We start from the raw sequence: 56,159 nt of genomic DNA on the forward strand, positions 1-56,159 counted from the left end.
CCACCCCCCACCCAACCCCCCCCCCCCCACCCCCCCCCGGGGGCCCCCCCCCCCCCCCCCCCCCCCCCCCCCCCCCCCCCCCCGGGGGGGGGGGGGGGGCCCCCCCCCCCCGGTACTCGGCGCCGGTGGCAGAGGGAAGGTGCGAAGCACCGAACAGGAGGAGAGAACACCGGCGCACTCGTTTCGCCTCTCGGCGGCTTGGCGCAGTGCGGCTCCGGCCGGACCGGTATTCCGCAAAGGCGGTTCTTCAGTGAGCCCGGGGGACACGAGTGCGCCGGCTCACTGTTCTCAACGGGGCGCGTGGTGCTGGTGTTCCCGTGCCGGGAGGATTTCCCGTGGCGGGTGATGGGATCATGGGTGGCGTGCCAGCGGACGCCGAGGTTGAACCGGGAACGCTCCTGGTCGCCGCACCCACGATGTTCGACCCGAACTTCAAGCGGACCGTGGTGTTCGTGATCGATCATCGGGCGGAGGGCACGCTCGGGGTGGTCTTGAACCGGCCGTCCGATGTTCCGGTGAACGACGTCCTGCCGGGGTGGGGCGCGCACGTCGCCGAACCTCAGTCGGTCTTTGTCGGCGGGCCGGTGGACAAGAAGACCGCGCTTTGTCTCGCCGCGTTGCGGACTGGGGAGACCGCTTCCAGCGTCCCGGGCGTGGTCGCGGTGCGGGGGCCGGTCGCGCTGGTCGATCTGGACAGCGATCCTGAAGTGCTCGTGCCCAAGGTGCGTGGGGTGCGCGTGTTCGCGGGCTACGCCGGATGGGACTCAGGGCAGCTCGCGGGCGAGATCGAGCGCGAGGACTGGGTGATCGTTCCCGCTCTGCCCAGCGACATTCTCGCGCCGCCCAGCCGTGACCTGTGGGGTCAGGTGCTGCGTCGCCAGGGGGTGCCGCTCGCGTTGCTGGCCACTCACCCTGGCGATTTGCAGCGGAATTAGGCCTCGCTGGACTTCTGCAGGACTCCGCAGCCGCCAGCGCCGCACGCGCAGCCGCTGCAGCCAGCGGGAACCGGCGACGGGGCGGGCACGGTCAGTGCGGCTCGGGCGCCCATGCGGGCTCCGGCGACCACCATCACCAGCAGGCCGAGCAGTCCGACGATCGCGGCGGCCACCAGGCCGGCCGTGGCGGGGATCGCGAGGCCGGCGAGTCCGCAGACGACCGCGGCGGCACCGCCGGCGAGGGTCGGGATTCCGGCCACCCGGTTGGCGAGCTTGAAGGCCTCTTCGCTGCGCATCGAGGCTTCGGTCCGGACTCCGGCCCCGCCTTCCCTGCTCAGCCGTCCGCGCACGCCGAGGAAACCACCCCAGCCGACGACGACACCAAGGACGATCGGGACGAGCGCGATAGCGAACACCTCTTGAGGATAAGCGTGACCTCGCGGCCATGTCCCGGATACCCTCGTCGGCTGTGCTACGGGCCATGTCTTCGTCCACGCGACACCGGCTGCTCGCCGCCGCCGGGATCGTCACGCTGTCCTTGCTCATCCCCGGAACCAGCGACGCCGCGGACGCCGCGCCGCGGCCGGTCCGACTGCTCGGCGAGCAGCGGGTGCCGCACAACCTGCAGTTCCAGGGCACGACGGTCGGCGGGTTGTCGTCGATCGACTTCGATCCGCGCACCGGCGGATACGTCTTCATCAGCGACGACCGGTCCGCGATCAACCCGGCCCGCTTCTACACCGCGAAGTTCGACGTCAGCGCCAAGGGTGTGGGACCGGTCACCTTCACCGGCACGCATCCGCTGCTGCGCCCGGACGGCACGCCGTACCCGCCGCTCGCGAAGAACGATCCGGCCGCTCCCCAGAACGAGCAGACGATCGATCCCGAGGAACTGCGCGTCGACCCGTGGACCGGCCATTACGTCTGGTCGCAGGAAGGCGACCGGCTCGCCGACCAGCACCTGATCCAGCCGTCGATCCGCGAAGCAACCCGCGACGGGCACTACCTCCGCGACCTGCCGCTGCCCGCCAACGAGCGGATGACGCCGGACGCCGGTCCGCGCCGCAATTACGTCCTCGAAGGCCTCGCCTACACCGGGTTCGGCACGCTGCTGGCCAGCGAGGTCGAGGCCCCGCTGCTGCAGGACGGTCCGCCGCCCACGCCGACGTCGGGCGCGTTGTCGCGGATCACCCTGCAGAGCCGGTTCGGGCCCGTGCTGGCGCAGTACGCGTACCCGCAGGAGAAGCTTTTCGCCGAGCCGAAGCCCGCGACCGGCTTCGCCGACACCGGCGTCTCCTCGATGCTCGCGGTGAACCAGGCGGATCCGACGAAGTTTCTGATGATGGAGCGGTCCTTCGTCACCGGCGTCGGCAACAAGGTGCGCATCTTCGAGATCGACACCACCGGCGCGACGAACGTCCTCAACACCCCGTCCCTGACCGCCGCCAAGCACGTCAAGCCGGTGAAGAAGCGGCTGCTAGCCGACCTTTCCGATCTCCCGCTGTCCACTGTGGACAACATCGAGGGGATGACCTGGGGTCCGGCGCTGCCGTCCGGCGAGCGCAGCCTGCTGCTCGTGAGTGACAACAACTTCTCCGCGTCGCAGGTGACCCAGGTCGTCGCTTTGGCGGTCCCGTCGGAACGGCTTTGACCAGCGCGTTACGATGAGTGCGTGAACACGGCTCGGCTGCTCCTTGGCCTGCCGCGCTGACCTGGTCCGATGACCGGCTCGGCGCGGCGACCCCTCATGCCTTCTGGCTTGGGGGGTCGAGTTGTTTCTGGGAGTGGCTCGACACGGAGGAAGACGGCGATGACAGGGTCTGACGAGGCCACCGGGGCCGCGGCGAAGAGTGCCGCGGACGCTGAGCACGCCCCGCCGTTCCGCTACACCGCGGAGCTGGCCGGGCAGATCGAGCAGCGCTGGCAGGACCACTGGTCCGACCACGGCACCTACCACGCGCCGAACCCGGTCGGCCCGCTCGCCGACCCGCGCGAGCCGGTGCCCTCGGACAAGCTGTTCGTGCAGGACATGTTCCCGTACCCGTCCGGCTCCGGCCTGCACGTCGGGCACCCGCTGGGCTACATCGGCACCGACGTCTACGCGCGGTATCACCGGATGATCGGCCGGAACGTGCTGCACACGCTGGGTTACGACGCGTTCGGCTTGCCCGCCGAGCAGTACGCGGTGCAGACCGGCACGCACCCGCGCACCACGACCGAGCAGAACATCGCCACCATGCGCCGCCAGCTGAAGCGGCTGGGGCTGGGCCACGACGAGCGCCGGTCGATCGAGACGATCGACCCGGACTACTACAAGTGGACCCAGTGGATCTTCCTGCAGATCTTCAACTCCTACTACGACGAGGACGCCCGCAAGGCGCGGCCGATCGAGGAGCTGGAGAAGGCGTACGCCGCGGGCGAGCGCGCGACGCCGGACGGCCGTCCGTGGGTCGAGCTGAGCACCGTCGAGCAGCGCAAGATCATCGACGACCACCGGCTGGTCTACATCTCCGAGGCTCCGGTGAACTGGGCTCCCGGCCTGGGCACCGTCGTCGCGAACGAGGAGGTGACCGCGGACGGCCGCAGCGATCGCGGCAACTTCCCGGTGTTCCGCAAGAGCCTGCGCCAGTGGATGATGCGGATCACCGCGTACGCCGACCGCCTGGTCGACGACCTGGACCTGCTGGACTGGCCGGACAAGGTCAAGTCCATGCAGCGCAACTGGGTCGGCCGCTCGCAGGGCGCGCGGGTCTCGTTCGCCGCGGGAGACGAGAAGATCGAGGTCTTCACCACCCGTCCGGACACCCTGTTCGGCGCCACCTACATGGTGATCGCGCCGGAGCACCCGCTGGTCGAGAAGCTGACCGCGGCGCAGTGGCCGGGCGAGCACCCGGAGAGCTGGACCGGCGGCGCGAAGACGCCCGCCGAGGCCATCGCCGCCTACCGGGCCGCCGCCTCCCGCAAGTCCGATCTGGACCGGCAGGAGAACAAGGAGAAGACCGGCGTCTTCACCGGCAGCTACGCGGTGAACCCGGTCAACGGCAAGGAAATCCCGGTCTTCGTCGGCGACTACGTGCTGATGGGCTACGGCACCGGCGCGATCATGGCGGTGCCCGCACAGGACCAGCGCGACTACGACTTCGCGAAGAAGTTCGAGCTGGAGATCGTCCGCACGGTCGACCCGGGCGAGGGCTTCGAGGGCGAGGCGTTCACCGGCGACGGCCCGGCGATCAACTCCGCCAACGATACCGTCGACCTGAACGGCATGGGCGTCGCCGACGCCAAGAAGACGATCATCGCCTGGCTGGAGGACCGCGGCGCGGGCGAGGGCACCGTGCAGTACAAGCTGCGCGACTGGCTGTTCGCCCGCCAGCGCTACTGGGGCGAGCCGTTCCCGATCGTCTACGACGAGAACAACCTGCCGATCGCGCTGCCCGAGGACCAGCTGCCGGTCGTGCTGCCGGAGGTCGACGACTACTCGCCGAAGACCTTCGACCCGGACGACGCCGATTCCGAGCCGTCGCCGCCGCTGTCGCGCGCGAAGGACTGGGTCGAGGTCACCCTGGACCTGGGCGACGGGCCGAAGAAGTACCGCCGCGACACCAACGTCATGCCGCAGTGGGCCGGTTCCTGCTGGTACCAGCTGCGCTACGTCGACCCGTCGAGCGAGGACGTGTTCTGCGCGCCGGAGAACGAGGCGTACTGGCTGGGCCCGCGCCCGGCCGAGCACGGCGGGGACGACCCGGGCGGCGTCGACCTGTACGTCGGCGGCGTCGAGCACGCGGTGCTGCACCTGCTGTACTCCCGCTTCTGGCACAAGGTGCTGTACGACTTGGGCCACGTCTCCTCGAAGGAGCCGTACCGCCGCCTGTTCAACCAGGGCTACATCGAGGCGTTCGCCTACACCGACAAGCGCGGTGTGTACGTGCCTGCTGAGGACGTCGTCGAGCGCGACGGCAAGTTCTTCTTCGGCGACGAAGAGGTCAAGCAGGAATACGGCAAGATGGGCAAGAGCCTGAAGAACGCCGTGACGCCGGACGAAATGTCGGACACCTACGGCGCGGACACCTTCCGCGTGTACGAGATGTCGATGGGTCCGCTGGACATGTCGCGGCCGTGGGCGACCAAGGACGTCGTCGGCGCGCACCGGTTCCTGCAGCGGCTGTGGCGGCTGCTGGTCGACGAGCAGACCGGCGAACTGCGGGTCTCGGCGGACGAGGCGACCGAGGCGGACCGGAAGCTGGTGCATCGCACCATCGCCGGGGTCCGCGAGGACTACGCGGAGATGCGGTTCAACACCGCCGGCGCGAAGCTGATCGAGCTGAACAACCACCTGACCAAGGTTTACGGCTCGGCTGCCGGAACCCCGCGCGAGGTCGCCGAACCGCTGGTGCTGCTGCTGGCTCCGCTGGCCCCGCACGTCGCCGAGGAGCTGTGGCACCGGATGGGCCACGCGGACTCGCTGGTGCACGGGCCGTTCCCGGTCGTGGACGAGAAGTACCTGGTCGAGGACTCGGTCGAGTACCCGATCCAGGTCAACGGCAAGGTCCGCTCGCGGATCACCGTGCCCGCGGACGCGAAGAACGACGCGGTGCAGTCGGCCGCGCTGGCGGACGAGAAGATCGCCGCGCTGGTCGGCGACAAGACGCCGCGCAAGGTGATCGTGGTGCCGGGCCGGCTGGTCAACATCGTGCTCTGAAAAAGCTCGTTCCGGCCCGGGAGCCGATCCCGGGCCGGTACTGTGCTTTCCGTGCGTAACCGAGCGATCACCGCGGTAACGGCGAGCATTGTCGCAGCGGCGGCGGTGCTTTCCGGGTGCGCCGTCGCGCCTGCTCCGCCACCGGGGAAGCCTGCGCCGCGGCTGCCGGCGGATTCGATCGCTTACGACACGCTGCCGGTCATCACGAGCCGGCCGAAGCTGTTCCCTGGCGACTGTTCACAGCTCGAAAAGAACCCGCAGTTGCTGGCCTCCCTCGGCGGCAGTTCGCCGATGTACAACCCGTATGCCAAGGCTTGCGTCCTGAAGCGGTCGGCGGGCACGCAGGTCGAGATCGGCTCGATGGACCCGGACCAGCGCATCCCGGAACCGTGGCCCGGCTGGTGGAAGGTCTACGACTACAGCGTCTACCACTTCCGCCGGATGCTGGTGCTGGATCGCTATTACGCGGTTTCCCAGCTCCAGGGATACGGCTGCGTGGTGGCGGTGAACACCGGTTCGCTGCAGGTCGTCACCGTCCGGGTCGGCACCGAAGCGGGCCGCGGACCGGTCCCCGGCGACAATCTCGACGTCGACCGCCAGACTGCTCAGCAGTTCTGCCCGGACGCGCAGAAGGCCGCCGAGGACTACCTGAACACGGTCGATCCCGGCGGCGGCTCGCTGGCCAGCTGATCCGCGGTCACGCCGCTTCCCGCGTGCCCGCCCGCCAGATCGCGACCCCGGCCAGGCCGATCCACACCACCAGCGACGTGGCCAGCGCGACCGGTCCGTGCTTGGCGATCCCCGCGAGCTGCCGCGCGGGTTCGGCCGGATCGACCCATCCGGCGTAGTCGATGCCGCTCTGCAGGAACACGAACAGCAGCGACAGCAGGACGTAAGCGGTGATCGATCCGGCGGTGTTGGGGATCAGCCAGCCGATGGTGACCGCGAGCAGGGTCATGCAGAACCCGCCGAGCAGAATCGTCGCGACCATCGCGCCCGGCCGGGCGTCGAGCAGGAACTGGGTGTCGTATCCGTCGAGCTGGCTGCGGTAGTAGGTGAAGGTCATCAGCAGGTTCAGCCCGGAGGTGACCAGCCAGACCCCGATCGCGATGGTGGCCTGCGCGAGCACGTAGCGCAGCCGCGACGGCTGGGCGAGCAGGGTCGGCTGTGCGCTGCGGTAATGCCATTCCGCGGCGATCAGCTTCACGAGCACGACGTTCATCAGCACCGCGCCGAGCCGGATCGTGAGGAACACCGGCAGCAGCTGCTTGTCGAGCGTGTAGTCGCGCAGTCCGCCCTGCAAGAACAGCAGCGACAACGCCACCAACAGGATCGGCGCCGAGATCACCAGGATCTTGTCCGCCACCGTCGCGGTCATCTTCCGCAGCTCGACGCCCACCACGGTGCCGAACGACGCGCGCCGCTGCGCCGGGGCCTGCCACGCGGGCGCCTGTGCCGGGATCATCGGGCTCCTCCGGTGAGCCGGAAGAAAAGCTCTTCCAGATTCTGCTGTTCCTCGCGCAGCTCCAGCACCTGCACGCGGGCGCCGAACGCGAGGTCGGACACCTGTTTCATCGGGGCGGCGACGGACACCCCGTCCACGCTGGTCTGGCGCAGTTCGAGCCTGGCCTGGCTCAGCGCGGAGGTCAGCCGGGGCAGGTCGGTGGTGCGGATGAGCGTGCGGGCCGGTCCGGCGAAGCTCTCCAGCGGACCGTCGGCGACGACGCGGCCCTGGCCGATCATCACCACGCGGTCCGCGGTCTGGTCCACTTCGGACAGCACGTGGCTGGACAGCAGCACGGTGCCGCCGCGCTGGGCGTACCCGCGCAGCAACTGCCTGGTGGAGCGGATGCCGTCCGGATCGAGGCCGTTGATCGGTTCGTCGAGGATCAGCACCGGCGGATCGCACAGCAGCGCTTGCGCGATGCCGAGCCGCTGCCGCATGCCGAGGCTGTACTTGCCGATCCGCCGGTTCGCCGCGTCGGAGAGGCCGACCTGCCCGAGCACCTGGTCCACCCGGGCGGCGGGCAGCCGCATCAGTTTCGCGGCGTTGCGCAGGTGATGCCTGCCGGTGCGCCCGGGGTGCACGGCGGACGCGTCGAGCAGCACGCCCGCGACGTGCGCCGGATTGGGCCATTCGCCGAAGCGGCGGCCGGCGATGGTCGCGGTGCCGGACGTCGGCGTGGTCAGGCCGCAGATCATCCGCAGCGTGGTCGATTTCCCGGCGCCGTTCGGTCCGAGGAACGCGGTCACCGTGCCCGGCCGCAGGCTGAACGACACGGTGTCGACCACGCGACGTTGGCTGTAGACCTTCACCAGCTCTTGGACGTGCAGCAACCCGTCCCCCTCCCCGTTTTCCCGCTGGCAGGAGTTTGTCACACGCTGTGGCCGCCCGGGTGCGGAATCGAACCGCCACGGCCGAAAGACGCCAGCTTCGCCCGTCGTCCGGCGCTTCGATGGTTGAAAGCGAAACAAACGGAAAGGACGGACATGAACCTCGACGGCAAAGTGGCGCTGGTGACTGGTGGGAGCCGCGGAATCGGTGCGGCGACGGCACTGCGGCTCGCCGAGGCTGGGGCGGATGTGGTGCTCACCTACGCGGTGAACGCCGAGCAGGCGGCCGACGTGGTCGACCGGATCAAGGCGCTCGGGCGGCGTGCGCTCGCCGTGGGCGCGGACAACGCCGATACGGCCGCGGTCGAAGCGGCGGTGGAAGCGGCGGTCGCCGAGTTCGGGCGGCTGGACGTGCTGGTCAACAACGCGGGCGTCGGTTTCGTCGGGCCGCTGGAGCAGACCGGGATGGACGACGTCGACCGCGTGCTCGCGGTGAACGTGCGCGGGGTTTTGGCCGCGACGAAGGCGGCGGCCAAGCACCTCGGCGAGGGCGGCCGGGTGATCACGATCGGCAGCTGCGTGACCGATCGCGTGCCGGGACCGGGGATGGTGCTGTACGCGGTCAGCAAGTCCGCGATGGTCGGGCTGACCAAGGCGCTGGCCCGCGAACTGGCCGCGAACGGCGTGACGGTGAACCTGGTGCACCCGGGACCGACCGACACCGAAATGAACCCGGCCGACGGCCCGTACGCCGCGGACCAGGCGTCGATGACCGCGGCCGGCCGGTACGGCAAGCCCGCGGAAGTGGCCGACACGGTGGCCTTCCTCGCCTCGCCGGCCAGCGCGTACGTGACCGGCTCGACCATCTCGGTCGACGGCGGCCACGCGGCCTAATCGGAGTAGAGGCCGACGTCGCGGGCGAGGTCGGTGAGCATGGCCTCGAACAGCACGTCCGGCTTGGACACCGGGATCGGGTAGTTGCCGAACACCTCGAGGGTCACGTGGCCGTAGAGCCGCGCCCAGAAGGTGATCATCAGGTAGGTGAGCCCGAGGTCCAGCTTCTCCGGCGGGATTTCCCGCCCGGACTCCTTGAGCACCGTCAGCAGGTCTTCCTGGAACGCGGTGAGGTCGTCGCGGAGTTCGGGCGGGACCACGTCGTTCGGCGGCATGACCAGGTCGTGCTGGGCGAGCACGTGGCCCGCCGCGGCGAGGAAGATCTTGCCGAACGGCTCGTCCAGCCTGCGCAGCGCGCTGCCGGTCGCGGTGCCGGTGGCCCCGGTCGGCGACGCGAACACCAGCGTGAATTCCTTGGTGTGGGTCAGCGCCCAGCGGCGGAAGCCTTTGCAGATCTGGAACAGCTGCAGCAGGCCCTCGTCCTTCAGTTCCGCGATGTCCTCGGCGAGTTCTGCGGCGAGGTCGGTGCAGACGTCGAGGCGGAGGTTCTCCAGCAGGTCGTCGCGGGATTCGTAGTAGCGGTACAGGGCCGGTGCGGTGATCCCCAGCTCCCGGGCGATGGCCCGCAGCGTCACGGCTTCCGGGCCTTGGCCTACCAGCAGTTTCCGCGCGGTCCGGCGGATGTCCGATTCGGTAGCCGCTCGCGCGCGACCCCTGCGTGTGGGGCTGCTCATTCGGGCAGTCTAGGTGGTCTGGACACCGATTCAGGCGCTGGCGCGCGAATCGGGTCGGTGCCGACGCCGATCACTCGGGGGGCTACGTGATCGGCGCCGGCGACCCGATGCCCTCTCCGGTGCGCTTCCGGTCGGGGCAACGTCATCGGCTCGAGGCCAGTGACGCTCGAAGAAGAGCGAAGGCCGCCGCAGAAGTGACGCCTGGGGGATACGGATCCCCCGATCGAGTGACGGCCAGACGCTGTTCCGCCTGATTGTCGCACTGAGCGCCGAGAAAGTTACAAACGCTTTCACTTTCGGGCACAGATGGCGGAAAGGGGGTCATGGCAGAGTGGCGGCATGAGTGCTGCGGTGCTGGTAGTCGGGTCCGCGAATGCCGATTTGGTGGTGCCGGTCGACCGTCGTCCCGGCGGCGGCGAGACGGTGCTGGGCGGCGACACCGCGTTGTCGCCAGGCGGCAAGGGCGCGAATACCGCGGTCGCGGCGGGAAAACTCGGCGCGGACGTCGCGTTGCTCGGGGCGGTCGGGGACGATCCCTATGGTCGATTGCTGCGGGATTCGTTGTCGAATGCGGGTGTCGATACGCAATTCGTTCGGACTGTTGATCGGCCTACCGGAATCGCCTACATCACCGTGACTCCGGACGGGGAAAACTCAATCCTCGTCTCCCCTGGCGCGAACTCCGCGCTGGAACCCGGCGACATCACCGACGAGGCGCTGGACGGCGTTCGGGTGCTCGTCGCCTCGCTGGAAGTGCCGCTGCCGACGATCGAACGCGCGGTGGTGCGGGCTCGCGAGAACGGCGTGCGGGTGCTGCTGAACCTCTCCCCGGCGGCCGAGGTGTCGCCGGAAACTCTGGCCGCGCTGGACGTCCTGCTGGTCAACGAGCACGAGGCGGCCTATCTGCTCGGCTCAGAAGACGCAGACCCGCGCAAACTGCTGGAGCTCGGCCCGCGCGCGGCCGTGGTCACGCTCGGGGCCAAGGGTGCGGCGGTGATTGAGAGCGATAAGTCGACAACCGTCGAGTCGCCGAAGGTGGAAGCGGTCGACACGACGGGCGCGGGCGACGCGTTCGCCGGTGCACTGGCCGCGGCCCTTGCCGATGGCGCTGACCTGGTCGAAGCCGCCGAGCGAGCGGTGAAAGTCGCCGCGGTGACGGTGACCCGGCATGGTGCTCAACCGTCGTATCCGACGGCCGCCGAGCTGGAATGAGCCGTGCCCGGGCCGTGTTGTGGCTCACGTGGGCGATTCGTTCGGTTCGGCGTGGTGGCAGGGGTACGCGACCCGGTTGCGGCGGATCGCGGCAGCGCGTGATCCGCTCGCGTTGATGCCGCTCGACGAGACGCTCGCCGCGCTGGGGCGGACGGCGGAAACCTACGAGGGGCTCCGCAAGGTCCCGGTCGACGGCGTGGTGGGGTCGCTCGCGCGCGCCGAGGATTTCGACCGGCTGTTCCGGCCCCGCAACCGCGCGCTGCGGGAGCGCTGGCGGGCGATCGCCGACGCCGTCGGGGAGCTTCCGCCGGTGCGGCTCGTGCGGCTGGGCGACATGTACTTCGTGGAAGACGGGCACCATCGGATCGCGCTGGCCAGGGCGCGCGGTGCGGACGCGGTCCTCGCCGAAGTGCGGTCGGTCTGCACGGTCGCGTTCGCGATGCGTTGCCTGACGCTGGCGGATCTGCCGTCGAAGCGGGCCGAACGGATGTTCCTGGAACGGGTCCCGCTCGCTGACGCCGACCGGACCGACCTGTGGCTGGACGATCCCGCCGACTGGTTCCGGCTCGCGGACTCGGCGGAGGCGTGGGGTTTCCGGCAGACTTTGCGGGGCCGGGTGCTGCGCGACCGCGCGGAACTGGCCGGCGCGTGGTGGCACGAGGAGGTGCGTCCGGTGGTCGAACGGGTGCGAAATCGGGAAACGGGTGCGGCGCCCCGGGAGATCGCCGTCTACGTGAGCTATGGTCTAGACCATGTCTGAGAGTGCCGCCGCTCCGGCCGAGTCCGCTGTCGCTTCCTCGCTGACCGGGGTCGCGGTGAGCCCCGGACGCGCGAGCGGACCCGTCGTGCGGGTCGCCGAGCCGCTCGGGGAACCCGCCAGCACGCCCGCGCCGGAGGACCCGGCGGCGGAGGCGGCCCGGATCGAGCCCGCCGCGCAGGCGGTCGCCGCGCGGCTGGAAGCGCAGGCCGAGGCCGCGACCGGCGAGGCCGCGACGATCCTCATCACCACCGCCGCGATGGCCGCCGACCCGGCGCTCGCCGCTCAGGCTCAACAGCTGGTGACGGCGCGGAACCTACCCGCGGCCCGCGCCGTCTACCAGGCCGCCGAAGGCTTCGCCGACGCGTTGGCGGCCGCCGGCGGGTACATGGCCGAGCGGGTCCGCGACGTCCGTGACGTGCGCGACCGGCTCGTCGCCGAACTGCTCGGCGTCGCCCCGCCCGGGGTGCCCGAGCTGACGTCGCCGAGCGTGCTCGTCGCCCGCGACCTCGCGCCCGCCGACACCGCGGGGCTCGACCCGGCGAAGGTGCTCGCGCTGGTCACCGAGGAGGGCGGCCCGACGAGCCACACCGCGATTCTCGCGCGGGCGCTGGGAATTCCGGCGGTCGTCGCGGTACGCGGGCTGCTGGCCTCCGATGCCAAGGCGCTGTCGGTCGACGGCGACACCGGCGTGATCGAAGCAGTCGACCCGTCCGCGCCGATCGTCACGGCCGCCGCTTCCGGCCCGGCCGAATGGAATGGCGTCGGCGAGCTGTCCGACGGGCACCGGGTGAAGGTGTACGGCAACGTCGGCTCCCCGGCCGACGCGCAGGCCGCCGCGGACGCGGGCGCCGAGGGCGTCGGACTGTTCCGCACCGAATTCTGCTACCTCGACGCGCCGGCCGAGCCGTCCGTCGAAGAGCAGCGAAAAGCTTATGCCGCAGTGCTTTCGCCGTTCCGCGGCAAGCCGGTCATCGTGCGCACGCTGGACGCGGGCGCGGACAAACCGCTCGCGTTCCTTTCCCCGGACGACGAGCCCAACCCGGCGCTCGGCGTCCGCGGCCTGCGGATCGCGTTCGACCGGCCGGAGGTGCTCGACCGGCAGCTCGAAGCCATCGCGGGCGCGGCGGAGGATTCCGGCGCGGAGGTTTCGGTGATGGCCCCGATGGTCGGCACCGTCGAGGAAGCCGCGTGGTTCGCCGAGCGCGTGCGCGCCGCCGGGATCGCGCGCGCGGGCGTGATGATCGAGATTCCCGCCGCCGCGGTGTTGGCGCAGGAGATTCTCGGCGTGGTCGATTTCGTGTCCGTCGGCACCAACGACCTGGCTCAGTACACCTTCGCCGCGGACCGCCAGCTCGGTGCGGTCGCGAAGCTGAACGACCCGTGGCAGCCCGGTTTGCTGCGCCTGCTGAAGCTGATCGGCGACGCGGCGGAAGCGACCGGCAAACCGGCAGGCGTGTGCGGTGAGGCGGCGGCCGACCCGCGGCTCGCGCTGGTGCTGGCCGGGCTCGGCCTGACCAGTCTGTCGATGAACGCCCCGGCGGTCCGCGCGGTCGGCGCGAGCCTGGCGACGGTGTCGCGGGAGCGGGCGCGCGAGATCGCGGCGGCGGCGCTCGCCACCGCCGATCCGGCCGCGGCCCGCAAAGCCGTCGCGGACGCGGTCTCGGCATAAGGGGACGCCGGACCCGGGAGAGAGATGGGGTACCGGATCCGGCGCCGGACGCTGGTCAGCCGAAGATGCCCCGCCGAGGGTGGCGGATGACCAGCGAGCCTCCGTGGATGCGGCCGGTCAGCACGTAGCGCGGGGTGCCCGCGCGGCCGTTGCTGCCGGTCTTGTCGTCGAGCGAGCCGAACTTGATCTCGGTGATCGAGTTGTAGTCCACCGCCGCGTGCTGCGGGATGATCAGCTCGACCGAACCCCACTTCGAGTCGAGTTCGATCTGCACCACCGGGGTGGCGACGCGGGCCTCGGTGAAGTCGAGCTTGGTGCTGCCGTACTTGTTGCGCACCACCATCGCGGCCGGGACCTGCCACGGGCCGCTGCGCTGCAGTGACGAGTACTTGGCGTTGAGTTCGAGCCGCCTGCCCAGCCCGTAGTTCGGTCCGTAGCCGGGCGGCTCGGGCAGCGGCGCGTACTGCGGGGCGGCGCCGGGATGGACCAGCCCGGGCAGGTCGGCGAGGACGGTGTTGAGCTCGCCGCGGGTGCGGGCCGCGAGCGCCTGGTCGGTGCGTTCGGTGAACTCGTCGAGGGTGAGCATCCCCTGCCCGATCGCCTTCTGCAGCACTCCGACCACGTGTTCGCGCTCGTCGTCGGACACCCGGATGTCGCGCTCGGTCAACGGCTTGGTCTCGGTCGCGGGCTGCGCGGCGATCGTCTCTTCCTCGGCCATGGCTTCGATGGTAGAACTCGATTTCCGCTGGCAGATCGGGGAAAAACCCTGAACGGACCCGTATCCCGCGCGACGGTCGCCCTGGTCGCGGCCTGCTGCCTGCTGACCGCCTGCACGAGCGGGGTTCCCGCACCCGCGCCGGTCACCTCGTCGGCGCGCTCGACCCCGACCACGCCCCCGCCGACCGGCCTCGACGGCGGCGTCGCGACCGGCGGCATCGGCGTGGAGCTGCTGCTGGCCACGTCGCCGCCGACGGTGTTCGACTCCGATTCGGGCGTGCGCGGAACCCTGCCGGGCGTTCCGGGCGGGGAGCGGGCGGTCTCGGTGCTGCGCGTCGGCCACACCCCGGTCGTGCTGACCGCGCCGATCTGCTCGCAGGCCGCCTGCGATCCGGCCGAAGTGTTTGTCTACCTGGGGCTTTCGGCCCCGCGGTCGCTCGGCAAAGCGGTGAGTGCGGCACCGGGCGCGGACGGCACCAGCGTGTGGTTGATCCGCCAGGACGGCCCGGACCTCTGCCGGCTGGAACACGTCGCGCTCACCGGCGTCACGTTCGGCCGGGGCACGGTGGCGGCGTGCCGCACGGTGGTCCGGGTGGAGACGTCGCACGGGTTGCTGATCACCGTCGGCGGCGGCACCGCGGAGACGGTCGACGTCCTGATCGACCCGGAAACCGGGCGCACCGTGCAGCAATCGCCGCGCATCCTCGCCGCGGCAGGTGACCGGCTCCTTCTCGGCGGACTCACCGACCTCACCGTGCTCAACCTGCGCGACGGAGCGCGGAAACCGGTGACCCTGCCGGTGCCGCAGCCCAATCCGTCCGTGCTGCCCAGCCGGGACGGCACCCTGGCCGTGGTCGATTTCGGCACCCCGTCGTTCGCCGGGACCAGCACGCAGACCCGCGACCTGTGGCTGTTGAACCTGACCGACGGCACCTGGCAGCAGGCTCCGTCGATGCCGTACTCGACGGAGAACCTGAAGCATTCCGGACTGGAGTGGAGCGGGGCCGGCGACCTGGTCGTGGACGACGGGGTGGTCGCGGCGTGGCATCCGGGCGAACCGGCTTGGCGGCTGGGGAAGGCGAGACTCTCCGCCGCGCAGCAGGCCGCCGGGGTCGCGACTTCCTGAGATTCAGTCCTCGTCCAGCCCGTGCTCGATCGCGTAGCGGGCCAGCTCGACCCGGTTGTGCAGCTGGAGCTTCCGCAACGTCGACTGCACGTGGTTCTCCACCGTCCGATGCGACAGGACCAGCCGTTCCGCGATCTGCCGCGCGGTCAGCCCCTTCGCGACCAGCCGGAGCACGTCGGTCTCCCGATCGGTGAGCCGCGGCGGTTCCGGCGCGCCGTCCGGAACGTCGGCCATCCGCCGGTACTCCCCGAGCACCAGGCCCGCCAGCCCGGCGGTGAACACCGGGTCGCCGTCGGCCGTGCGGCGCACCGCGTCCACCAGCTCCGCCGCGGACGCCGATTTCACCAGGTAACCGGACGCGCCCGCCTTCACCGCTTCCAGCACGTCGCTGTGCTCGCCGCTGGCCGAGAGCACCAGCACGCGCGTGTCCGGCGCCGCCGCGGTGATCTCGCGGGTCGCCTCGACGCCGGACGTGCCGCCGAGGTTCAGGTCCATCAGCACCACGTCCGGCCGCACCGCGCGCGCGATCCGGATCGCCGCCGGGGCGTCCGGGGCGGTCGCGGCCACCTCGAACCCGTTCTCGCTGAGGTCGCGGGCCACGCCGTCGCGCCACATCGGGTGGTCGTCGACCACCATCACCGAGATCGTCCGTTCCGTCATCGTCCGTCCCTCATCGTGGCTGGCACCCGCACTTCCCACTCCGTGCCCCGGCCGGGAGCGCTGTCCAGCGTCGCGGTCCCGCCCAGGTCGGCCACCCGGCCGCGAATCGACTTCACTACCCCGAGCCGGCCTTCGGCCGCCGCCCGTTCCAGCCTGCCGCGCTCGATTCCCGGCCCGTCGTCGCGGACGCTCACCACGACCTCGCCGCCGAGGTCTTCCAGCAGCACCCAGGCGTGCGCGCCCGGACCAGCGTGTTTCTCCACGTTGGCCAGCGCTTCGCGGGTGATCGCGACGAGTTCCTCGGTCACGTGCCCGGGCAGGTCCACCGTGCCGGCCGGCGTCGACACGTGCACCGACGTGGTCGCCAGCAGTTGCAGCGCCGAGCGGAGGTCCGCGGTGTCGCCGGACCGCGTCGGTTCGCTGGTCACCAGCGCGCGCAACGCGATCTCCTGCTCCCCCGCGAGCTGTGCCAGCTCCGCTGCTTCGCCGCCTACTTCGAGACCGCGACGCCGTACGCGCGCGAGGACCTGAAGCACGCCGTCGTGAATCGAGCGCGCAAGCCGCTCACGCTCGGCCGTCGCTGCTTCGGCGCGAAGTGCGCGCGCGAGTGTTTCGGCGGAGCTGCGCGCGAGCGTCGCCGCCATACCGACAAGGAGGCCGCTCGCGCACAACAGCACGCCGTCACGGAGGACGTCGATGTCGACGTTCGCGCGTGCGACACCAGTACTCACTGCCACGACGAGACCTGCCATTACGCCGCAGCGCGCGCCGAAGCGCGTTGCGACCGCGATCGGCGCTACCGCTGCCCAGACCGTGGTGATCAACGGCGTAGTCGCGTTGGCGAACTGCGCGTCCGACAGGATCCACGGCGACGTGAGCAGGAGCGCTGTGGTGAGTACGAGGTCGAAGATCACCAGCCAGCGGCGCCGTCCGTTCTCGCGCATGTACGCCAGACTCGAAACGACAGACCACACGGCCATCACTCCGATGACGAGCCACGCCAGCCACGGCCGCTGGAAGCCCGGGTGGTGCACGATCGCCACGGCCAGCGCGAACAACCACGTGACGACGCGCAGCACCACGACACCGCGCCACAGCGGTGCCGCCGGATCCCGGATGGAACGAATGCTCACTTCTCGTCTTCGCCGGAGCCGGCGTCCTCGTCTTTCTTGTCCTTGCTGGACTTGTTGCTGGACTTGCCCGGCTTCTTGCCGCCGTCGCTGTCCGGCGCGTCGTTCGGGTACGCGGCCTTGCTGTGCAACGCGTCGACCGTCGCCGGATCGGGATCGTGTTCGTGCAGCAGCGACCGGATGCCGGAGTTGAGCACGGCCAGCAGCGGCACCGCGAGCAGCGCGCCCGCGATGCCGGCGGCGACCAGGCCGGTGGCGATCGCGAGCACCACCGCGAGCGGGTGCAACCGCACCGCGCGGCCGAGCAGCAGTGGCTGCAGCACATGGCTTTCCAGCTGCATCACGCCGATCACGATGGCCAGCACGATCACCGCGCCGATGATGCCCTTGGACACGAGCGCGATCAGCACCGCGACGCCGCCGGTGATCAGCGCGCCGATGATCGGGATGAACGCGCCGAGGAACACCAGCGTCGCCAGCGGGATCACCAGCGGCACGCCGACGATCCACAGCCCGATGCCGATGCCGACCGCGTCGACCACGGCCACCGCGGCCGTCGCGCGGATGTAGCTGACCAGCGACGCGAACCCGCGCCGTCCCGCCACGTCCACCCGCGAGCGCACCCGGTGCGGCACGCCGCGCACCAGGAACGACCAGATGCCGTCGCCGCCGGCGAGGAAGAAGATCGTGACGAAGAGCGTCAGCACGAAGCCGGTGAGGATCTCGCCGACGGTGCCCGCGGTGGTCAGCGCGGTGGTGGTGATCGACGCCTGGTTGTTCTGCAGGAAGCCGATCGCCTGGTTGATGAAGTCCTGGATCTGCTCCTGGCGCAGGTGCAGCGGACCGTTGATGAGCCAGTCCTTGATCTGGTTGAGGCTCGTGGTCAATTGCTGCTGTAGTTCGGGAAGGCCGCTGGAGAACTGGGTGATCACGAACGTCAGCAGCCCGCCGAGCACGGCGAGCCCGGCCACGAGCACGATCGCCGTGGCGAGCCCGCGCGGGAAGCGGATCTGCACGAGCCGCGACACCGCCGGGGCCAGCAGGGCGGAGAGCAGCAGCGCGATCGACACCGGCACCACGACCGACGCGAGATAGCCCAGCAGCCACACCACCGCGTACAGCGCGGCGATCACCACGATGAACCGCCACGACAGCGCGGCGGACACGCGAAGGCCGCGCGGGATGAAACCGGTGACGTCGGCGACTGGTTCGGAAAGGGACGGTTGTTCGCGTTGTCCGCGCCCTGGCTGGCTCACGGGGTCAACCGTATCGGCCCTGTCGACGAAAACCGGGCGGATCGCCAGAGGGGCACGCGCGAATCACCGCTTCGCCGGTGCGCGCGAACCGACTCGGGAGTAACCCGCCGTCTTCTCCGGGGATGACCCATCGTGAGACCCGGCCACACTCTGTGTTGTTCACACGATGGTGGCATCAAGCCGTGTCAAGGATGCGCGGCGGGCCGGAAATTTGGTTGTCTCGGTTTTGCACCACCGCGGAACTGTGCCGTTCCGCTCGAAAACCGAAATCATTTTTTACGCTCGAGGAGAAATCACCTGTGACGAACGACGCTGTGCACGAGAGGCGGGGCGCGACGCGCTTCGGCCGTCTCGCGTCGCGTGCGTTGTTCGTCGTCGGCGGCGCGCTCGCGGCCACCGCGGCCGCGTGGGCCGTCTCCTCCTCCGCCGCTTCGGCGGACACGGTCGACGCGAGCGTCACGCCGGTCACCGACGCGACGGCCGCCGGAATCGGCGACGTCACCGACGGCGCGGCCCGTTTCGCGGGCGACGTCACCGGTGCGGCGCAAGGGCTTTCGTCGTGCGGCCAGGGTGCCACCACGTGGTCTGAACCAGGCACGTCGCGGCCCTCCTGCTCGCTCGGCCAGCTCGGCGGTTCGCACCGCGACGATCTCGCCGGCGGCCAGGAGGCCGCCGGAAAGGTCAGCACCGCGGTCAGCGATCTCGGCCAGCACGCGGTCGTCAAGCCGGTGGAGCGCACGCTCGGCTCGCTCGAGCACATCGCGCGCAAGCCGCAGGACGCGCGCCAGGTGATCGCCGACGCGACCACCCCGCCGCCCGCGGCGCAGGATTTCGGCCGGAAGCTGTGGGATCTGCTCGACCCGAGCGCTCCCTCGAACCTGGTCGACCTGCCGAAACTGCCCTCCGCTCCGGCCCCCGGGTCCGAGCAGGTGCCCGCGCCCGGCATTCCCGAGCAGCCCGCCGAGGCGGACCAGAACCTCGGCGCCGCCGCGATGACCACGTCCGACGCACTGCAGTCGGTCTTCCCCTCGATGGACGCGCAGTCCGTCGACCCGGTGCAGAGCGTCGAACTGCCCTCGCGGCACCACGGCGGCGACCGCGGCCTGCCCGGCGCGCCGTTCTCCCCGGCGCAGCTTCCCGCTGCGCCGCTTTCCATCCCGAACTCCCCGGCCGGTGGCAGCACCGCGCCCGGCGGACACCTCGACGGACTGAACTTCGGCGTCCCCTCCTGGGTCACCGCCGCCGTCGACAACGCCGTGGCGGGTTCGACCCGCACCGGCCTCGCGCACACGCCGCGCACCCCGGGCACGCAGCCCGGCGTCACTCCTGACTGATCCACTTCACCCGCGGGGTCTTTGACGCACCCACGGACACCTTTGTGTGCCGTCGCCGTCATCGACAGATATCCCGCGGGTTTTTCGCGCGCTGCGCAATTTCCGCGCACGCATTCCCCGGTGCATTCCTGGAGAGACAGGGCGCACCGCCACAAACCCGCAAGGGACCCCGATATGAAGGAGAAAAATCCCATGCAGACCTGGGCAAAGCGCGGACTCCAGACCGCGTTGGTCACGGGTGGGTTGCTGATGCTGGGCACCGGCATCGCCTCGGCCGACGAGAACGTGAACCCGGACACCCCGGCCTCCCCGCTTGATCTCAACGTCACCGTCCCGATCGACGAGGCCAACAACGCGATCGGCACCCCGCTCGGGCAGGTCGACCTCCCGGCGCACCACAACGAGATCAGCACCAAGCCCGTCACCTCCGCCGTCAAGGGAGCGCTCGCTTCGGCGAAGACGCCGGGCGGCTCCGCGGGCAGCCTGACCGACAGCCTCCCGAAGGCGGACGCGCCCCGGCAGATCACGCCGACCCACGACGCGTTCAAGGGCAACAAGGTCAACGGCGACGTCGTCGTCCCGATCCAGATCGTGGACAACGCGGTGGGCGTCATCGGCGACGCGCACGTGCAGGGCGGCGACCACAGCCAGACCTACAACCACAACCAGGACGTCGCGACCGACGGCAAGTACTCCGGCATCGCGGGCAACGTCGTGGCGCTCGACTACGCGCTCCCGGTGCAGATCGCGGGCAACGGCGTCGGCCTGGCCGGCGGCAGCGGCGCGGTGCACGGCGGTTCGGCGCACCAGAGCACCACCGAGACCGGCAACGTCGACACCACCGGCAAGGGCTCCGGCCTGTCCGGCAACGTCGTCGGCGGCCAGTTCGCGACCCCGGTCCAGGTGACCGGCAACGCCGCGTCCTGGATCCTCGGCAACGCCTACAGCGGCGGGTACAACGCCGACACCACCGCCACCTCCGGCGGTTCGATGAAGTCCAACGGCAAGGGCGCCGCGGGCAGCGGCAACGTGGTCGGCGCGCCGATCGCGCTGCCGGTCAAGTTCAACGGCAACGCCGGCGGCGTGTGGGGTTCGGACGCCGACTCCACCTCCAGCTCCTCGGCCGACGCCAAGGCGGGCGACACCCGTCCGGGCAGCCTGAACGGCACCCCGACCTACCTCGAGACCGACGGGGACCAGTCGTTCCTGTCCGGCAACGCCGCCGCCGCGCAGGCCAGCCCGGTCGCGAACGTCGCGTCGGTCGCCGGTTCGTGGATCGGCAACGCCACCACCGGCCAGGCGCTCGACCGCCAGGCCTCGTCCTCCAGCCACGAGACCACCGCCACCTCCGGCGGCTTCGTGAAGACGAGCGGCAACGACGCTGCCGGCTCGGCCAACGTGGTCGACCCGGCAGTGGCGCTCCCGGTCGAGGCGTGCGGCGTCGGCGGCACCTACATCGGCCGCGCGGTCGCCAACTGCGACAACACCACCACCGCGACGTCCGGCGACGGCAGCTACACCCGCGGCAACGGCTCGACGCTGACCGGCAACATCGTCAACACCCAGGTGGCGGGCGCCCCCGAGGTGCACGGCATCGGCGGCAGCCACATCGGCAACGCCTCGGGCACCTCGACCGAGACCAAGACCGTCACCGCGGGCAACTACGACGGCAGCCAGGGCAACGACTCGTCGGGCTCGGGCAACATCGTGCAGGTCCCGGTGGCCGCGCCGGCCGAGGTCTTCGGCGTGGGCGGCTCGTTCATCGGGCAGGGCTCGGCCGACGGCTCCGAGACCAAGGTCGTGAAGGCGGGCGGCGGCGGCAACACCGCTGACGACAACGGCTTCCTCAGCTCGAACCTCGCCACCGCGCCGCTGTCCACCCCGGTGCAGCTGTTCGGCATCGGCGGCTCGTTCGTCGGCCAGGGCCACGGCAAGTCCAGCAACGACACCACCTCCACCGCGGGCAACGACGTGCACGCGACCGGCGCGCAGGGCGCGGGCGCGGGCAACCTCGTCGAGGCCCCGGTTTCGCTGCCGGTTCAGGGCCACGGCGTCGGCGGCTCGGTCGCCGGCATCGGCACCGGCATGTCGGACAACCTGACCGACTCGAAGGCGGGCGGCAACGCCAGCGCCGACGGCAAGGACGGCGCGCTCGCCGGCAACATCGTCAAGGCTCCGATCGCCGGTGCCGGCTCGATCTTCGGCGACGGGGTCGCCGGGGGTGCGATCGGCCACGGCACCGCCACCAACGACGTCACCTCGACGGCGGGCGGCGACGCCCTCACCGACGGCGACGGCGGCGCGGTCGCGGGCGACATCGTCGGCGCGGACGCCGAACCGGTCGCGCAGGTCTTCGGCGACGCGGTCTCCGCGGCGGGCGTGTCCTCGGGCGACGCCATGAACAACACCGTGTCCACCGACGCCGGCAAGGACACCACCTCGGGCACCGAGGGCTCGATCTCGGGCGACATCCTGGACCTCCCGGTCCCGGCTGTGGCGCAGGTCTTCGGCGACGGGGTCGCCGTGGGCGGCGTGGCGCACGGGGTCGGCGACAACGTCACCGACGTGACCGACGGCAACGACGCGACCAGCACCGACGGCACCGGCGAAGCCCTCTCCGGCTTCGACTTCTACCACCCGCTGGGTGCGCTGGTGCAGGTCTTCGGCGTGCCGCTGGAGGTGCTCGGCGTGGCCACCGCCGAGGCCCCCAACTCGACCGACGTCGAAGAGCCGCCCGCCATCGACGTGCCGATCGGCGGCGAGATGGGCGCCGGCGAGCTCCCCGCGATGCCCGCCGTGCCGGGTCTGCCGGGCGGTTCCTCGGCCGCGCCGTCGCTGCCGTCGGCTCCGGCTGTGCCTTCCCTGCCGGGCCTGGGCAGCCTGCCCACCGCCACCACGCTGCCCGCCCCGGCCCTGCCGGGCGCCCAGCGTGCTGACGTGCCGCAGGTCAGCGGACTGTCCGCGCTGAACCAGCTCAACCAGCTGAAGGGCGCTTCGGCGCTGCCTTCGGTTTCCGGGCTGCAGAACGGCATCCACCTGCCGTCGGCTCCCGCGGTCCCGGCTCTGCCGGGCGTTCCGGCTCTGCCGGGTGCGGGCGCCGAGCGCGCGGATGTTCCGGCCGTTCCCGCTCAGCTGCCGGTGAAGACCTCGCTGCCGACACTGGGCCAGCTGCCCGCCTTCGCCGCGGTGCCCGCCGTTCCGGGCGCCCCGACGACGCTGCCGACCGCCATGCCGACCGCTCCGGCCGTGCCGGCGATCGGTGACGCGACCGGCCCGCTGGGTGCGTTCCAGAAGCTGGCCGCGAAGGTGACCGGCATCTTCAAGAAGTGAACCGCTTCGCCTGAAGCGAGCCGGGGATAACCCCGGGCGGGCCCGGAAGCCACGTGCTTCCGGGCCCGTTTTTTTGTGTGCTGGGTCAGGAGAATTCGAGCGAACGCTTCGCCAGGCCGTGCCAGAAACCGTCGATCACCGTGCGGCCTTCGCCCTCGGCCGAGCTGGCGCCGAGCGACACGAACAGCGGCGCGAAGTGCTCGATCCGCGGGTGCGCCATCGCGGCGGCGGGGGCCTTGTGCTGGAAGTCGAGCAACGCGTCGAGGTCGCGGTCGCGCAGCACCTCCTCGCCCCAGTGGTCGAATTCCGCGGACCATCCCGGCGGGGTTCCGTTGCTGCCGTTGACCTCCTGCATCGCGCGGAGGTTGTGGGTGAAGAATCCGCTGCCGATGATCAGCACGCCCTCGTCGCGCAGCGGCGCGAGCTTGCGGCCGAGGTCGTAGAGCGCTCGTGGGTCGAGGGAGGGCATGGAAATCTGCAGCACCGGGACGTCGGCGTCGGGGAACATCTCCACCAGCGGGACGTAGGCGCCGTGGTCGAGGCCGCGGTCCGGGGCGTCGTGCACCGGGGTTTCGGTCGAATGCAGCAGCTTGCGCACCTGCGCGGCGAGCTCCGGAGCACCTGGCGCGGCGTATTTGACCTGGTAGTAGCGCTCGGGGAAGCCCCAGAAGTCGTAGACGAGCGGGACTGTCGTGGTCGCCCCGAGCGTCAGTGGGGCTTCCTCCCAGTGCGCCGAAACGACCAGGATCGCGCGAGGTTTCGCGAGGTCGGCGGACCACTGGGCGAGCTGCCGGGTCCACGTCGCGTCGTCGGCGAGCGGCGGCGCACCGTGGCTCAGGTACAGGACCGGCGTGCGGTTCGCCATGACTGCCTCCGAGTGTTTGAAAGTTCAACTACTACCGTACGCCTGGTTCGCGGACTTGGCGAATTCGTCCTCGGCGGTCTGCCGGATGCGGCAGACTCCCCTGGTGAAGTTCTTCTGCTACCACCGCGACCGCCCCGGCTCCGCCGCGTTGCGCGCCGAGCTGATCGAAGAGCACTGGTCCTATATGGACGGTTTCGAGCTGATCGCCCGCGGCCCGACGCTGGACGGCGAAATTCCGACCGGCAGCGTGCACATCGTCGACCTCCCGGACGTCGCCGCCGTCCGCGAATTCGCTTTCGCGGAACCGAATTACCAGGCCGGCGCCTACCGGGACGTCCTGATTCGCCGCTGGGACAACGCTCTCGGCCGCACGATGTGGGAGTTTCCCGGCGATCCGGAGGCGGCGAACCTGTATTTGGTGCTGGGCTTGGGTTCCGGCCCCTCCGTCGACCTCGAACCGTCCGCCACGGAGTCCTTGATCGCCTACGGCCCGCTGTGGTCCGACGACGGCACCGCCTGGCTCGGCACCGCGGCTTTGGTGCAAGCCGCGGATGGAGACACGGCACGGGGAATCCTTACCTCCGCGCACTATGCGGCGATCGAGGTGCACGACTGGCGACCGGGCGGCCGTCCCTGATCGTCAGCGGGCGGACCGCCACACGAATCCGGCAGCCGTGAGCGCGGCGAGTGCGAGAAGCGCGGCGAAAACCGTTGACCCAGTAGCGATTCCGAGGGTGTCACTGAGGTACCCGGTGCCGACGGGCAGCAGCGCCGCCGGAAGGTAGCCGCCGAAGTTGAGCAAGGCGTTGGCCTCGGCGCGCCTGCGCTCGGGCACGTGGGTGCTGATCAGCGTCAGCCCGCCGAGTTGGCCGAGTCCCTGCGCGGCTCCAGCCAGCACCGCGGTCACGACGATGGCCGCGATCCACTGCGCGTGCACGGCGACCAGCAACGCCGCCATGCAGGCGACCCCCGCCGCCGCGCCGGTGAGCAGGATGGCGCGCACCTCGAGCCGCTTCGCCGCGAACTGAACCGCAGTCGCCGCACCGAACATGACGAACGCGGTCGCCCCGGCGAGCAGGCGATTGCTGGTGCCGAGCACGTTGGCCAGCAACGCCGGTCCGAGGGAAAGCACGAACGACGTCGAGGTGATCCCCGGCGCGAAAACCGCGATCCCGAGCGCGACATACCTACGTTGCGCCCGCGGCACCGCGGGAACCCGCACCCAACCGCCCGCACCGGAATCGACCGGACGCCGAAGCGGCAGCCGAATAACCACGACGACCGCGCTGAGCAGCAGCACCGCCGAAACGGCGAAGATCGTCACTGTCGGCCCGGGCAGAGTCTCCGACAGCGCCCCGGCGAGCAACGGCCCAAGCCCGGCCCCGAAGACCATCGCGGTAGACGCCGCGAGCGTCGAGGTCTTCGCACGTTCGGGCCCGCCGACGTCAACGACCGCCGCCATCCCCGCCGACACCGTGATGCCGACCGCGATCCCCGCCAGCAACCGAGCGATCGCCAACGCGAGCACCGATGTCGCGACGGCGAACAGCCCGCAAGCAACGAGCGCGAGCAAAACCCCCGGCAGCACAACAGGTTTCCGCCCAAGCCGATCCGACGCACGCCCCGCGACGAGCAGCGCGGCCAGCAGTCCGGCGATGTAGGCGGCGAAGATCACCGTGAGAGTGCCGGCGGAGAACCCGAGCCGGTGCTGCCACAGCACATACAGCGGGGTCGGCGCATTGGAAAGCACGAACACCGCGGTGACCGGCCACGCGGCAAGCCAAGGACTACCGGCCCGCGAGGGCGCGACGACGGCCATGGATCCTCCAGTACGAGATTAGTCGAACTATGAGTCGAACCTAGCAGTAGTTCGACTAATCTCGTACTGGAGTGGTTGACTGTGGGCATGCCCTCGCCTTCGGTGACCGACCCGGACACCCCGCCCGCCGAACTCCCGTCGCCCCTCTCCGAACCGGCCCGGGAAGACCTGCGCCTGGAAACCGTCCTAGCCGCCCTGAGCGACCCCCTGCGGCTGACGATCGTGCGGAAACTGCTGCTGGAACGCGAGGCTTACGACCATCCGTGCGGCTGGTTCGGCTTCGACCGCCCGAAGTCGTCGCTGACGCACCACTTCAAGGCGTTGCGCGAGGCGGGCGTCCTGCGCCAACGGCAATACGGGCTGGAACGCCGCAACCGGGTGCGCACGGAGGATCTCAACGCCCGCTTCCCCGGGCTGCTGGACCTGGTCGCGGAGTGGCAGCCCGCTTCTTAGCGCAGTGCCGTGGCGGGCTTCGGATAGTGCGGGCGGAGGTTGGCCGCGAGGATCCGGTCGAGCATCCGGTCCGGCACGACCCGCGACAGACGGGTGATCAGTGCCGCGTCCCGGCCGATGGTGTAGCGGGTGCGTGGTTTCCGGGCAGTCGCCGCCTTCGCGATCACCCGAGCCGCGTCCTCCGCGGGTCTGCCGTTGGGCAGGTGCGCGGCGGCATGCGTGTTGACCGCTTCGAGGAGCCCTCCGTAGCGCTCGCGCTGTTCCGGGGACATCGCGTTGGCCTGCTGGTTGGTGGCGGCGATGACCCGGCCCGGCATCTGCGTGCGGACCGCGCCGGGTTCGACGACGACTACTCGCACGCCGAGCGGAGCCACTTCCCGGCGCAGCGAATCGCTGACCGCTTCGAGAGCGAACTTCGTGCCCGCGTAGGGGCCGTAGGCGGGCAAGGCGACCCGGCCGCCGACGGAACTGATGTTGATCACCCGGCCGGAGTGGCGCAGCAGGGCGGGCAGCAGTGCCTGGGTGACGGCGACGTGACCGAAGAGATTGACCTCGAACTGCCGTCGCCATTCGCCCAGCGGCAGGGCTTCGACGGGTGCGTTGATCTGGATCGCGGCGTTGTTCACCAGCGCCCGAAGCGGAGCTGCCTGCTGATCGACGCGGGCGGCGAGTGCGGCGATGTGGTCCGGCTCGGTGATGTCGAGGATGAGCGGTTCGATGCCGTCGGCGCGCACTGCGTCCGCGTCGCGCTCGCGGCGGACTCCGGCGAGCACGCGGAACCCCCGGCGGGCCAGTTCGCGGGCGGTCGCCGCGCCGATCCCGGTCGAGGCTCCGGTGACGACCGTGCAGCTTTCAGATGACTCAGATGACATTGTCACCTTAACGAGGGTAGGCAGCTCAGATGACACTGTCAACTGTATGCTGAACGGCATGGTCACCCGTGCGGAATCCGCTGCCGCGACACGTCGGGCCCTGCTGGACGCGGCCGCTGGCCTGCTGGACAGCGGCGGTCCGGAAGCGGTGACATTGCGCGAGGTCGGGGCGCGGGCGGGGGTCAGCCGCGGCGCGCCGTACCGGCACTTCCCGGACAAGGACAGCCTGCTGACCACCATCGCGGCCGAAGCGTTGAACCGGCTCGCGGACCAGGTGCACGCGGTGCGCGCCGATTCGCGGGTGCCCGCGGCCGAGACGTTGCACCGCGGCCTGGCCGCGCTGATGGCGATCGGGCGCGGTCAGCCGCACCTGTACCGGCTGATGTTCGCCGCGCCGGCCGGCGATTCGGCCGCGATCGAAGCGGCGGAGCAGGCGGGTGACCGTGCGATGGGCGAGTTTCTCGCGATAGTCGGCGATCTGGTCGGGCCCGAGCACGTCCGGCGATTCGCCGCGCTGCTGCTGACCAGCGCGCACGGGATCACGGACATGGCGGTCAACGGCCATCTGTCCGCGGAGAAGTGGCAGGTCACGGCAGAGGAACTCGTCTCGGCCCTGGTGTCGATGATCGATCGGCAGGCCCAGTCGAGCTGACCTTCCCTGATTTTTGAGGAACGATTGTTCTTGACTGATCGTTCCCCAAAATCCTATGGTGGAGCCATGGGCAGGCGAAGGGCGTTCGACGAGGACGAAGTAGTGCGCGCGGCGGTGGAGTTGTTCGGTGGCCGCGCGTACGACGGGGTGTCTGTCGACGATCTCGTCACCCACCTCGGTGTGCACCGCAACAGCCTCTACAAGACTTTCGGCAGCAAGCGCGGCCTGTACCTGGTCGCCCTGCGCCGCCACCTCGCCGACGACGTCCGCCCCTTGGCCGAAGCGCTCGCCGCGGCCAAGGATTCCGCGACCGTGCTCCGTCTGGTCGCCTCGGCCGACCTCGGTCTGCTGCTGCTCGCGGCGGTCGAACGGGCGTCCTCCGACGAGGAAGTAGCTGCCGAGGTGAATACCGCGTTTGCCTCGCTTGACCAGGCGATCTCCGACGCGCTCGGCGTCTCCGCCGCCTTGGCCGCCGCGCTCACGGCTGCCGCGCTGGGCCTGCGCCTGCGCGGCAATCCCGACGGGGCCGGCGCCGCGCTGACTCAACGACTCGATCCGCTTAACTGACAAGGAAAACAGACATGGCACTGGTCTCCATCGACGGCGACAACCTCGTCGTCGTGATCGAGGGTCTCGACAAGCTCTGGGCCTTCAAGAGCAGCCTGACCATCCCGCTGGCCCACGTCCGCGGCGCGACCGCGGACCCCGGCATCGCCGCCGACCCCAAGGGAATCCGCGCGCCGGGCGCCCACGTGCCCGGCGTGATCACCGCGGGCACGTTCCACCTCGACGGCGAAAAGGTCTTCTGGGACGTCAAAGATCCGGCGAAGGCCGTCGTGCTCGAACTCGCCGACGAGCGCTACGCCCGGCTGGTCGTTCAGGTCGACGATCCCCGGGCGACCGTCGCGCTGGTCGAGAACGCCCGGCGGTGAGCAGATGTTCTCCCACCTCGCCGCGGCCGCGCTGGCATTGACGGGCGTGACCGCCGCGCCGGTCGGCCTCGTGCCCGCCGCCGACCGCGAAATCGTCTTCACCGTCGACGGGACCACGACCTACGGCACCCTGCACGTTCCCGCGCATCGCGCCGGGCACCGGTTGCGCGCCGCGCTGCTGCTGCCCGGCAGCGGGCCCACCGACCGCGACGGCAACCAAGCCCACACGTCCCCGAACACCCTGGCGCAGGTGGCCGGCGCGCTGGGCGACGACCGGGTCGCCACGTTGCGATTCGACAAGTACGGCACCGGCCGCACCGGGCTCGGCGCTTATCGCGACCACCCGGAAAAACTCGACTATCCGGCGTTCGTCCGCCAGGCGAAGGCCGCCTACGAGTCGTTGCGTGACCAGCCGGAGACCGACCCGTACGCGCTGACCGTCGTCGGGCACAGCGAAGGTGCGATGACCGCGCTGCTGCTCGGCAGTACCGCCCGCCCGCGCCCGACCGGCCTGGCCTTGCTGCAACCGCAGGCGATCCGCCTGCTCGACCTGGTCGCGCTGCAACTGCACGCCCAGATCGCCGAGGCGGCCCGGCAGGGCCAGCTCACCCCGGAGCAGCAGCACACGATCGACGCGGCGATCGACGCCGCCGTCACCGCGCTGCGCGAACACCGACCGGTCGACACCACCGGTCTGCCGTCCGCCGTCGCACAGCTTTTCAAGGCCTTCCAAGGACAGAACAGCCGCTTCGTGGACAGCGACGACGCCGTCTACCCGCCGGACACCGCGGCGGCCCTGCGGCCGGGGACCCGGGTGCTGCTCACCTGCGGCACGAACGACACCCAAGTCCCTTGCGCCACAACGGATGCCTTGACCACCGCGCTACGCCGCGCGCACGTCAGCGGACCGGGCCGGGTGCCGCTGTCGGGAGTGGACCACCTGCTGCACGACGCCGACCACCCGAGCACTCTCGCCCCGGCAGTGCTCGACTCCCTGCACCGGTTCGCGCGACGCTGAAGCAGACCGACAGCTTCCGCGAGGGCTTCTCATCCATGCCAACTCAGGTCATCGGTCGTGCTCGGCGCGTGCGGCCGCGGCCGGGAACAGGCGGGCGAAGGCTGCCTCCAATTGCTGCTGCCCGGCGCGGTCGAGGGTGTTCCCGAGATTCTTCGACGTGGCGGTGATGATGTCGATCCCCGCCGGCGGGTAGTCCGTGCCGAAAACGAGGTGGTCCACGCCGACCATCTGGACGGCGGGAACGATGCCGGCGGGGCCGCCCCCGATCGCGGTGTCCAGGTAGAGGCCGCGGAGCTGCTCGGTCAGTTGCTCCGAGGTCAGCCGCAACGGGTTCGCGACCCACGGCTCGGGTCCGGCGAGGGCGATGCGGTCTTGCAGCGTGGGGAGTACGCCCCCGGCGTGGGCGAGGACGAGGCGGAGATTCCGGTGCCGCAGCAACACTCCGGCGAAGATCGCGTCGACGATCGTGCGGGCCGTGTCCATCGGGTATTCGATCAGCGGTCCCGGTCGGCCGAGGCCCAGCCGGTCGAACGCCGGTGGCAACACTGGATGCACGAACACCGGCAGCCGATGCCGGTCAAGCTCCGCGAAGGCCGGTTCGAAACGGGCGTCGCCGAAGTACACGCCGTCGTAGTTGGTGGCGAGGACGAACCCGTCGGCGTGCAGCTGATCGGTCGCGTAGCGGATCTCTTCAATGGCGCGGTCGGGATCTGCCATGGGCAGTGCCGCCAGCAGCCCGAACCGGTCCGGATGCGCGGCCACGATGCCGGCGGTTCGTTCGTTCCACGTCCTCGCCTGCTCCGCGTCCAGCGCGCCGGGCATCGACAGCAGTTGCAACGCGATGCCCTGCTCGTCCATGAACCGCAGTGCTCCGTCGACGCTCCAGCCGGCGCCCGGGATGCTGCCGGCGAACCCTTCGCGCTTCATCAGCGCCTGGGCCGCTGGTAAGGACGCGACATCCGTTCCCGGCGCGACCGCATGTGCGTGCACATCGAACCGCTGCACGGCAATCCTCCAGTGCTTTGCATCTGTCAACTATTGACAGCTGCTACTGTACGCCGATGGAAGCGGACAGTGCGGTACTCGATTTCGTGGAGGTGCTGTACCGGGTGAATCGGCTGCTCGTCGATGACGCCCGGCAGCACATCGCCGGGATCGCGGAGCTGGACGTGAGCGAGTTCATGGTGCTGCGGGCCGCTTCCCGCGGAGCGGTGTCACCCGCGGAGCTGACGCGGCAGCTGAGCACTCACCCGAGCGCGACCAGCCGCACCATCACCCGCCTCGTTCGCGCCGGCCTGCTGCAGCGCATCAGCACCACAGCCGACGCGCGACGACTCACGGTCAGCCTGACCGACGAGGGACGCCGGATCGTCGGCCTCATCGCGCGGCGCATTCGACCGGAACTGCAACGCCGATTCGATGCCATCGGACCCGACCGCGTCACGGAACTGCTCGACACCCTGCACGCCTTCCTCCGAGACGGCGCGCCGGACTCGTCCGAGCAGTGAATTGTCTTCGGTTCTGACGGCGATCGCGCAGGCTCTCGCGCGAGGTGCGGCCAGCTTTGCACCCCTGCCGGCTCGCGTCAGTCGTGGGCCAGGTCGGCGAAGCGGCTGTAGTGCAGCTGGTGCGCGACCACGATCGTGCTCGTCGGACCGGCACGGTGCTTCGCCAGGATCAGGTCCGCTTCCCCGGCGCGCGGGTCGTCGCGTTCCCAGGCGTCCGGGCGGTTGATCAGGATGACGATGTCCGCGTCCTGCTCCAGCGAGCCGGATTCACGAAGGTCCGACAGCATCGGCTTCTTGTCGGTGCGCTGTTCCGGACCACGGTTCAGCTGGGAGATCGCGATCACCGGCACCTCGATCTCCTTCGCCAGCAGCTTCAGCTGACGGGAGAACTCCGACACTTCCTGCTGCCGCGATTCGACGCGCTTGCCCGAGGTCATCAGCTGCAGGTAGTCGACGACCACGAGCTTCAGGTCGTGCCGCTGCTTGAGCCGGCGGGCCTTCGCGCGGATCTCCATCATCGTCATGTTCGGCGAGTCGTCGACGAACAGCGGGGCCTCGGACACCTCGCTCATCCGCCGCGCCAGCCGCGTCCAGTCGTCGTCGGACATCTTGCCGCCGCGCATGTCGGCGAGGCGGATTTTCGCCTCGGCCGACAGCATGCGCATCACGATCTCCGTGCGGCTCATTTCCAGCGAGAAGATGACGCTGGTCAGGCCGTGCTTGATGGACGCGGAACGGACGAAGTCCAGCCCCAAAGTCGACTTGCCGACACCGGGGCGGGCCGCGACGATGATCATCTGGCCGGGGTGCAGGCCGTTGGTCAATTCGTCGAAATCGGCGAACCCGGTCGGGATGCCCTGGGACTGCCCGCCGCGCGAGGCGATCGCGTCGATCTCGTCCATGGTCGGCTGGAGCAGGTCTTCCAGCGCGACGTAGTCCTCGCTCGTGCGGCGTTCGGTGACGTCGTAGATCGCGGCCTGTGCGCGGTCGACGACCTCGTCGATGTTCGCGCCGTCGGCCGCGGCCGCGCCGTAGCCGTACTGCACGATGCGGGTGCCCGCTTCCACGAGCCGGCGCAGCACCGCCTTCTCGGACACGATCTCCGCGTAATAGCCCGCGTTGGCCGCGGTGGGCACGGTCGCGATGAGCGTGTGCAGGTACGGAGCCCCGCCGACGCGGCCGAGTTCGCCGCGTCGTTCCAGCTCGGCCGCCACGGTGATCGGGTCGGCCGGTTCGCCGCGACCGTAGAGGTCGAGGATGCAGTCGTAGACGGCCTGGTGCGCGGGCCGGTAGAAATCGCCGGGCCCGAGCGCTTCGATGACGTCGGCGACCGCGTCCTTCGACAGCAGCATGCCGCCGAGCACGGACTGCTCCGCCGCGATGTCCTGCGGCGGCTGGCGGTCGAACCCGCCAGGGCCGGGGTCGCTCGGACCCGGATCGGACTCCGCGTACGCCGGACCGCGGTCATCGGTCACCGCCACTGCCCGGACACCTCCCCTCGCCCCGCCGTCGTTCCGGCCGGCCCCGTCGTCTCGCTTGCGCCTGTCTCGCGTGCGCCTGTGCTGTGCCGAACCGCGTCCGCCGCCCGCCTCGCGAAGAGGCCGGTCAAGGCGAACGCCTGTTCGAGTATGCCGGAGTCGGCCCGGCTTTCCCACCTTGTCCGTCCGGTCCTCTTCGATGATGGACCGGGCGGTTCCCCGCGCCGGTGACCGCCACGCGGGGCCACCGGGAGTACTGAGCGCGATCGCACGCTAGATCCCCCGGAAGGACGAGCGCAATTCCGGGTGTTGACCGTCTTGTGGACAACCTGTGGATGACTGGGGGCAACGAATCACAGGTGCCGGTGAGCCTGTGGACAAAGTGGGGACAGTGCTGATCGGCTTCACTAAACTCGCAGGTCAAGGCCTGTGTAGAGACTGTGGAGAACTTCGCGAAAACTCGTCCGGCGTGTCGTGTCGAACTGGTTCTTCGGCGTGTCGCACCGGCCGCGATCCACCGCCCTGTGGATGGTTGCTACGCACGGTAGATCACTGACCCGATGGGCTGAACGAAGGAGAATTCCACACCTGGCCCAGCCGGTGACTACCCGTGGTGACCAATCCGGGAAAAGCGCAGGTTAACCGGGTGCAAACGCGAAACCGGGTGAGGTTCACCGGCCGGCCACCTCGCGGTGCCGTACCGGGAACCCCACCCGGAGTAACGCTCGGGGCGGTCAGCCCAAGGCGCTTTGAGCTTGGCGGAGCCGTTCGGAGAGCGCCTGCGGAGTGCCCGGGGTGAAGACGATGAGCGAATCCTGTCCCGGCCGCTCCTCCATCAGCCACCGGCCCTCGCTGGTGTCGATGAAGTTCACCGGCTTCGGGATGCGCCGCCGCCGTCCGCCGTTCGGGCGAGTGGCGACGTACAGCGCGCCGCTGCCGGTGCGCGGCAGCTTGAGGATCCGCTGGATCTCCTTGAGCGGCGAAAGCTGGTCGCTCCGCTGTCCGCTTTGCATGATCGAGCGCTGCGAAACTTCCTCCGACCCGGCGGAGCGGCCGCTCTCGTACTCGCTGCGGCTGGTGACGAGCGGCTGACCGGCCGCCGCCTTGCCCGCGGGCATGAGGTCGAGGAACGTCTGCAACAGCAGGTCCGGCCGCTGGCGCGACACCGTGACGGTGTTCTCGCCGATGATCCGGAGCAGCCCGAAGCCGCCGCCGTTGCCGCTGCCGCACAGCACCGAGTAGTTGCCGGGGCTGCCGTCCTCGAACGTGCCGTCGAACCAGCCGTAGTACTCCAATTGCGGATGCGAGATGGATTCGATCAGCGCGAGCAGATCGCGGTCCATGCCGCGCGGGCCCATCAGGCCGGACTCGGTCAGCGCCTCGTTGACCTGCTGGTCCAGCTTCCGCTCGGCGTCCGGGTCGTGGAACACCGGGATCTCGGCGATGGCCTGATGGGGCTCACCGCCCCGACGCCGGATCAGGTTGTACAGCGTCGGGAGGGTGAACTTGGTGGGTCGGTCAAGCGTGATCACGTCGGCTGGCCTCATTCACCGATCACGGGAGGAACGGTCAGCTGGTCGGAGCCGAAGAGTTCGTTGGAGTCCTCTTCCACCAGGTACTTCGTCTGGTGCTCCTCGTCCTCCTGGCCCTTGCCGCCCTTGGCTCCGGCGCCCATGCCGCCCATTCCGGCCGCACCGGCTTTGCCCGCCGCGCCGCCGCGCATGCCGGCTCCGGCGCCCATGCCGCCCGCTCCGGCTCCGCCGGCCATGCCGCCCGCGGCCGCGCCGGAACCGGTGCCGCCGGGACCGAAGCCCGCGCCCGCGCCGAACGCACCGGGACCGAAAGCCGCACCGGCGCCGGAACCCGCGCCGCCGCCACCGCCGCCCGGACCGAACTGGCCCGCACCGCCGCCGGGTCCGAACGTGCTCGGGTTGAACTTGCTCGGGTCGGTCGTCGGAGGCGTCCAGCCCGAGGTGCTCGTGCCGTCTCCGCCGCCGGGGTAGTGCCCGGTCGGGTCCGTGATGTTGTGCCCAGGACCGCCCGGTCCGCCAGGGGGGAACGTCGTGTGCGGCGGGGTGCTGGGCGGGGTCGGGGTGAACTTGGGCGGGTCCATCTTCGGCGGGGTGAAGCCGCCGCCACCGCCGCCGGGGCCGCCCCCGAAGTTTCCGCCGGTGCCGCCGGGACCGCCGCCGAAGTCGCCTCCGTTGCCGCCCGGGTTCGAGATGTTGTTGCCCTGCCAGGCGCTGTACTGCGGCAGCCCGCCGGCGTTCTGGCCGCTGGCGTTGAAGTAGTTGGTGTAGGCCTGGACGTTCGCCTTGCCGTCTTCGTTGTACTTGTTGATCTCGTCGTCTTTGTCGCTCCACGGGTTGATCCCGTCGACGAACCCGGCGTGCGGCGGGTCCTTGGCGATCTCCTGGACCTTGCCCTTGACCGTGGAGAAGCAGTCGACCTGCGTGTTCAGGTACGTGTGGCTCTTGCCGAGGTTGTTGACCGAGTCCTGGAGCCAGACGCCCAGCGGGTGCGCGCCGGCCTGGGCCGCGGTGGCACCGCCGCCCTGCCAGGCAGCGTCCATCTTTTTGTTCAGGTTGTCGATCTCGGTGATGCGGTCGTTGTGCACGGTCTTGAGGGTGTTGGCCGCGTTGACGCCGCCTTGCAGCGACGAGCTGTCGCCGACGTGGATCTTTTCCCAGATGGTGCGCGCGTCGATCGAGCGCCCGCCGAGGTCCGCCTCGGCGAGTTTCGCGTCGGGACCGCCGCTGAAGAGGCCGACAAGGCTGCCGACCAGCGCACCGCCTGCCGCGCCGACGGCGGTGCCGACGACCGGCACGACCGAACCGACCGCAGCGCCGACGCCTGCGCCGGCGGCCGCGTACTTCAGTTCCTTGCCTACGGTGTTGGCGTCATTCCCCATGATGAGCCATTCCTTCCGTGCTGGGCACCAGCTGCCTGGTGGTCATTTCGCAGCCTTGAGATGTGTGACCACCGCGTTCCCGAACTTCTGCGCGAGACCGCAGGGGTTGCTCTTGTTCGGGCCGACCCCGATCGCGGGCGTGATGGTGATGGCGAGCTGGTCGGTGACCCCGAGCCACAGCTGGCAGTTGCCGCTGGGCCGCAGATCGGCCTTGGAGGTGAAAACGCCCGGATAGCCGTCGACGCTCACCGGCTCGAAGTAGGCCTGCCCCGACTTCTGGTCGTAGATGTCGCTGATGCCGCCCTTGTTCTGCGGAACCACCCGCATGCCGATGGAGTTCCGGCCCTCGTCGGCCGACCTCCACTGGCAGCCGGGGAGGTCCCCGGTCAGCGTCTCCCCGGGCACGGCCAGCCCGAAGTCGGTCGTCTCGGCATCGGTGAGGACCTTGCACGGGTTGGCACCCAGCAAGTCCTGGGTGGGCAGCGCAGCGGGGACCTTGGGGCCCGAGCCGCCTCCGGTCGCGCTCGAACTGGCAGGCGCCTGCGAGGGGGTGTCACCTCCGCCGGTCTTTCCTCCTCCGCCGCAGGCGGTCAGAAGACCGAGAGCGGCGACGGCAGCGGCGGCGATCCGGATGGTGCGGTGCGGCATGAGCAGCTCAGACCTTCGTCTTGCTTGCGGCGTCGCGTGCTTCCTGCTCGGCGACGGTGATTTTGTTTTTGGCGGCCTTCAACGCGGTGATGAAGTTGGTGACGTAGTCGACCATGCGCTGATGCTGGGTCAACAGGGTCTGCCCGGACGGATTGGCGCCCTTGTCGACGAAGTCATTGCTGGCGAACTCGTCGGCCGGGCGCTTGACGTCGGCGATCGTCTGCGCGTGGTTGAGGTCCGTGCTCAGATTCGTGAGCAGGTCTTCCCACTGCTTGATGACCGAGTCGACCTCGTCCTCGCTGAATTTGTACCCGCCTGCGGATCCGTATCCGCCGACCATGATCGGCGCGGGCGGTGGTACGTCGGACATCCGGTGACCCCCTTTGGCACAGTTCTCGCTCCCCAAGCGGCGAGATCAGCAAGTTGGATGGTAACGCACGCCCGTTGGTTCCCGCTTCGCGTTCAGTTGTTTCGAGAGTGGGCCCGAGCTGCGGGAAGACCGCCGAAACGAAACCGCCCCCGGGGAAGAATCCCCGGGGGCGGTTCGCGGAAAAAAGACGCGAGCGTCAGTTCGCGGCCGTGGCCTTGACCTCGAGCCGGAGGTCCACCTTCACGTTCGGGTGCAGGCGGGCGTTGACCGAGTGCTTGCCGACCGTCTTGATGTGGTCGCGCAGGTCCAGGACGCGCTTGTCGAGCAGCGGGCCGCCCTGTGCCTTGATCGCGTCGACGATTTCGCCGGCGGTGATCGAGCCGAACAGCTTCTTCGAGCCCGCCGCGGCCTTGCCGGTCAGCTGGATCGCGCCGAGGCCCTCGAGCGTCGCCTTGATCTCCTTGGCGTGGTCGAGGTCGCGGATGCGGCGGGATTCCTGTGCGCGCTGGATCGTGCGCACGTTCTTCTCCGCGCCCTTGCTGGCCACGATGGCGTAGCCGCGCGGCAGCAGGTAGTTGCGGGCGTAGCCGTCCTTGACCTCGACGATGTCGCCGGGGCCGCCGAGGTTCGCCACGTCCGTGGTGAGAATGATCTTCGCCATGACTAGTGCTCCCCTCAGCGCGCGGTGGACGTGTAGGGCAGCAGAGCCATCTCGCGCGAGTTCTTCACCGCGATGGCGATGTCGCGCTGGTGCTGGCTGCAGTTGCCGGTGACGCGACGGGCACGGATCTTGCCGCGGTCGGAGATGTACTTCCGCAGCAGGTTGGTGTCCTTGTAGTCGATCGTCTCCGGGCGGCCCTTCTTCTCGGCCTTGCAGAACACGCAGACCTTCTTCTTGGGCTTGCGAATGGGTGGCTTGGCCACTGGTGTACTCCTGGAATTCTAGAAAGAAATGAGATCAGAACGGGGGTTCGTCGGAGAAGCCTCCGCCGCCACCGCCCGCGGGCGGGGCCGAGCCCCACGGGTCGTCGGCGGGCGCGCTGTTGCCGCCACCGCCGCCGCGATTTCCGCCGCCGCCGTTGAAGCCGCCGCCTCCTCCGCCGCCGAAGTCACCACCGCCGCCGCCACCGCGGCTGACCTTGTTGACCTTCGCCGTCGCGTAGCGCAGCGAGGGGCCGATCTCGTCGACCTCGAGCTCTACGACGGTGCGCTTCTCGCCTTCCTTGGTCTCGAAAGACCGCTGCTTCAGCCGCCCCTGCACCACCACGCGGGCGCCCCGCGTGAGCGACTCGGCGACGTTTTCCGCCGCCTGCCGCCAGATGTTGCAGCGCAGGAACAGCGCCTCGCCGTCCTTCCACTCGCCGCTCTGGCGGTCGAGCGTGCGCGGGGTGGACGCGACGGTGAAGTTCGCGACCGCCGCACCGGACGGGGTGAAGCGCAGCTCCGGGTCGGACGTGAGGTTCCCGACCACGGTGATGACGGTGTCTCCAGCCACGGATGGCGTCCCTTCGGATCGGGCTCGGATCAGGCCTTGGCGGGCGCGGGCTTGGCCGCGGCCTTGACCTCGCGGCGCATGACCTTGGTGCGCAGCACGGTTTCCTGCAGCGACAGCTGGCGGTCCAGTTCCTTGACGGCCTCGGACGTCGAGTTCAGGTCCAGCAGCGCGTAGATGCCCTCGGCGTTCTTCTTGATCTCGTACGCCAAGCGACGGCGGCCCCACACGTCAACCTTCTCGACGCTTCCGCCCGAAGTGCGGATCACGTTGAGGAAGTTGTCCAGCGTGGGCGCGACCGTACGCTCGTCGAGCGTCGGGTCCAGGATGACCATTACCTCGTAATGGCGTGACATAACCACTCACCTCCTATGGGCTCGCGGTCACGGCGGATCCGTGACAGGAGGGTTTGTCCAGGCAAGCGTACCCGGCGGGTCCGACAGTCCCGTCCGGCGGGTCAGCTCACGCGGCGCAGCACCCAGGTGCGGACCAGTCCGGCGGTGACGCCGGCCAGCACGATCACCGCGAGCAGCATCGGCAGCTGGACGTCGGAGGGCCGGCCCTGGCTCGCCAGCGATTCGGCGTTGCCCGCGTTGCGGATGTCCGGGCCCTGCTGTCCCTGCGGGTCCTGGCCTGCCGAGGGCTGCTGCGGCAGCGCGCCGGAACCGGGCAGCGTGCCGTAGCGCGCGCCGGGGGCGATCGCGGTGCCGAGCACGCCGGGGTTGCCCGGGCTCGCGGTCGGGATGTTGCCGTAGTCGCGCGGCGGGGCGATCCCGGTCGAGCCCGGCTGGTAGTCGCCGAGCGGGTTGCCGCCGCCGTTCTGCGCGGGCGCGTTCCCGTTCGACTGGGCGCCGCCGTTCGACGGGGAGTTCGAGGACGACGGCGCCTGGTAGTTGTTCGCCGTCGTGGTGAGCCCGCACGCGGACGCGACGCCGCTGCGGATCCCGTTCAGCACCTTGGTCTTGGTGTCCGGCAGGACGCCGAGCCCCCATTCGTTCTTCAGCGCGTCCGAGACGACCTGGCCGATCGCGTCGCCGCTGATCGTGCCGCCAGCGGCGTTAGGGATCGCGCCGACCTGCAGGTTGCCCTTGTTCGCGATGGCGTTCGCCAGCGAATCCGGCCAGACGGTGGCCAAGCTCCAGAAGGTCACCTGGTTCTTGGCCGACTGGCGGACGATCTCCTTGACCGCCGAACCGGGCACGGCGACCGAATCGCCCATGCCGCCGGCGACCGCGCCCTTGCACTGGTTCGCGAGCGTGGTCGCGGCGGACGCGGTGCCGGCGCCCAGGAACGTGCCGCCGGTGAACAGGGCAGCGAGAGCGGTGACGGTGAGTGCTCGACGGGTTCGCTTCCAGGTGGGGAGTTTCCGCACGAGCACTATCCTCCGGGGTCCGTGGGCATGATTCGTCGCATCTGGGACAACGAGTGGACTCCGGTAAAGATACTGGTGAGTTGGCCTAACCTGCAGCGGCCATTCGGCGGAGCACCCAGGTGCGGACCAGGCCCGCGCTGACTCCGGAGAGTGCCAAAACTGCCACCAGAACTGGCCAGTCCAACCCGTTCGTGTGGTTGCCACCGGTGCCAGGCAACGCTTCGGCATTACCGGCGTTCTGGATCGTGCGGTCGCCGCCCGAGGTGCCGTCCGGGTTGGAAACGCCGTACTGCGGCGCGTAACCCGGGATTTGGCTGCCGTAGCGCAGCGAGGGCGACGGGCTGAACAATCCGGCCATCGCCATCGGGATGCCGCTGTAATCGCGCATCGGCGCGTATCCGGTGCTGTAGCCGTACGACAAATTGCTGAAATTCGGCAGGAAAGCCGAGAACGGCGCGGCTCCTCCGCCCGCCCCGCCGAAATCGCCGAGGACCGGGCTGTTCGAGCCCGGCATTTGCGACTGCTGCCCCGGCGAGCCGCCCTGCTGCGGGTTGCCGCCATTGCTGCCGGACGGTGGCTGCTGCGGGTTCGGGCCCGGGTTCTGCTTGCCCGGCTGGTTGCCGCTGAAGCCCTGGCCGACGGCGGCGACGCCCTGCTGCACCGCGTTGGTGCCGCCCGCGACCGCGCCGTTGACCGCGCTCGCGGCCGGTGCGCCGACCACCGGGACCGGCGCGACGACGGTGTTGACCACGTTCACCGTGACCTTGCAGAGCGTGCCGAGTACCGAGTTGATGGTGCCGGTGAGCACGCCCGAGACCTGGCCGACGATGCCGAGATCGATCGGGAGGCCGAGCAGCGGAGTGGTCGCCTGGACGTGGTCGCCGGGATGCGCCGTGATGGTGGAACCGCAGGTCGCGGTCAGAGTGCCCGCCGACGCGGTGCCTGGGGCGGCGAGCGCGGCGGAGCCGGCCAGGACGAAAGCGGCGGCGCCCACTGCGGTTGCCCTCCGTGCCCGGTGCTGCTGCATGGCCGTCGACCCTTTCGCCGCGTCCGTTGTACCTGCCTTGCTGAGGACAACGACGGTAACGAAGACGAGTAACGCCCGCCTCCCCTCCGAGGTCAGGCATTCGGGTGGAAGCGGGCGCTACTGAGAGTCAGATCGAGTCAGGGCCGAGGCTGGGTCAGGCGGGCTTGCGGCGCAGCCAGGCGCGCACCAGCGCGGCGGCCACCATCGCGAGCGCCAGCACGGCGATCAGCAGCGGCAGCCGGGCGGGCGGGTTGGCCGCGGGCAGCGCCTCGGCGGTGCCGGACTTCTTCGCGTCGACCGTCGGCACCTGGTCCGGCTGCGGCAGCTGGCCCGGGACGACCTGGGTGACGAGCGGGGCCTGCACGAAGCTCGCCGGGAGCATCGCGGCTCCGGTGAAGATGCCGGACACCGAGTCGAGACCGGACAGCCCGTCGACCGAGGTCACCGGGCCGAGCGTGTCTCCGCCGGGGACGGGCTGGCCCGGGCCGCCGGGGCCGGGAGCGGGGGACGGCGGGTTGGGCTTCGGCGGCTCGGGAGTCGGCTGCGGGCCTGGGGGCGGGGTTACCGGGAGCCCGCCGACCAGGCCCTGGGTCGCGTTGCCGACGCCGTTCGCCGCGGCCTGCACAAACGGGCAGGTGTCCTTCGCGGCCGTGTCGCCGACCGCTGGGACCTCGCCGACGCCCAGTGCCCGGACGGTGTCGCCGACCGGGAGCGCGAGCGCCGGGGCCTTGCCGTCGGTCTGCTTCGCCTTCGAATCGAGGCCGACCGTGAGCCGGTTCGGCGCGTTGAGCGGAGCGCCCGCGTCGAGCGCGAGGCCGTTGCCGTTCTTGCCGTTCTGCAGGGTGGATTCGCAGTCGCCGGTCACGGTGGGGCTGGGATCCGCGGAGGCGGTGGCGGGAAACGTCAGAACCGCGGACAGCAGCGGCGCCGCGAGCGCGACCCCCAGTGCGGTCATCCGTCCAGCGCGCTTCCGCATGCCTTCCTCCCCCGACTTGCTCACTCCGAATGGATCACGGAACGCGCTCACGGTACTCCACGAGCGTCACCAACTCGGGCGGAAGGGGGAGATTCGCCCGGTAGTAGCGTCAGGGCATGCAGATTGGCGCCCATGTCCGCGACGACGATCCGCTGGCCGCCGTCGCCGAGCGAGAAGCCGACGTCGTCCAGTTCTTCCTCTCCGACCCGCAGGGGTGGAAAGCACCGAAACCGCATCCGCACGGCGAGGAGATCAAGGCCTCCCCGGTGGAGGTGTTCATCCACGCGCCGTACCTGATCAACGTCGCGTCCAAGAACAACCGGATCCGCATCCCGTCCCGCAAGAACGTCACCCAGCACGCCGACGGGGCCGCCGCGATCGGCGCGAAGGGCCTGATCGTGCACGGCGGGCACGTCGGGGCCGGCGACGACGTCGAGGAGGGCTTGGTCAACTGGCGCAAGCTTTTCGAGCGCGAGGCGGAGAAGGGCGGCTTCGCGGTGCCGATCCTGATCGAGAACACCGCGGGCGGCGACAACGCGATGACCCGCGAGCTCGACGTGATCGCCCGGCTGTGGGACAAGGTCGGCGAGTTCGGCGCGGGGTTCTGCCTCGACACCTGCCACGCCTACGCGGCGGGCTGGGACCTGGCGACCGCGGTGGAGAAGGTCAAGGCCATCACCGGCCGGATCGACCTGGTGCACTGCAACAACTCCCGCGACGAGCACGGTTCCAACCGCGACCGGCACGCGTCGGTGGTCGACGGCGACGGCACGATCGAACCGGAGCTGCTCGCCGAGGTCGTGCGGCAGGCGGGCGCGCCGGTGGTCGTCGAGACGCCGGGCGAAGGCCAGGCCGCCGACATCGCCTACCTGCGCAAACAACTCGCCTGAGAGCCGTGAAGGACTCCTTGCGGGAATCAGATTCCCTCAAGGAGTCCTTCACGGATCACGAGACCGGCTGCTGAGCGTGAGCGGCGGAGCGGCGGAAGGCGGCGAAGGTGACCTTGTCGCGGGCCCGCTCCAGCACGCCGCCCGCCGGGTCGTCGTCGCCGGAGAGCCGGACCAGGTCGGTGCGCGGACGGTAGATCTCGCGAATCACCAGCACGCACAATCCAACGACGGCGAGGTCGCGGATCACGACGCCGCCGAGGAACCAGCCCGCGGGCAGTCCTTTGTGGTCGACCCCGAGGTAATAGAACATCCGCGGCGCCCACACCGCCGCGTCGATGACCATCCAGCCCAGCAGCAGCCGCCAGCGCGGGATCGCCAGCACCGCCAGCGGGACGAGCCACAGCGAGTACTGCGGGCTCCACACCTTGTTCGTCAGCAGGAACGCCGCTACGACAAGGAAGGCCAGCTGCCCGAATCTCGGCCGCCGGGGCGCGGTGAGCGCGACGTACGCGATTCCGGCGCAGCAGAGCACAAACAGCACCGCGACCACGATGTTCAGCACGGCCGGGGTCTGTCCTTTTTGGAGCACTCCGTCGAAGCCCGCCCAGCCGGTGACGTAGGAGACGACGTTGTAGAGCGAATCCGGGTCCATCGGCCGCAACGTGTTGAGCCGGAAGAACTCCCACCAGCCGCGCGGCGCGGCCACGATGAACGGGACGTTCACCACCAGCCAGGCCAGCACGGTGAACGCCGCGGTCCGGCTCCACGCACTCAGCTTCCCGGCGCGCAGGCACAACAGGAACAGCACCCCGACCAGTAACAGCGGATACAACTTCGTGGCGACGCCTAGTCCAAACAGGACTCCCGCGACCTCCGGGCGTTTTCGCGACCACGCCAGGATCCCGGCGGCGGTGGCCGCGGTGGCGAGTGCGTCGAAGTTGGTGAAGGTATGGACCAGCACCAGCGGCGAGATGGCGACGAGCACCGCGTCCCACGGCCGGCGTTTCGTCGTCCGCCCGGTGGCCCACACGGTGACCAGCCAGGCGAGCGCCAGCCAGAACGCGGAGATGTTGAAGTAGATCGCCACCGGAAGCGCGCCGGGCAGCCAGCCCGCGTTCGCGACCGACGTCCAGCCCGCCGCGAGCTTCGCGTTGATCCACTGGAACAGGCCGGTGACCACCGGGTACTCCATGTACCGGGTCTGGTTCTCCGCGGTCTGCGAATCCTCCTGCCACGACGTGACGTAGGGGAAGGTGTGCGCGTCGTCGAGCTTTTCCGAGCTGTAGAGCGGGACGATGTCGGAGTAGCACATCGCGACGAACGGACGGCCCGAGCGCCAGTCGAGCTGGTGCACGCCGTTGGAATCGCTGTACTGCTGGATGCACGACGCCTTGCCGAACCAGCACACCACGAGCGCGAGCACGGCCATCGCGAGCCCGACGCGCTGCGGCGACCAGAACCACTGCCTGCCGACCGCCGCGTGCGTGCCGACCGGACCGCCGACGGGTCTCGTCGCGGCGGCCACCAGCGGGTCGTGCCGGCTGGGGGCGATTCGCTCCGCCGGGGTGAGCGTGCGGGGAGCCGAATCCGGCTCGTCGGCGGGGTCGGAGACGCGGGACACGTCGGGATGCTATCGGTCCGCGAGTGGGCTGCCGGTCATTTCGGATCCTCGTAGAACCCGGCAAGCACCTCGAAAGCCGCGCCGAGGGCCACCGCTTCCTCGTCGAGATCGCTCAATTCGACGTCGATGCGCTGCCAGTACGGCACCGGCAGCAGGTCGCGCAGCTGCTGCGAGACCGTTTCGCGGTAGACCTCGGGCGCGCCGCGGATCGTCCGTCCGAACAGGACGATCCGCTCGAGATCGAGCACCTGCACCAGGTCGGCGAGCCCGATGCCGAGCAGCCGGGCGGCGTCGTGCGGCGTGCCCGCGGCGCGGTGCATGACCTCGACGCAGCCGCGGCGGCCGCAGGCGCAGCGCGGTCCGGCGTACGCGATGGTGGTGTGGCCGAACTCACCCGCGTTGGTGCGCGGGCCTCGGTAGACGCGTCCGTCGATCAGCAGTCCGACGCCGATTCCGGTGCCGACGAGCACCACCGCGGTCGCCGCCGAGGTTTCCTCCGGCCAGGCGTGCGCGAAAGCGGCGGAGTTGGTGTTTTTGTCCAGCGTGACCGGCAGCCCGGTGCGTTCGGCGAGCAAGTCGCGCAGCGGGACGTCGTGCCAGCCGGGCATGTTCGTGGCGTCGCGGACGCGGCCCGCGTGGTGGTCGAGCGGTCCCACCGCGCCTACGCCGAGCCCGAGCACGCGCGCCGGATCGAAGTCGGCGACCAGTTTGCGCACGCCGTCGGCGATCGCGGTCACCGCGGCCTCCGGGCTGAAGCCGATCGGCAGCGGGCCTTCCACGATGTCCTCGACCTCGCCGGTCAGGCCGGTGCGCAGCACGAGGTAGCCGTCCCGGTCGAGCTGCGCGCCGAGCGCGCAGCGGGCTTCCGCGCGCAGCCGCAGCATCGTGCGCGGTTTGCCGACCCCGGCCGCGGGTGCGCGTTCGACGTCCAGCAGCCCTTCGGGAAGCAGGTCGGACACGATTTTCGACACCGCCTGCTGGGTCAGCCCGGACCGCTGCGCCAGCTCGACCCGGCTCAGCCCGCCCGCGCGCAGGATGTGCCCGAGCAGCAGCGCGCGGTTGTGGCGTCGCAGCCCGCGCAGGTTGACGCCGGTTTCCGCCATCGGCCGATCATCTCGGACGGGTGGCCTATTACGCAACAGTGTTGTTTAATGGGGGTCATGGCTGATGACGCGCGGGTCGGCATCCTCGGGTACGGGATCGGCGGCCGGATCTTCCACGCGCCGCTGGTCGCGGCGACGCCGGGCCTGGTCCCGGCCGTGCTGGTGACCGCGAACCCGGACCGGGCCGCGCAGGCGCGCGCCGAGCACCCCAGTGCCGAAGTGGTTCCGGACGCGGACGCGCTTTTCGCCCGCGCGGGTGATCTCGACCTGATCGTGGTGACCACGCCGAACCGGACTCACGTGCCGCTCGCCCTCCGCGCGATCGAGGCCGGTATTCCGGTGGTCGTGGACAAGCCGTTCGCGCCGACCGCGGCGGAGGCGCAGCAGGTCGTCGACGCGGCGAAGGCCAAGGGAGTCGGCCTCACGGTGTTCCAGAACCGCCGCTGGGACTCGGATTTCCGCACCGTCGGCAAGGTGCTCGACTCCGGTCGCCTCGGCGAGGTCTTCCGCTTCGAATCCCGCTACGACCGCTGGGTGCCGGAAATCAAGGACAACTGGCGCGAGTTCGGCGACCCGGCCGAGGCCGGCGGTCTGCTCTACGACCTCGGCGCGCACATCGTCGACCAGGCGCTGCAGCTGTTCGGCCCGGTCACCCAGGTTTACGCGGAGGTCGACCGCCGCCGCCCCGGCGTGCAGGTGGACGACGACGTGTTCGTCGCTCTGCACCACGCGAACGGCGTGCGCTCGCACCTGTGGTCGTCAGCGCTCGCCGGCACTCGCAACCCGCGGTTCCGCGTGCTCGGCGATCAGGCGACGTTCACCAAATACGGCCTCGACGTCCAAGAGCCGCAGATCAAGGCCGGTCTCCGCCCCGGCGACGACGGCTGGGGCGTGGAGCCGGAAAGCGACGCCGGAAGGCTCGGCGTGAACGACGAAACCGAACTCGTGCCGACCGAAACCGGTTGCTACGAAGCGTTTTACGCCCAGGTCCGGGACGCCCTGCGCGGCGAGGCGGACTTCCCGGTCGACCCGGCGAGCGCGGTCGAGGCGTTGCGCGTGATCGAAGCGGCGCACCGCTCGGGCGCCGAAGGCCGCGTGATCACGCTCGGCGGCTGAGGCCGCCCCTGAACGGCCGTGGCCGCGACGGACTCCCCCCACCGTCGCGGCCACGGCCTTTTCCTTACTCCTGCGGCGGATCCTCGCCGGTCGACGGACCGCCAGTAGGCGGGTTGTGCGACGACGGCTTGCCGGACGGCCAGTGCGGGAGCCCGGTCGGCCAATGCGGCTGGCTGGGCCCGCCGGTGATCGGGCCGCCGTGGTCGTTCCCGTCGTCGCCCGGATCCGGCTGGTTGGTGGCGGTCTGCTGCGGCGGCTCGTCGCCCGCGTTCTGATCGCCCTGCGGCGGCGGGGCCTGAACGCCGATCAGCGGCACCTGGTCGAACTTCTCGGCGGGCTTGCCCTTGAGGTAGCCGTCGAGGAACTTCTGCCACATCGGACCCGCGATCGTCGAACCGTAGATCGGCGACGTGCCCGAACCGTGCAGCGCCTGGTCGCCGTCCGCGCCGACCCACGCGGCGACCGAGACCGACGGCGTGTAGCCGACCATCCAGGTCTGCGCGTTCGCGTTCGCCGCCCACGCCGGCTCGCCGGACCGCACCGTGTGCTGCTGCGTACCGGTCTTGCCCGCGCATTCGTGCCCGGACGGGCACTTCAGGTGCGAGAAGTCGACCACCGGGCCCAGCGCCATGGTCACGTTGCCGGCGATCTGCTTGGCTTTGTCCGCGCTGCTGTCGAACGCCGGCTTGCCCGCACTCGGCTGCGCCTCGTAGGCGACTTCCTTCTGCGCGTTGGTCACCTTCAGCACGAAGTGCCGGTCGCGCTGGATGCCGTTGGCGGCGAAGGTCGCGTACGCGCTGGCCATGTCCGCGGGCGTGATCTGGGTGTTCCCGCCGCCGAGCGCGATGTTGGCGTCCGCGGTGGAGATCAGCGACTTGCCGCCGTTGTCCTTGGTCTTGACGCCCGCTTCCTGGGCGGCCTGCCCGACCGGGCCCGGATGCGTCTGGTTCAGCACCATGTCGTAGAACACCGTGTTCGCCGACCGCTTCATCGCCTCGGCGACGGTGCACTGCCCGGAACAGCTGGAGCTGGGACCCGCGTTGCGCACCTTGCGGCCGTCGAAGACCCGGTTGTTGCTGCCGTCGAAGGTCTCGTTGATCCCCTTGCCCATCTTCAGGAACGCGGTGAGGTCGAACGCCTTCATCGACGAACCGGGGTTCTGCGGCGTGTTCGCCCAGTCGCGCGCGCCCTGCTTCTTCCCGTTCACGTCGACCAGCGCAGGCCCGCCGTAGTACGCGAGCACCCCGCCGGTCTTCGGATCGACCGCGACCAGCGAATTGAGCAGCCGGTCGTCGGATTGGTCCTTCAGCGCGTCGGTCGCCACCTGGGTCGCGACCTCCTGGGCGTGCTTGTCAATAGTGGTCTGGACCGTGTAGCCGCCCGCGTAGTACTTGTCGTCGTCGATGCCGTGCTGCGCCAGCTCGGCCTTCACCTGCGCGCTGATGAACTTGTACGGCGCGTTCGAGTCGTCCTTCGATTCCTCGAGCGGGATCACCGGCGGGAACTGCGCCGATTGCCGCTGCTGCGCGGTGATGTACTTGTTCTCGAGCATCCGGTCGAGCGCGGTGTTCCAGCGGCCTTGGGCCACCTTCGGGTTCTCCGAACGGCCCGGCTGCTGGATCAGCCCGGCCAGCAGCGCGGCCTCCGTGTAGTCCAGCTTCGAGACGTCCTTGTGGAAGAAGGCCTGCGACGCCGCGCCGACGCCGTACGCCCCGCGCCCGAAGTAGATGATGTTCAGGTACGCGGTGATGATGTCCTGCTTCTCGTACGTCTGGTTCATCTTGAAGGACTTCGCCAGCTCGGTCCATTTGCGGGTGAGCGTCGGGGCGTCGTTGTCGGTGGCCTTCTTGATGTACTGCTGCGAGATCGTGGACCCGCCGCCCGCCTTGCCGGTGAGCTGGTTGAACGCCGCGCGCAGCAGGCCGGTGACGTCGAAGCCGGAGTTGGTCTCGAACGACGAGTCCTCGGTCGCGATCACCGCGTGCTTCACCACGTCCGGGATCTGCGCGGGGGTGAGGATCTGCCGGTTGCCGCCGGAGGGGACGTCCTTGCCCATCGGGCTGCCGTCGGCGTAGAGGTAGGTGACGGCCTGGTTCTGGCCCTGCGCGATGCTCTGCGGCGAGGGCACGTCGACCATGAAGTAGGTGATCACGAACGCGATCGCCGGGATCACGATGAAGAGGCCGACGAACGCGTAGGCACTCCGCCGGATGATCTTCCAACGTCTTTTTTTGCGTTGCGCGGGCGTGCGGCCCTTCTTGTCCAAGTCCTCCGGCGGATACCCGTCGTCCGGATCGAGCGGACCCTCGTCGCGGTAGCCGGCGTCGCGGTAATCGGCGCCCCGATAGCCCGGGTCGCGGTAGTCGTCCTCGACCATCCGGTGGGTCATCAGCTCCGGCTCGCGCTGCGGCGGCGGGACCGGCCGGCGGCCGGGAGGCGGCGGACGGCGGCCCGGCGGCGGAGACCCGGCGGGTCCGGACGGGCGGGTCGGACCCGCGGCGGGACGCTGCGGACCGCGGGCCCACGGCGGCTGCCCGGGCTGGGAGGGAGGTGGTTGACGCCGCGGGTCGGGATCCCGGTCGGGCCAGGAGCGGCTGCGGTCGTCGTTCACTGCGGATCCTCTTCTCGGACACGGGCAGCCTGCGGACGCAGAAGGCCCTCTGATGACCAGACGCGGCAACCCCGGTCGAGGTTCACTCTCCTGGCCGATCCCCTTCGCGGGGGAGGGAGACCGTCGGTGAACCTACCGCACCCCCAGCCGGGCGGTACCGGCAAAAAGAGGCTCCTCTCCGGTGCGGAGAGGAGCCTCTTCGTCGGGTGCTGAAGCGGATCAGCCGGTGCGCCTCGGCGGTTCGCCGTTCACCACGGGTGCGCCGCCGCTGCCCGGATTGCCGGGTTCGGTGCCGCCGCCGAAGATGCCGCTCGGCCGGGTCGGGCTGGTCGTCGAGGACGTCGGACGCGACGAGCTGGTCGGCGGCGCGGACGACGAGGACTCCGTCGTCGGAGGCGGCGCCTGCTCGCTGGACGTTTCGCGCGGCGGCGGTGGCGCCTTGCTCGACGTGACGACCTGGTCGGCGTCCTTGCCGATCGGGTCGACCTTGTCGAACTTCTCGCCCGGCTTGTCCTTCAGGTAGTTCGTCATGAAGTCCTGCCAGGCCGGACCCGCGATCGTCTTACCGAAGATCGGCTTGTCGTTCTTGTCGTGCAGCGGCTTGTTGCCGTCGCCGCCGATCCAGATCGCGGCCGACACCGACGGCGTGTACCCGACCATCCAGGTCTGAGCGTTGCGGTCCTTGTACGAGGCGGGGTCGCTGTCCTTCGGGTCGTACTGCTGCGTGCCGGTCTTGCCCGCGCATTCGTGGCCGCTCGGACATTTCAGGTGCGATTCGGCGATCACCGGGCCGAGCGCGTCGGTCACGTTCCCGGCGATCTGCTTGCTCTTGTCCGCGTTGTCGTCGAACGCGGGTTTTCCCTGCCCGGCGGAGTCGTCGAAAATGACCTCGTCCTGGGAGTTCGTGAGCTTCGAGACGAAGTGCTGGTCGCGCCGTACGCCGCCGGAGGCGAACGACGCGTACCCGGCGGCCATGTCCTCCGGGGTGACCACGGTGGCGCCACCGCCGAGGGCGATGTTGGCGTCGCTCGTGCCGAGCTTGGCCTTGCCCTTCGGGGCAGCCTGCACGCCCGCTTCCTTCGCGGCCTCCGCGACCCGGGCCGGTTTCGTCCAGTTCAGCACCATGTCGTAGAACACGGTGTTCGCCGAGACCTCCATGGCCTTTTTGACCGTGCACTGCGGACCGCAGCTGGAGCTTTCACCCGCGTTGCGGACCACGCGGCCGCCGAGTTCCCGCCGGTCGGTGCCGTCGAAGGTTTCGCCGAGCCCCTTGCCCATCTTGAGCCAGGCCGTGAGGTCGTAGGCCTTCATCGACGAACCGGGGTTCTGCGGCACATTCGCCCAGTCCGTGGCCAGCGTGTCCTTGCCCGCGTCGTTCTTCACCGTGGTCGGCCCGCCGTAATAGGCGACCACGCCCCCGGTTCTCGGGTCGACGGCGACCAGAGCTCCTCTGAGGTTGTCGTCGGTCTGGCCCTCCATGTTGTCCTGGACGGACTGCGCCGCGATCTTCTGCGCGTTCGGGTCGATCGTCGTGTAGATCTTCGCGCCGGTGGAGGCCAGCTTGTCCTCGCTGTAGCCCTTCGCGTCCAGTTCCTGCAAGATGCGCTGCTGGATGTGGTAGTCCAGCGTTCCGGCGTCCTGCTTCTGCTGCGAGTCGCGCGGGATCAGCGTGGGGAACTGCGCGGCCTTGCGGTCGGCGGGCGAGAGCCAGTGGTTGGCCACCATCTGGTCCATCACGTACGTCCAGCGCTTCTGGACGTACGCGGTGTCCTGGTCCTTGCCCGGTCCCTGGATCATCCCGGCGAGCAGCGCCGCCTCGGACGCGTTGAGCTGCGCGACGTCCTTGCCGAAGTACGCCTTCGACGCGGCGGCGATGCCGTTCGCGCGGCGGCCGAAGAAGACGATGTTCAGGTAGCCGGTGATGATGTCCGATTTGGACGTCTCGTTGTTCAGCTTGAACGACTTCGCCAGCTCGGTCCACTTGCGGGACAGGGTGGCCTGGTCGTTTTTGGTCGCCTGCTTGATGTACTGCTGCGAAATGGTCGAACCGCCGCCGGTGCCGCCGGTCGCCTGGTTGAAGACCGACCGGAGGATCGCCATGACGTTGAAGCCGGAGTTGGTCTCGAAGGTCGCGTCCTCGGCCGAGTACACGGCGTGCTTGACGACCTCGGGAATCTGGTTGGGCTGCAGCAGTTCGCGGTTGCCGCCCTCCGGGATGATCCGGCCCATCACCGATTTGTCGCCGTAGTAGAAGGTGATCGGCTGGCTCTGCTTCGCGAGCACGTCCTGCGGCGAGGGCACGTCGACGGTGAAATAGGTGATCACGAACGCGATCGCGGGCACCACGACGAACAGGCCGAACATCGCGTACAGCACCCGGCGGATGATCTTCCACCGGCGTTTGCGGCGCTGCATCGGCGAGAGCGGGATCTTGACCTTCTTGCCGTCTCCCTCGCCTTCCGGGTCGTCCTCGAAGTCCGCGTCGTCCGAGTACTGGGCGAGGCGGGTTTCCTCGTCGTACGGGTCGTCGTCGTACCGGTCGTCGTAAGGGGCGTAGCCGTTGTGCGCGGCGTGCGTGATCAGGTCCGGTTCGCGGTCGGTCTCCGGATAGGACGACGGCGGAGGCGGCGGCGGGACCCGGCGGCCCTGGGGAGGCCGTCCGCCGGGCGGCGGCTGCCGGAAGCCCTGGGTGGCGTTCCCGTTAGGACCGCCGCCGGGGCCGCCGTTCGGACCGTTGTTCGGACCATTGTTGGGACCGGGACGTCCGGCCGGCGGCTGGCGGCGCGGCGGCGCGCCCTGTCCGTCGAGGATCTGCGACGCACGGGTGCCCGAACCGCGGTCCTGCGGTCCGGGGCCTTGCGGCGGACGGCCTTGCGGAGCGCGGTTCTGCGGCATCCGCTGCGCACGGCGCGGCTCGTCGGCCGCGGGCCACTGCGGACCGCCTTCGTCGCCGCTCGGCCACTCCGGACCGGCTTGGCCGCGCGGCGGGCGCGGGCCGCCCGCGGGAGGACGGCGGGGCGGCGCGGGGCGCCGGGGGGCGTCATCGGCTGGCCAGGCGGGACCAGGGTCCTCCTGGGGTCGCCGGGCACGGCGAGGTGCATCTGGCTCCTGGCTCGGCCAGGAGCGGTCGCGGTCGTCGTTCACGAATGGGCCTCCGAAGGCGGCGCTGTCTGCACTGGAGCCGCCCCGCGTTCTGCAGCGGTTGTGGTACTCGTCACTGCCCGGCAGTCCTTCGCGGCCGGGTCGGCTGGGGGTCGCCCGTTCCGAGGACATAGGACAGGACCAGATGGTTCCAATGGCACGTCCGGCACACCTCTACGTCATAGACGGTGAACTCCCCGAAAACCCCGGCCATTCTGGCCAGTTCGGCGGGGGTGCGTGCCGATCCCGAAACGTGCTTGAGCTCGTCGCCGTACACCCACGAAACGAGGTGCAGCGGCGTCCGGCGGCACATCGGACAGGCCCGGTCCTCGGGTCTGCCGTGGAATTTCGCCGCGCGGAGCAGGTACGGGCTCGCGTCGCAGACCTCATGGTCTCCGACGCGCCCGGAGCGGACGCCGGCCAGCAGCGCACGGCGCTGCAAGGCGTAATCCACAACCTGCCGCTGGTTTCGCACGAGGACAGAGTACGGGCTCTTTCTGTGTCCGCGGTGCCCCCTGCTTTCCCGCACCCTGGGCAACCGTTCGGACACGCCGAAACTTGGATAACGCTCTGATCACGGATCATCGGGCGAGTGCTGGTAGCGGGTTACTTCCGCCACTTCGATGTATCGGCGCGATATACTCGGCGAGTAGGTTGGCTGAGCCGGTTCCCGTGTGGTCAACGGTGCCGGTCGCGGCGTATTCCCGAAAGCGGGGTGTGGTGTGCTCGAACTCGCGATCCTCGGATTGCTGCACGAGACGCCCATGCACGGGTACGTGCTGCGCAAACGTTTGCACGAGACGCTCGGGATGTTCCGGACGTTCTCGTACGGCTCGCTGTATCCGACCTTGCGCCGGCTGCTGCGGGCCGGTTATCTCGTCGAGGAGTTCGACGAGGCGGACGACCGGGCCTGGTCCCGGCGCGGCCGCCGCGTCTACAAGCTCACCGCCGAGGGCAAGGAACGCTTCGCCGAACTGCTCGGCGACGCGGGACCGCAGACGTGGGACGACGAGGGATTCGGCGTCCACCTGGCGTTCTTCTCGCGGACACCGGCCGACGTCAGGATGCGAATCCTGGAAGGACGGCGCCGCCGCGTCGAGGAGCGGCGCGAGGGCTTGCGGGACGCGCTGGCCAGGGCCGAGGAGAAGATCGACCGCTACACCCGCGAGCTGCACCGGCTGGGGCTGGAGTCGAGCGAGCGGGAGGTGCGCTGGCTCAACGAGCTGATCGCGCACGAACAAGCCGAGCAGCGCGGTCCGGAGCAGCCGGGACCGGGTTGAGCGGCGGCCGCAACGGGGCGGCAGACCTGCAGATGCAAGTGAATGAGATTGAAGGAGAAACCGGCATGGGCGAGAACCGCCGCGTTCGGGTGGCCATCGTGGGCGTCGGCAACTGCGCCTCGTCGCTGGTCCAGGGCGTCCAGTACTACCGCGACGCGGATCCCGGTGCGCGCGTCCCCGGTTTGATGCACGTCCAGTTCGGCGACTACCACGTGCGCGACATCGAGTTCGTCGCCGCGTTCGACGTCGACGCGAAGAAGGTCGGCCGGGACCTCTCGGAGGCGATCTCCGCCAGCGAGAACAACACGATCAAGATCGCCGACGTGCCGCCGCTCGGCGTCACTGTCCAGCGCGGGCACACCTTCGACGGCCTCGGCCGTTTCTACCGCGAGACGATCGAGGAGTCCGACGAGACTCCGGTCGACGTGGTCGCCGCGCTGCGCGACGCGCAGGTCGACGTGCTCGTCTCCTACCTTCCCGTCGGGTCCGAAGAGGCCGACAAGTTCTACGCGCAGGCCGCGATCGACGCGAAGGTCGCGTTCGTCAACGCGCTGCCGGTGTTCATCGCCTCCGACCCCGAGTGGGCGAAGAAGTTCGAGGACGCGGGCGTCCCGATCGTCGGCGACGACATCAAGTCCCAGGTCGGCGCCACCATCACGCACCGCGTGCTGGCGAAGCTGTTCGAGGACCGCGGCGTGCAGCTCGACCGCACGATGCAGCTCAACGTGGGCGGGAACATGGACTTCCTGAACATGAAGGAGCTGGAGCGGCTCGAGTCGAAGAAGATCTCGAAGACCCAGTCGGTCACCTCGCAGGTGGACCGCGAGCTCGGCAAGGGCAATGTCCACATCGGACCGTCGGACTACGTGCAGTGGCTCGACGACCGCAAGTGGGCCTACGTCCGCCTCGAGGGCCGCGCGTTCGGCGACGTGCCGTTGAACCTCGAGTACAAGCTCGAGGTGTGGGACTCCCCCAACTCGGCGGGCATCATCATCGACGCGGTGCGCGCGGCGAAGATCGCCAAGGACCGCGGCATCGGCGGCCCGATCCTGTCCGCGTCGTCCTACTTCATGAAGTCGCCGCCGGAGCAGTACGACGACTCGACCGCCCGCGACTCGGTCGACGCCTTCATCCGCGGCGAACTGGAGCGCTGACCCCAGCTCTGACCGTCCGTGAAGGGCCCCTTGAAGGAATTGGATTCCCTCAAGGGGCCCTTCACGGCGTTCAAAGGTCGGCGGAGATCAGTTCGGTTTTCGCCATCTGGCCGGCGAGGACGTCGGGCATCCGTTTCCCGAACCGGACGGCGAGGTCGGCGACGCGGTCCACCTGGACGTCCCAGCCCTGCCCCGTGAGCCACTCGGCCGCGTCCCGGCGCGGTTCGGTGGAGAAGACGTTGTCCGCGGCCAAGCCCATCTGCTTGCCCGCCTCGGAGGTCTGGAAGGTGCCGGACAGTTCGGTGAGGTCGCCGGGCGGGATGTGCTCGGCTCCGATCCGGCTGCCCGCCGCGCACCGGGCGTGCACGAGGTCGAACAGCAGTTCCTCGGCTCGCGCGGGCAGGTACGGCAGCAGTCCTTCGGCGATCCACACGGACGGCCGGGCCGGGTCGAATCCGGCGGTTTCCAGTGCGGCGGGCCAGTTTTCGCGCAGATCCGCGCCGACCGGGTGCCGTCGGCATCGCGGGGTCGCGCCGAGGCGAGCGAGCACGTCGTGTTTGAACGCGAGCACGCGCGGCTGGTCGACCTCGTAGACGTCGCGGCCGGACAGGTCGAGCCGGAAGGCGCGGGCGTCGAGCCCGGCGGCGAGGAGCACGACCTGCGGCGCGTCGGATCCGGTGATCAGGTCGTCGAAGAATCGCGCGCGCAGCTGGACGTAGTCGGCGATCCCCAGCCAGAGCGCGTCGTCGCCCGGTTCGGTCGGCAGCGGCCGCGGCGGGTTCGCGGCGCGGACGAACTCCGCCGCGTACGGATCTCTGACCAGCGGTTCCGGTGACGCGGTCGCGATCGCCCGGCCCGCGGTCACCCCGAGCGCGGTGAGCCCGATGCTGCTGACGATGTCCCAGTCCCCTTGCGGCACAGCCATTTCCGCCCCTCTCGCCGATGAAGGCTCAGAATGGCACCGCGCCTGCTACCCGGCTGTGAGCTGCATTACTCGCTGAGCGCGGCGGGCAGTGCGGCCAGATTCGGCAGCACCGTGGCCTCGCGCAGCGCCTCCGGGTCCGGCGGGAAGTGCGGGTTGGGCACCGCGAACACCGTCATGTTCGCCGCGAACGCCGCGCGCAGGCCGTTCGTCGAGTCCTCCACGGCAGCGCACCGCGAAGCGTCGACGTTCAGCAGCATCGCCGCGCGCAGGTAGACGTCCGGCTCCGGCTTGCCCGCGGCCACTTCCTCGCTCGAGACCGCCACCGGGACCAGCGACGTCAGGTCGCACGCGGTCAGGAACGAGTGGATCAGCACCGGCGGCGACGAGCTGGCGATCGCGACCGGCCAGTGCCGGGAGATCTCCCGGACGACCTGGTCGGCGCCGTCGATCACCGGCGGGCGGTCGGCGTAGCGGGCGGCCATCTCGTCGATCACGACGCGCGCGATCTCGTCCGGGGTGAGCCGCGCGCCCAGGGTTTCCACCAGGTAGCGCGCCCATTCCGGCGTGCTCATCCCCTGTTGCGCGCGCGTCGCCTCCGGCCGCCAGGTCCCGCCGTGCTCGGCTACTACGGAGCGGCGCACCTCGTCCCACGTCGTCTCGGAGTCCACCAGTACGCCGTCGAGGTCGAAGATCACCGCATCCACCGGTACAGCCTAGGGGTCCTGGCCTGGACCACCTTGTGAGCCGAATTACTTCGCCACCCTAACTAATTTTTGTTAGCCTAGCTAAGTGACTTCCTCGACGGGCGATCTGGCGCAGCGGCTGCGGCCGGTGGTGTTCCGGCTGTACTACCTGGTGCGCCGCGAATCCGCGCAGCTGCTGACCCTGACCCAGGGGTCGGTGCTGTCGGAGCTGGTCGGCCGCGGGCCGAGCCGGATGAGCAGGCTCTCCCGGCTCGAGCGCGTGCGGATGCCGTCGATGACCGACGTCGTGCGCAGGCTCGAACGGCTCGGCATGGTGACCCGGCGCCCCGATCCCGACGACGGGCGCGCCGTGCTCGTGGAGGCCACGCCGGAAGGCGAGCGGTTCTACGCCGAGATGATCGCCGGCCGGGAGGCGGAATTGCGGGCGCTGC

Annotated in this window: 54 protein-coding genes (1 of these 54 running past the window's edge); 23 read left to right on the forward strand and 31 right to left on the reverse strand. The window is 70.0% G+C overall.

From position 1 onward, the window contains the following. Positions 1-353: 353 nt before the first annotated feature. Positions 354-935 (forward strand): YqgE/AlgH family protein, encoded by a 582-nt coding sequence (locus ACFXI3_RS23985; RefSeq protein WP_037809108.1) that lies wholly within the window; start codon positions 354-356, stop codon positions 933-935. Here the strand turns inward: ACFXI3_RS23985 and ACFXI3_RS23990 are convergent. Beyond that, on the reverse strand, positions 932-1,351 hold the full coding sequence (locus ACFXI3_RS23990) for an SdpI family protein (protein WP_378402269.1): 420 nt from the start codon (positions 1,349-1,351) through the stop codon (positions 932-934). The two genes, ACFXI3_RS23985 and ACFXI3_RS23990, sit on opposite strands and share 4 nt — an antisense overlap. Positions 1,352-1,416: 65 nt before the next feature. Between ACFXI3_RS23990 and ACFXI3_RS23995 the strand changes: the two genes are divergently transcribed. The 3 genes from ACFXI3_RS23995 (at position 1,417) to ACFXI3_RS24005 (ending at position 6,324) form a co-directional block, all read left to right on the forward strand. Next, positions 1,417-2,586, forward strand: coding sequence for an esterase-like activity of phytase family protein (locus tag ACFXI3_RS23995; protein ID WP_378402271.1), 1,170 nt, complete (start codon positions 1,417-1,419; stop codon positions 2,584-2,586). 159 nt (positions 2,587-2,745) lie between these two features. Beyond that, complete coding sequence (leuS, locus tag ACFXI3_RS24000) at positions 2,746-5,634, forward strand: leucine--tRNA ligase (RefSeq protein WP_378402273.1); 2,889 nt, start codon at positions 2,746-2,748, stop codon at positions 5,632-5,634. Positions 5,635-5,685: 51 nt separating this feature from the next. Further along, positions 5,686-6,324 (forward strand): hypothetical protein, encoded by a 639-nt coding sequence (locus ACFXI3_RS24005; protein ID WP_378402275.1) that lies wholly within the window; start codon positions 5,686-5,688, stop codon positions 6,322-6,324. A gap of 7 nt (positions 6,325-6,331) precedes the next feature. Here the strand turns inward: ACFXI3_RS24005 and ACFXI3_RS24010 are convergent, their stop codons facing one another. Both ACFXI3_RS24010 and ACFXI3_RS24015 read right to left on the reverse strand, forming a co-directional pair. Next, positions 6,332-7,099, reverse strand: a complete 768-nt coding sequence (locus ACFXI3_RS24010) for a hypothetical protein (protein ID WP_370932796.1) — start codon at positions 7,097-7,099, stop codon at positions 6,332-6,334. After that, the gene (locus ACFXI3_RS24015) at positions 7,096-7,971 is read right to left on the reverse strand and encodes an ABC transporter ATP-binding protein (RefSeq protein WP_344282517.1); all 876 of its coding nucleotides are present in this window, start codon (positions 7,969-7,971) and stop codon (positions 7,096-7,098) included. The genes ACFXI3_RS24010 and ACFXI3_RS24015 overlap by 4 nt, the downstream gene beginning before the upstream one ends. 153 nt (positions 7,972-8,124) lie before the next feature. Between ACFXI3_RS24015 and ACFXI3_RS24020 the strand changes: the two genes are divergently transcribed. After that, entirely contained in the window at positions 8,125-8,862 is a 738-nt protein-coding gene (locus ACFXI3_RS24020) for a 3-oxoacyl-ACP reductase family protein (protein WP_378402277.1), read from the forward strand. On the opposite strand, the gene ACFXI3_RS24025 is transcribed toward ACFXI3_RS24020, so the two are convergent. Beyond that, positions 8,859-9,596, reverse strand: coding sequence for a TetR/AcrR family transcriptional regulator (locus ACFXI3_RS24025; protein WP_344282522.1), 738 nt, complete (start codon positions 9,594-9,596; stop codon positions 8,859-8,861). The two genes, ACFXI3_RS24020 and ACFXI3_RS24025, sit on opposite strands and share 4 nt — an antisense overlap. 339 nt (positions 9,597-9,935) lie before the next feature. Here ACFXI3_RS24025 and ACFXI3_RS24030 point away from each other — a divergent pair, with 339 nt between their 5' ends. From ACFXI3_RS24030 to ptsP, 3 genes are read left to right on the forward strand one after another with little or no spacing between them, the layout of a single operon-like run. After that, positions 9,936-10,808 (forward strand): ribokinase, encoded by an 873-nt coding sequence (locus tag ACFXI3_RS24030; RefSeq protein ID WP_378402279.1) that lies wholly within the window; start codon positions 9,936-9,938, stop codon positions 10,806-10,808. Between the two features lie 28 nt (positions 10,809-10,836). Further along, positions 10,837-11,568, forward strand: coding sequence for a hypothetical protein (locus ACFXI3_RS24035; RefSeq protein ID WP_344282528.1), 732 nt, complete (start codon positions 10,837-10,839; stop codon positions 11,566-11,568). After that, positions 11,561-13,237 (forward strand): phosphoenolpyruvate--protein phosphotransferase, encoded by a 1,677-nt coding sequence (ptsP, locus tag ACFXI3_RS24040; RefSeq protein ID WP_378402281.1) that lies wholly within the window; start codon positions 11,561-11,563, stop codon positions 13,235-13,237. The genes ACFXI3_RS24035 and ptsP overlap by 8 nt, the downstream gene beginning before the upstream one ends. A gap of 55 nt (positions 13,238-13,292) precedes the next feature. On the opposite strand, the gene ACFXI3_RS24045 is transcribed toward ptsP, so the two are convergent. Further along, entirely contained in the window at positions 13,293-13,955 is a 663-nt protein-coding gene (locus tag ACFXI3_RS24045; RefSeq protein WP_378402283.1) for a DUF1707 domain-containing protein, read from the reverse strand. 222 nt (positions 13,956-14,177) lie between these two features. Between ACFXI3_RS24045 and ACFXI3_RS24050 the strand changes: the two genes are divergently transcribed. Beyond that, a complete protein-coding gene (locus ACFXI3_RS24050) occupies positions 14,178-15,080 on the forward strand; it encodes a hypothetical protein (RefSeq protein ID WP_378402285.1) in 903 nt (300 codons plus the stop codon). A 3-nt stretch (positions 15,081-15,083) separates the two neighbouring features. Here ACFXI3_RS24050 and ACFXI3_RS24055 read toward each other — a convergent pair whose 3' ends face one another. Genes ACFXI3_RS24055 through ACFXI3_RS24065 form a run of 3 tightly spaced genes read right to left on the reverse strand, consistent with a single transcriptional unit; the run spans position 15,084 to position 18,126 of the window. Further along, on the reverse strand, positions 15,084-15,740 hold the full coding sequence (locus ACFXI3_RS24055) for a response regulator transcription factor (RefSeq protein ID WP_067578257.1): 657 nt from the start codon (positions 15,738-15,740) through the stop codon (positions 15,084-15,086). Then, positions 15,737-16,873, reverse strand: a complete 1,137-nt coding sequence (macS, locus tag ACFXI3_RS24060; protein ID WP_378402287.1) for a MacS family sensor histidine kinase — start codon at positions 16,871-16,873, stop codon at positions 15,737-15,739. The genes ACFXI3_RS24055 and macS overlap by 4 nt, the downstream gene beginning before the upstream one ends. Further along, the gene (locus ACFXI3_RS24065) at positions 16,870-18,126 is read right to left on the reverse strand and encodes an AI-2E family transporter (RefSeq protein WP_378402289.1); all 1,257 of its coding nucleotides are present in this window, start codon (positions 18,124-18,126) and stop codon (positions 16,870-16,872) included. Before ACFXI3_RS24065 ends, macS begins: the two co-directional genes overlap by 4 nt. A 299-nt stretch (positions 18,127-18,425) precedes the next feature. Between ACFXI3_RS24065 and ACFXI3_RS24070 the strand changes: the two genes are divergently transcribed. Together ACFXI3_RS24070 and ACFXI3_RS24075 are read left to right on the forward strand one after the other, a co-directional pair. After that, a complete protein-coding gene (locus ACFXI3_RS24070; protein WP_378402291.1) occupies positions 18,426-19,460 on the forward strand; it encodes a hypothetical protein in 1,035 nt (344 codons plus the stop codon). Positions 19,461-19,652: 192 nt separating this feature from the next. Then, positions 19,653-22,790: a PE-PGRS family protein gene (locus ACFXI3_RS24075; protein WP_378402293.1), complete on the forward strand. Its 3,138-nt coding sequence runs from the start codon at positions 19,653-19,655 to the stop codon at positions 22,788-22,790. Positions 22,791-22,875: 85 nt separating this feature from the next. On the opposite strand, the gene ACFXI3_RS24080 is transcribed toward ACFXI3_RS24075, so the two are convergent. Continuing rightward, a complete protein-coding gene (locus tag ACFXI3_RS24080) occupies positions 22,876-23,655 on the reverse strand; it encodes a class III extradiol ring-cleavage dioxygenase (protein WP_344282554.1) in 780 nt (259 codons plus the stop codon). 85 nt (positions 23,656-23,740) lie between these two features. Here ACFXI3_RS24080 and ACFXI3_RS24085 point away from each other — a divergent pair, with 85 nt between their 5' ends. Beyond that, positions 23,741-24,292, forward strand: coding sequence for a YciI family protein (locus ACFXI3_RS24085; protein ID WP_378402295.1), 552 nt, complete (start codon positions 23,741-23,743; stop codon positions 24,290-24,292). Between the two features lie 3 nt (positions 24,293-24,295). Here ACFXI3_RS24085 and ACFXI3_RS24090 read toward each other — a convergent pair whose 3' ends face one another. Continuing rightward, entirely contained in the window at positions 24,296-25,474 is a 1,179-nt protein-coding gene (locus ACFXI3_RS24090; RefSeq protein ID WP_378402296.1) for an MFS transporter, read from the reverse strand. Positions 25,475-25,561: 87 nt separating this feature from the next. On the opposite strand from ACFXI3_RS24090, the gene ACFXI3_RS24095 reads away from it, so the two are divergent. Then, positions 25,562-25,927, forward strand: a complete 366-nt coding sequence (locus ACFXI3_RS24095; protein ID WP_378402298.1) for an ArsR/SmtB family transcription factor — start codon at positions 25,562-25,564, stop codon at positions 25,925-25,927. Here the strand turns inward: ACFXI3_RS24095 and ACFXI3_RS24100 are convergent. Then, positions 25,924-26,799: an SDR family oxidoreductase gene (locus ACFXI3_RS24100; protein ID WP_378402354.1), complete on the reverse strand. Its 876-nt coding sequence runs from the start codon at positions 26,797-26,799 to the stop codon at positions 25,924-25,926. The two genes, ACFXI3_RS24095 and ACFXI3_RS24100, sit on opposite strands and share 4 nt — an antisense overlap. Before the next feature lie 58 nt (positions 26,800-26,857). Between ACFXI3_RS24100 and ACFXI3_RS24105 the strand changes: the two genes are divergently transcribed. From ACFXI3_RS24105 to ACFXI3_RS24120, 4 genes are all read left to right on the forward strand, one after another. Then, positions 26,858-27,451: a TetR/AcrR family transcriptional regulator gene (locus ACFXI3_RS24105; RefSeq protein ID WP_378402300.1), complete on the forward strand. Its 594-nt coding sequence runs from the start codon at positions 26,858-26,860 to the stop codon at positions 27,449-27,451. A gap of 66 nt (positions 27,452-27,517) precedes the next feature. Beyond that, positions 27,518-28,018, forward strand: coding sequence for a TetR/AcrR family transcriptional regulator (locus tag ACFXI3_RS24110; RefSeq protein WP_378402302.1), 501 nt, complete (start codon positions 27,518-27,520; stop codon positions 28,016-28,018). A gap of 14 nt (positions 28,019-28,032) precedes the next feature. After that, entirely contained in the window at positions 28,033-28,383 is a 351-nt protein-coding gene (locus ACFXI3_RS24115; RefSeq protein WP_344282572.1) for a hypothetical protein, read from the forward strand. Positions 28,384-28,387: 4 nt separating this feature from the next. After that, on the forward strand, positions 28,388-29,401 hold the full coding sequence (locus tag ACFXI3_RS24120) for an alpha/beta hydrolase (RefSeq protein ID WP_378402304.1): 1,014 nt from the start codon (positions 28,388-28,390) through the stop codon (positions 29,399-29,401). 48 nt (positions 29,402-29,449) lie between these two features. On the opposite strand, the gene ACFXI3_RS24125 is transcribed toward ACFXI3_RS24120, so the two are convergent. After that, positions 29,450-30,406 (reverse strand): amidohydrolase family protein, encoded by a 957-nt coding sequence (locus ACFXI3_RS24125; RefSeq protein ID WP_378402306.1) that lies wholly within the window; start codon positions 30,404-30,406, stop codon positions 29,450-29,452. 56 nt (positions 30,407-30,462) lie between these two features. On the opposite strand from ACFXI3_RS24125, the gene ACFXI3_RS24130 reads away from it, so the two are divergent. Then, complete coding sequence (locus ACFXI3_RS24130) at positions 30,463-30,909, forward strand: MarR family transcriptional regulator (RefSeq protein WP_344282581.1); 447 nt, start codon at positions 30,463-30,465, stop codon at positions 30,907-30,909. 77 nt (positions 30,910-30,986) lie between these two features. Here ACFXI3_RS24130 and dnaB read toward each other — a convergent pair whose 3' ends face one another. From dnaB to ACFXI3_RS24190, 12 genes are all read right to left on the reverse strand, one after another. Then, positions 30,987-32,390 (reverse strand): replicative DNA helicase, encoded by a 1,404-nt coding sequence (gene dnaB / locus ACFXI3_RS24135; protein WP_037809085.1) that lies wholly within the window; start codon positions 32,388-32,390, stop codon positions 30,987-30,989. A 731-nt stretch (positions 32,391-33,121) separates the two neighbouring features. Then, entirely contained in the window at positions 33,122-33,919 is a 798-nt protein-coding gene (locus tag ACFXI3_RS24140; RefSeq protein WP_344282585.1) for an ESX secretion-associated protein EspG, read from the reverse strand. Positions 33,920-33,930: 11 nt separating this feature from the next. After that, the gene (locus ACFXI3_RS24145) at positions 33,931-35,298 is read right to left on the reverse strand and encodes a hypothetical protein (RefSeq protein ID WP_378402308.1); all 1,368 of its coding nucleotides are present in this window, start codon (positions 35,296-35,298) and stop codon (positions 33,931-33,933) included. 42 nt (positions 35,299-35,340) lie between these two features. Continuing rightward, on the reverse strand, positions 35,341-35,946 hold the full coding sequence (locus ACFXI3_RS24150) for a DUF3558 domain-containing protein (RefSeq protein ID WP_378402310.1): 606 nt from the start codon (positions 35,944-35,946) through the stop codon (positions 35,341-35,343). A 7-nt stretch (positions 35,947-35,953) separates the two neighbouring features. Beyond that, a complete protein-coding gene (locus ACFXI3_RS24155; RefSeq protein WP_378402312.1) occupies positions 35,954-36,316 on the reverse strand; it encodes a hypothetical protein in 363 nt (120 codons plus the stop codon). Between the two features lie 196 nt (positions 36,317-36,512). Beyond that, positions 36,513-36,977 carry a 50S ribosomal protein L9 gene (gene rplI, locus ACFXI3_RS24160; protein WP_344282598.1) on the reverse strand — a complete coding sequence of 155 codons (465 nt, stop codon included), beginning with the start codon at positions 36,975-36,977 and terminating at the stop codon, positions 36,513-36,515. A gap of 14 nt (positions 36,978-36,991) precedes the next feature. Further along, complete coding sequence (gene rpsR / locus ACFXI3_RS24165) at positions 36,992-37,240, reverse strand: 30S ribosomal protein S18 (protein WP_009085242.1); 249 nt, start codon at positions 37,238-37,240, stop codon at positions 36,992-36,994. Positions 37,241-37,274: 34 nt separating this feature from the next. Continuing rightward, entirely contained in the window at positions 37,275-37,811 is a 537-nt protein-coding gene (locus ACFXI3_RS24170) for a single-stranded DNA-binding protein (protein ID WP_116206071.1), read from the reverse strand. Positions 37,812-37,840: 29 nt separating this feature from the next. Beyond that, positions 37,841-38,164, reverse strand: coding sequence for a 30S ribosomal protein S6 (gene rpsF / locus ACFXI3_RS24175; RefSeq protein ID WP_344282605.1), 324 nt, complete (start codon positions 38,162-38,164; stop codon positions 37,841-37,843). Positions 38,165-38,265: 101 nt separating this feature from the next. Beyond that, a complete protein-coding gene (locus ACFXI3_RS24180) occupies positions 38,266-39,186 on the reverse strand; it encodes a hypothetical protein (protein ID WP_378402315.1) in 921 nt (306 codons plus the stop codon). 79 nt (positions 39,187-39,265) lie between these two features. Continuing rightward, positions 39,266-40,174: a hypothetical protein gene (locus tag ACFXI3_RS24185; protein ID WP_344282611.1), complete on the reverse strand. Its 909-nt coding sequence runs from the start codon at positions 40,172-40,174 to the stop codon at positions 39,266-39,268. Positions 40,175-40,361: 187 nt separating this feature from the next. Further along, on the reverse strand, positions 40,362-41,183 hold the full coding sequence (locus tag ACFXI3_RS24190) for a hypothetical protein (RefSeq protein WP_344282613.1): 822 nt from the start codon (positions 41,181-41,183) through the stop codon (positions 40,362-40,364). Positions 41,184-41,299: 116 nt separating this feature from the next. On the opposite strand from ACFXI3_RS24190, the gene ACFXI3_RS24195 reads away from it, so the two are divergent. Next, positions 41,300-42,073, forward strand: coding sequence for a deoxyribonuclease IV (locus tag ACFXI3_RS24195; protein ID WP_037809070.1), 774 nt, complete (start codon positions 41,300-41,302; stop codon positions 42,071-42,073). A gap of 55 nt (positions 42,074-42,128) precedes the next feature. Here the strand turns inward: ACFXI3_RS24195 and ACFXI3_RS24200 are convergent, their stop codons facing one another. Then, positions 42,129-43,694, reverse strand: a complete 1,566-nt coding sequence (locus ACFXI3_RS24200; protein ID WP_378402317.1) for a glycosyltransferase family 87 protein — start codon at positions 43,692-43,694, stop codon at positions 42,129-42,131. Between the two features lie 35 nt (positions 43,695-43,729). After that, positions 43,730-44,797 (reverse strand): ROK family transcriptional regulator, encoded by a 1,068-nt coding sequence (locus tag ACFXI3_RS24205; protein WP_378402319.1) that lies wholly within the window; start codon positions 44,795-44,797, stop codon positions 43,730-43,732. A 57-nt stretch (positions 44,798-44,854) separates the two neighbouring features. On the opposite strand from ACFXI3_RS24205, the gene ACFXI3_RS24210 reads away from it, so the two are divergent. Then, entirely contained in the window at positions 44,855-45,913 is a 1,059-nt protein-coding gene (locus ACFXI3_RS24210; protein ID WP_378402321.1) for a Gfo/Idh/MocA family oxidoreductase, read from the forward strand. A 64-nt stretch (positions 45,914-45,977) separates the two neighbouring features. On the opposite strand, the gene ACFXI3_RS24215 is transcribed toward ACFXI3_RS24210, so the two are convergent. The 3 genes from ACFXI3_RS24215 to ACFXI3_RS24225 form a co-directional block, all read right to left on the reverse strand. Continuing rightward, positions 45,978-48,524, reverse strand: a complete 2,547-nt coding sequence (locus ACFXI3_RS24215) for a transglycosylase domain-containing protein (protein WP_378402323.1) — start codon at positions 48,522-48,524, stop codon at positions 45,978-45,980. A gap of 219 nt (positions 48,525-48,743) precedes the next feature. After that, positions 48,744-51,419 (reverse strand): transglycosylase domain-containing protein, encoded by a 2,676-nt coding sequence (locus tag ACFXI3_RS24220; RefSeq protein ID WP_378402325.1) that lies wholly within the window; start codon positions 51,417-51,419, stop codon positions 48,744-48,746. A 319-nt stretch (positions 51,420-51,738) separates the two neighbouring features. Then, positions 51,739-52,140, reverse strand: coding sequence for a DUF5318 domain-containing protein (locus ACFXI3_RS24225; RefSeq protein WP_378402327.1), 402 nt, complete (start codon positions 52,138-52,140; stop codon positions 51,739-51,741). A 247-nt stretch (positions 52,141-52,387) separates the two neighbouring features. On the opposite strand from ACFXI3_RS24225, the gene ACFXI3_RS24230 reads away from it, so the two are divergent. Both ACFXI3_RS24230 and ACFXI3_RS24235 read left to right on the forward strand, forming a co-directional pair. Next, positions 52,388-52,945 carry a PadR family transcriptional regulator gene (locus ACFXI3_RS24230; protein ID WP_344282633.1) on the forward strand — a complete coding sequence of 186 codons (558 nt, stop codon included), beginning with the start codon at positions 52,388-52,390 and terminating at the stop codon, positions 52,943-52,945. Positions 52,946-53,010: 65 nt separating this feature from the next. After that, positions 53,011-54,099 (forward strand): inositol-3-phosphate synthase, encoded by a 1,089-nt coding sequence (locus tag ACFXI3_RS24235; protein ID WP_344282635.1) that lies wholly within the window; start codon positions 53,011-53,013, stop codon positions 54,097-54,099. Positions 54,100-54,169: 70 nt separating this feature from the next. Here ACFXI3_RS24235 and ACFXI3_RS24240 read toward each other — a convergent pair whose 3' ends face one another. Together ACFXI3_RS24240 and ACFXI3_RS24245 are read right to left on the reverse strand one after the other, a co-directional pair. Then, a complete protein-coding gene (locus tag ACFXI3_RS24240) occupies positions 54,170-55,024 on the reverse strand; it encodes an SAM-dependent methyltransferase (RefSeq protein WP_378402329.1) in 855 nt (284 codons plus the stop codon). A gap of 65 nt (positions 55,025-55,089) precedes the next feature. Continuing rightward, the gene (locus ACFXI3_RS24245; RefSeq protein ID WP_344282641.1) at positions 55,090-55,728 is read right to left on the reverse strand and encodes an HAD family phosphatase; all 639 of its coding nucleotides are present in this window, start codon (positions 55,726-55,728) and stop codon (positions 55,090-55,092) included. An 85-nt stretch (positions 55,729-55,813) separates the two neighbouring features. Between ACFXI3_RS24245 and ACFXI3_RS24250 the strand changes: the two genes are divergently transcribed. Then, positions 55,814-56,159 carry the 5' portion of a MarR family winged helix-turn-helix transcriptional regulator gene (locus ACFXI3_RS24250; protein WP_378402331.1) on the forward strand. The gene runs 149 nt beyond the window's last position, so only the first 346 of its 495 coding nucleotides appear in the window; it begins with the start codon at positions 55,814-55,816; the stop codon falls past the right edge of the window.

This window comes from Amycolatopsis sp. NPDC059235 (genome assembly GCF_042754125.1).
Classification (GTDB): domain Bacteria; phylum Actinomycetota; class Actinomycetes; order Mycobacteriales; family Pseudonocardiaceae; genus Amycolatopsis; species Amycolatopsis albidoflava.

Bases quoted from the DNA above. Each gene is read 5' to 3' on its own strand.
- ACFXI3_RS24130 (WP_344282581.1), top strand. From the start codon at position 30,463: ATGGAAGCGGACAGTGCGGTACTCGATTTCGTGGAGGTGCTGTACCGG.
- ACFXI3_RS24145 (WP_378402308.1), bottom strand. From the start codon at position 35,298: ATGGGGAATGACGCCAACACCGTAGGCAAGGAACTGAAGTACGCGGCC.
- ACFXI3_RS24095 (WP_378402298.1), top strand. From the start codon at position 25,562: ATGCCCTCGCCTTCGGTGACCGACCCGGACACCCCGCCCGCCGAACTC.
- ACFXI3_RS24010 (WP_370932796.1), bottom strand. From the start codon at position 7,099: ATGATCCCGGCACAGGCGCCCGCGTGGCAGGCCCCGGCGCAGCGGCGC.
- ACFXI3_RS24025 (WP_344282522.1), bottom strand. From the start codon at position 9,596: ATGAGCAGCCCCACACGCAGGGGTCGCGCGCGAGCGGCTACCGAATCG.
- ACFXI3_RS24020 (WP_378402277.1), top strand. From the start codon at position 8,125: ATGAACCTCGACGGCAAAGTGGCGCTGGTGACTGGTGGGAGCCGCGGA.
- ACFXI3_RS24085 (WP_378402295.1), top strand. From the start codon at position 23,741: ATGCGGCAGACTCCCCTGGTGAAGTTCTTCTGCTACCACCGCGACCGC.
- ACFXI3_RS24205 (WP_378402319.1), bottom strand. From the start codon at position 44,797: ATGGCGGAAACCGGCGTCAACCTGCGCGGGCTGCGACGCCACAACCGC.
- ACFXI3_RS24150 (WP_378402310.1), bottom strand. From the start codon at position 35,946: ATGCCGCACCGCACCATCCGGATCGCCGCCGCTGCCGTCGCCGCTCTC.
- ACFXI3_RS24115 (WP_344282572.1), top strand. From the start codon at position 28,033: ATGGCACTGGTCTCCATCGACGGCGACAACCTCGTCGTCGTGATCGAG.
- ACFXI3_RS24120 (WP_378402304.1), top strand. From the start codon at position 28,388: ATGTTCTCCCACCTCGCCGCGGCCGCGCTGGCATTGACGGGCGTGACC.
- ptsP (WP_378402281.1), top strand. From the start codon at position 11,561: ATGTCTGAGAGTGCCGCCGCTCCGGCCGAGTCCGCTGTCGCTTCCTCG.
- ACFXI3_RS23995 (WP_378402271.1), top strand. From the start codon at position 1,417: ATGTCTTCGTCCACGCGACACCGGCTGCTCGCCGCCGCCGGGATCGTC.
- ACFXI3_RS24045 (WP_378402283.1), bottom strand. From the start codon at position 13,955: ATGGCCGAGGAAGAGACGATCGCCGCGCAGCCCGCGACCGAGACCAAG.
- ACFXI3_RS24075 (WP_378402293.1), top strand. From the start codon at position 19,653: ATGCAGACCTGGGCAAAGCGCGGACTCCAGACCGCGTTGGTCACGGGT.
- leuS (WP_378402273.1), top strand. From the start codon at position 2,746: ATGACAGGGTCTGACGAGGCCACCGGGGCCGCGGCGAAGAGTGCCGCG.
- ACFXI3_RS24155 (WP_378402312.1), bottom strand. From the start codon at position 36,316: ATGTCCGACGTACCACCGCCCGCGCCGATCATGGTCGGCGGATACGGA.
- rplI (WP_344282598.1), bottom strand. From the start codon at position 36,977: ATGGCGAAGATCATTCTCACCACGGACGTGGCGAACCTCGGCGGCCCC.
- ACFXI3_RS24055 (WP_067578257.1), bottom strand. From the start codon at position 15,740: ATGACGGAACGGACGATCTCGGTGATGGTGGTCGACGACCACCCGATG.
- ACFXI3_RS24220 (WP_378402325.1), bottom strand. From the start codon at position 51,419: ATGCCGCAGAACCGCGCTCCGCAAGGCCGTCCGCCGCAAGGCCCCGGA.
- ACFXI3_RS24210 (WP_378402321.1), top strand. From the start codon at position 44,855: ATGGCTGATGACGCGCGGGTCGGCATCCTCGGGTACGGGATCGGCGGC.
- ACFXI3_RS24195 (WP_037809070.1), top strand. From the start codon at position 41,300: ATGCAGATTGGCGCCCATGTCCGCGACGACGATCCGCTGGCCGCCGTC.
- ACFXI3_RS23985 (WP_037809108.1), top strand. From the start codon at position 354: ATGGGTGGCGTGCCAGCGGACGCCGAGGTTGAACCGGGAACGCTCCTG.
- ACFXI3_RS24080 (WP_344282554.1), bottom strand. From the start codon at position 23,655: ATGGCGAACCGCACGCCGGTCCTGTACCTGAGCCACGGTGCGCCGCCG.
- ACFXI3_RS24240 (WP_378402329.1), bottom strand. From the start codon at position 55,024: ATGGCTGTGCCGCAAGGGGACTGGGACATCGTCAGCAGCATCGGGCTC.
- ACFXI3_RS24100 (WP_378402354.1), bottom strand. From the start codon at position 26,799: ATGTCATCTGAGTCATCTGAAAGCTGCACGGTCGTCACCGGAGCCTCG.
- ACFXI3_RS24090 (WP_378402296.1), bottom strand. From the start codon at position 25,474: ATGGCCGTCGTCGCGCCCTCGCGGGCCGGTAGTCCTTGGCTTGCCGCG.
- ACFXI3_RS24105 (WP_378402300.1), top strand. From the start codon at position 26,858: ATGGTCACCCGTGCGGAATCCGCTGCCGCGACACGTCGGGCCCTGCTG.
- ACFXI3_RS24190 (WP_344282613.1), bottom strand. From the start codon at position 41,183: ATGCGGAAGCGCGCTGGACGGATGACCGCACTGGGGGTCGCGCTCGCG.
- rpsF (WP_344282605.1), bottom strand. From the start codon at position 38,164: ATGTCACGCCATTACGAGGTAATGGTCATCCTGGACCCGACGCTCGAC.
- ACFXI3_RS24030 (WP_378402279.1), top strand. From the start codon at position 9,936: ATGAGTGCTGCGGTGCTGGTAGTCGGGTCCGCGAATGCCGATTTGGTG.
- ACFXI3_RS24110 (WP_378402302.1), top strand. From the start codon at position 27,518: ATGGGCAGGCGAAGGGCGTTCGACGAGGACGAAGTAGTGCGCGCGGCG.
- ACFXI3_RS24235 (WP_344282635.1), top strand. From the start codon at position 53,011: ATGGGCGAGAACCGCCGCGTTCGGGTGGCCATCGTGGGCGTCGGCAAC.